Below are 55,168 nucleotides of genomic sequence, written 5' to 3'. Positions count from 1 at the left end.
TTCGGCGCGGATGGCGCGCCGATCGTGCTTGCGGATTCGGAAGAAGGCTGCATCGGCAACGCCCGTGAAAATCATCTCCAGATGGTGAGCCTGCACTAACCCTCCCACGACAGAGGCGCGCCGCCGGCGCGCCTGCCTCCCGGCCCAGATTAAGCGCAACTCATCCGTTAGCTTCTCTGCTGTGCGCCGTTGTGGCTCTCGGCGGTGAGCTTCGACGCGAGCACCTTGTCGAGTCGGCGTCCGTCGAGGTCGATGACCTCGAAGCGCCATCCGAGCTTCTCCACCGTTTCGCCGAGAGTCGGAAACCGAATGAGCCCGTCGAGGACGAGGCCGGCCACCGTTTCAAAGCTCCTGTTCTCGGGGAGCGCGACGTGCAGGAGTTCGGCCATTTCGTCGACCGGCATCCAGCCGGCGAGCAGCCAGCTGCCGTCTTCGCGCTGAAGCGCCTCGGGCTCTTCATGCCCCTCGTCGGACCTGAACGCGCCGGCGATGGCGTCGAGAATATCGGCCGGCGTCACCACGCCTTCGAAATGGCCATATTCGTCATGCACGAGCGCCATCGGCGTCTCGGCTTCGCGCAAAACATTCAGCGCGTCGAGCGCGTCGATCGAATCGGGCACGACCGGCGCCGACCGAACATGGGCTTCTAGGTCGAGCGGCTCGCCGCGCAGCGCGGGCCCGAGCAGGTCTCGAATCAGCAGGACGCCGATCATGTCGTCCATATCGCCCCGGCTGACGGGCAGGCGCGCATGGGACGTCTCGATGAGCTTCTCGCGCAGAAGGTTCTCGGGCTCGCCGAGATTGAGCCAGTCCACCTCCGTGCGCGGGGTCATCAACGCGCGCGCGGCGCGGTCGCCCAGCCGCAGCACGCCAGCGATCATCTGCTGTTCGTCGGCCTCGATGGCGCCCGCGGAATGCGCCTCGGCGACGAAGGTCTTGATTTCCTCATCGGTGACCGAGGACTGAAGCTCATTCGCCTGGCCGACGAACAGCAAGATGAGCTTCGTCGACTCATCGAGCAGCCAAACCACCGGCGTGCCAAGAGTGGAAAGCAATGTCATTGGCGCCGCCATGCGGCAGGCGATGGCTTCCGCATGGCGCAGCGCGATGTTCTTGGGCAGCAATTCGCCGATCACGACGGAAAGATAGGTGATGAAGCCGATGACGCCGCCATAGCCGATCCAATCCGCCGCAGGCCCAGAGAGACCAAGGGCGCGCAACTCTTGCGAAAGCCGCTGACCAAGCGCGGCGCCGGAAAAGGCGCCCGCGAGGATTCCGACGAGCGTGATCCCGATCTGCACGGTGGAGAGGAAACGTCCCGGATTTTCCGCCAGCGCCAACGCGGCGGCGGCGCCGCGGCGACCTTCGGCGGCCAAAGTCTTCAGCCGCACTTTGCGCGATGAAACGATGGCGAGTTCGGACAACGAGAAAATCCCGTTGATAACTATCAACACAAGCGCGACGGCAAGCTCGAACATGACTCCTGATAGGGCTTTCTGCGAAGGCTCTCAAGCAAATGGCGCCGGCAAGCGTTGACGGCGACGATATTTGTCTCCTGGACGTCGATCTCGCCGAAGAGGACGGCCTCGACCGGTCCGAAAACGACGATTTGCCGCGGATCGGGTTCCGAAAAAGTTGTCAGACTTTTTCGATGAGAACCTGCTCCACCATTGATTTTGAACGATCCCTTATCGATCAGTCGCGGGCCGCGATTTCGATCTTCTTGACGACCCGCGCCGGCTCTGGCCGCGCCAGATCGATGGAGAGCAGACCGTTGACGAGATCGGCGCCGAGCACCTGCATTCCTTCGGCGAGGAGAAAGGCGCGCTGAAACTGCCGCGCGGCGATGCCGCGATGCAGGAAATGGCGCTCTCGCTCTTCGGTTTGGCGCCCGCGAATGACGAGCTGATTTTCTTCGAGCGAGACGTCGAGCTGGTCGCGGGTGAAGCCCGCGACGGCCAGGGTGATCCGAAGCCGCTCCGGCGCGCTCTCGACGCGCGGAATGCGCTCGATATTATAGGGCGGGTAGCCGTCGGAGGCGGTGCGGGCGACGCGGTCGAGCGCCCGTTCGACCTCATCGAAACCGAGCAGAAACGGCGAATTGAGCGGCGGACGCGACATGTCGTTGAAGCCCTGTTGGCGCCTCTTCGGCCAGAGCCCGTAAAGCGCTCCGGCTACAGCTATATGGCCGGGCCGGCCGCGCCATTCAAGCGCGGCCGATGCGCGCGGCCGCCATTGACGCGGGAACGCCAAACGCCCATGTGCGAGCAAGCTTCCCCTTAAGAGCGGCGACCATGGGCCGAGCACAGCATCTCTTCCTCGCGATTGTCCTTGCGATCATCCTTGCCGCGTCATTCGGAGCGCGGGCGGTCGCCGAAACGCCGCCGCCGATCATCGCCCCCGAGAGCGAACGCTTCACGCTGACCCCCGCCGAGGGCGGCTACGTCCGGCTGAATAAAGAGACCGGCGCCCTGTCCTATTGTTCGGTGAAGGACGGCGTCACGGCGTGTCGGCTCGGCGCCGAGGAGCGCGCCGCGTTCGAGGCGGAGATCGAGCGTCTGCGCAAGGAGAACGCCGCGCTCAAAGCGCGCGCCGAGGCCGCGCCCGTCCCGCCCACCGCAAGGCCGAACATGGCTCCGAGCGAGGAGGAATTCGAGCGCGCGCTCTCCTTTACCGAGCGCTTTCTGCGCCGCATAATGCGCCTCTTCCGCGAAGAGACGTCGCCCGGAGGCGCTCTGTGAGGGCCAGAGAGAAGATGCATCCGTAGGAGCGCCCCAATGGCTGATCAGGGACCTTTCGCCAATTGGCCGCATCTCGACAAGCCGCGCCAGCCTGAGCGGCCGGAGGCCCCGCGCGACGTGCTTCTCCTGCCGAGTTCCGATAAAATATCACAGGAAACCAACCAGATGGCGTCGAACAACACGCTTGAAAATTTCCTCGGCGGCTCGCCGCTAAACACTTTCGCGCGATTGCTCGTCATTTCGCTGGTCGTGGGCGCCCTACTGATGTGGCTGGAACTGCGGCCGATCGACATTTTTCGCGGCGTCCAGGCGTTCTTCGACCGCATCTATCAGTTGGGCTTCGGCGCGGTGCGGGAGCTTGTCAGCTATGTGCTCGCCGGCGCCATTTTCGTCGTGCCGGCGTGGCTCGTTCTGCGGCTCATCAATGTGGGCGCGAGCAAGCGATGAAGCTGACTGTGGAGACCGAGCAGGAGGTGGACGGCCGTTGGATCGCCGAAATCCTGGAAATTCCCGGCGCGTTGAAATACGCCACAACCCGGGAGGGGGCCATCGCTCAGGTGGAGGCGCTGGCCCTACGCGTCATCGCAGACCGCATTGAACATGGCGAACGCCCGACTGAGCCGATTCATATCACTTTCGCGGCCGCATGACGCCATGGCCGGGCGTAAAGGCGAAGCGTCTTAGTGCAGCGCTGGAAAGAAAAGGCTGGACGGAAAAGCGATCCGCCGGCTCTCACCGAACGCATGCCAAAAGTGGGTTCCCAGATTTCATATTTGCTTTTCACGATGGCGAGGAGATTCGGCCACGAATGTTGGCGAGGATAGCCAAACGAACAGGACTGGCGCGGGAAGATCTATAGTCTTCGGCGCCGGCCGATGCTCGACGTCCGATCCGGATCTTCGAGGAGCTGGCCGATGCCGTCGCGGCGCGGCGGCAGCGGCGGTGGAGGCGGCGCATAGGCCTCCGGTCCGGCGACGGCTCCAAACCCGTCCCGCGCGCCAACTCCGGGCCCCTCGAAGGCGGCGAGCGGCGGCTGGCCCGTCGTGTCATTGTCGGTCTCGTCATCCGCCGCCGGCGGCGCGCGCCGCCCCTGAGCGATCAGCGGCGACGGGTCGGGCGGCGGCAGCGTCTCTTGCGGCTCGGGCTTGCAGATGCTGCGTCCCGAGCGGCCGTGCAGCGCCAGATCGACGTGAATATGGTTGTAGTGGAAGGCGTTGGAGCCTGGCGACAGCACCGTCGAGAAATGCCCGCATGAGCCGCGATGCACGTCCATCAGGAAGGCGCGCGTCTGTTCGTCGCCGCGGCGCCAGTCGCGCACAAGCGTGATCTCGCGGCCGTCGGCGAGCACGAAGCCGCCGATGTCCAGCGCATTGCCGAAGGAATGTTCAGAAAGCTGCGCGCCGCGCTGATTGTTCATGCCGCGGCAGGCGTAAGAGCCCATCGAATTGATCTGAACCACCTGCTGTCCGAAGCGCGCCTGAGCGGCGGGCTGGACGGTGTCGGCGAGCCAAGCGTCGAGCTCGGCGACCATCGAGCAGTCGAGGGTGGCGGTCGCGTTGAAGGAAACGGCCCCGCCCTGCAGCGCCGTCACCTTGAACGGCCTGGTGAGGCCGCAAATGCCCGGACCGTCGACTTCGGGCGCGAGCGCGATGTAGTCGGAAGGGTTGACGCGTCTTTCGGCGAGACAGGCGTTCTCAGCCTGCGTGCGCCAGGCCGGCCGTTGCGGCTTTTGCCCGATCGAGCAAGCGGAAAGCGTCGCCGCGACGAGCGCCAGCACGAGCAGCGAGTGATGGGCGCGGCGGACCATGCCGCGAGGATGGGCGCCAGGCCGTTAATTCAGGGTCGAGAATTGTGGTTAATGCTCAGATATTTGAGGACTGTGGCGGGCGATCCACACGCCCGCGCAAGCTGCACGGGATGCGCTGCGCATGAGCGCGGTAGCGCGGGAGGCGTGATCAGCGAGCAAATCTGCTCAAGCGCCGCTTCCATGATTCGCCGGCCTTGAGTTCAGTCTTCAACACCCATTTCCTTCGAATCGTCCTGATCGCCCGCGACGATGTCTTGAGAATGACTTCCGGTTCCGGTTCTTTCACGCGCGGCGCCGAGAGAATCGGGGCCGCCACTGCTGGCTGCGGCTTCACCTTTTTGGGTTCCGCAGGAACGGCCTCTGCAACTTTGGCCGGCTGACGCACACGACGCGTCCGCGTTGATGCGCCTCTCGCCGGAGGATCGCTAATGACGTCGTTTTCCAGCAGGTTCGGGAGCACGCGCCCCCGAGGGCCATTCGGCTCCGGCGGAATTTGGGAACGGTCAGCCGCTCTGCCGCCGAAAACCGCGTCCGCCGCGTCTAGAGCCGCCAAATATGTGGCGTCACGTTCGACCTCGACGGCCGCCGCAGCGCCCGGGTCCCTAAGAGATATGCTCCCAGCAGCATTTTCAGCCTCTTCGATCTTCCAGGGATTGGAAATCCGAGATTTGGGAGACCGACCTTTATATGCCGTTATGAACGGACGCGTGGGTTGGCGCATTGAAGCTGAAGATCTTTCTGTTGACGTATATGGCAAGGAAGGTCGTTTGAAAGACCCGCCTCGGCACAAGCGTAATTGAGTATTGAGAAAACGCTCGGGCACGACGCTCAGTCCAAGCGTCTGGGACGAAGGACGTTTGCTACATATAACAGAAAAGGCGCAACACGTCACCGTCAAGGCGCGCTGATGGCGTAAATCGGACATTGCCGATTTGCGCCTTGTTCAGCTCCTTGAACCAATTGCGCGCTCCTTTTGCTTCCCTTTGCTGGCGGCGACCCTAAGTTCGTATCGGACGGCGGCGTGCATGGCGGACAATGTAGAGTCCAAACTTAAATTCGTCTTTCGCCGAGACGTGGCGCGCTCACATCCGTTTTGAGCCGATCAGTCAGGTTGCAGACACACGCTGCGGCTGTGGGCGTGGCTGCGTCCTGCTATCTCGGAAATATTGTGCACCCCCTCTAGAAAAGCTTCAGGTCTATCCCAACTGAAAAACCATCAAGCGCTGCGGTTTGCTTTTTCTTGTCTCTTGAACAACGAATGAGTCGGAGCGTTGCTGAAAGACCCGTTAAACGATCTCAGTAAAACCCTCCATCCGCTCGCCTGATATGTCGGCGCAACGTGAGAAGACAGAAGTCCGTTGTCGTTCATTTGGGAGATTTAGTCATGCGAAACATGCTCGCTGCAGCGACGGTCGGCCTCGTCGCTTTTCTCGTCCAGGACATTGCCCAGGCGGCCACCGCCCAAAGTCCGGCCGTGCTACGCTCCGGACCAGGAACGTCGTGGCGTAAAGTCGGTCAGATCCCGGCCGGAGCCGATGTGCAGGTATTGAGCTGCAACCCGGGCTGGCGTCACAGCTGGTGCCAAGTCCGCTTCGGTTCGAAGACGGGGTGGGTGAACGCGCCTGCGCTCGGGACGTCCGGATCGCAGGTCTTCGTTGCGCCAGTTGTGACGACTGACGCAGCCAGTCTTAAACGGCGCGCCAGCATGTTTTCCTCGGTTATCACGGTGATTCCCGGCGGCAAAAAGGTCGATGTCCTTCGCTGCAGAAGTGGACTCGGCAGGGGCTGGTGCCGCGTCTCTTATCAGGGCAAGACCGGATTCGTCAGAGGGGGTCTTCTGACGCGCCAACGGTCCGTCATTCCCCGTTAAGAAGGCGCGGGCGCGGCGAGAGAAAGCGGCCGCGAAGCCGGCGCAAAAACGTCAAGGCGCAAATCGGACATCGCCGATTTGCGCCTCTTCTGTTCAGGTCAGCGCCTGCGCAGCCTTAACCGGCCTTACGCGCCTTTGCCCTCGCCTTTGCGGCCGCGCATAAAGGATTCGAACTCCTCGCGGTCGCGGGCGCGGCGCAGCTGGTCGATGTGTTCGGCGAAGTCGCGCTCCGCTTCGGCGAGCTTGCGGCGCTCTTCCTCGAGACGCGCGAGTTCGCCTTCGCGCCATTCGTCGAAGGCGACATTGCCGGTCGAGCGCATGAAGGAGGGGCCGCCCCAAGCGGCCGATCCCTCTCGAGCGACGCCGCTCACGGCGTCCTTCACCCGCGCGCCCTGCTCCTGTGCGAAGGCGAAGAAATCGCCCTCAAAGCCCTGGCTGCGCTGCCAAAGCTTCCAGACCAGCATCGCCAGGCCGAGCGGCCAGAAGATCAAAAAGCCAAGGATCACCGCCGCGATCTCGTAGGGCCTCCAGGACATTCGTCCGCAACGCCCCCAGGGCGATCCGCGCTCTCCGGATGACGACATGCGAGAATAACGATGGCAGCTCATGATGGGCTCCAGTTTGTCAACGGCGCGCCCGCCGCCAAAGCGGGGCCGACACCAATGTAATATGCATTAACATTGGCGCAAGGGAAAGCGCCGCGCCAAGAAATCGGCGCGGCGCCGTCAGGCGCTTGCGGTCGACGTGCGGACGCCGCCGTCGAGCGGCGGCGCCGGAGAGGTTCGGAACTGGAAGCGTTTCGCGTCGGGAAATCAGGCCGCCTTGCCGCTCAGATCATCTTCAAGCACGGCGTCATCTGCGAACGGCACGGTCGTTTCGCGCGTCGCCTCCGGCTCGATTTCGATGTCGATTTCGAGCAGCGACATGTCTTGCTTGCGATGCATCTTCACCATGACCTTTTCAGGATCGACGTTGATGTGCTTGGAGATCGCGATGAGGACTTCCTTGTGCAGCACGGCGATGAGATCCGAATCGCGCGCCGATTTGCGTTCATGCGCGAGAAGGATCTGCAGGCGCTCGCGCGCAACCGGCGCGGTGGCGCCGCGTCGCCCGAACAATCCGAAAATATTCATGCCGCCCTCCGACCAAAGAGCCGAACGAAAAGTCCCCTCTTGTCAGCGGGAATGTTCACCGGCAGTTTTTCGCCACACAGCCTCTTCGCCGCTTCCGAATAGGCGCGCGCCGCGGGGCTCATGGCGTTGTGAAGAATGATCGGCGCGCCGACGTTCGACGCGCGCAGAACGTCTTCGCTCTCCGGCACGATTCCAAGCAGCGGTATCGAGAGAATTTCGAGCACGTCGTCGACGCTGAGCATCTCGCCGCGGCCCGCGCGCTGCGCGTCATAGCGCGTCAGCAGCAGATGCTTCTCGACGCGCTCGCCCTTTTCGGCGCGTTCGGTCTTGGCGTCGAGCAATCCGATGATGCGATCGGAATCGCGCACCGAGGAGACTTCCGGATTGGCGACGACCACCGCGACGTCGGCGAAGCGCATCGCGAGCGTCGCGCCGCGTTCGATGCCGGCGGGACTGTCGCAGACGATCCAGTCGAATTTTTCGCGCAATTCGCCGATGACGCGCTGCACGCCCTCTTCGGTCAAGGCGTCCTTGTCGCGCGTCTGCGACGCGGGCAGCAGATAGAGATTGTTCAAGCGCTTGTCGCGGATGAGCGCCTGATGCAGCTTGGCGTCGCCCTGGGCGACGTTGATGAGATCAAAGACGACGCGCCGCTCGGCGCCCATGACGAGATCGAGGTTGCGCAGACCGACGTCGAAGTCGACGACCGCGACCTTGTGACCCTGTTGGGCCAGCGCGGCCCCGAGAGCCGCGGTTGACGTTGTCTTTCCGACGCCCCCTTTGCCGGAGGTCACCACCAAAGTCTTGGCCATTTTTCGTCCTCTCTTAATCGAGCCGCGCGATCTTGACCGTCTCGTTTTCGAGCCAGGCCTGGATGGATTGACTCTGAACATTTGCCGAGATCTCGTCGGCGGTGAGATAAACGCCGCAAACCGAGAGCAGCTCGGCTTCGAGCTTGCGGCAGAAAATTCGCGCGCGCTTTTCGCCATAGGCGCCGGCCATCGCGCGGCCGCGCAGCGTTCCGTAGATATGCACGGAGCCACCCGCCATGATTTCCGCGCCCGACGCGACGGAACCGATCACGGTCACGTCGCCGTCCGGGTGATAAATCGACTGACCGGAGCGCACCGGCTCCAGCAGGATCAGCGGCGTAGCCGATGGAGCCGGCGGCTCGGACGCCTTGACATCGACGGCCTGCGCGCCGCCGGCGCCGAGCGCGTTGGCGATATCCTCGAAGGCTGCTTCTTCGCTTGGGGACAGCGTTCCAGGATTTGCGTCTTTGGCGCGCGTTGCGCCGGCGTCCGGCGGCGGTTGCGGGGTGGCGCGACCGCCGGCCAGAATCGGCGGTAGATCGTCGCCGGCCCATGACGGGTCGACGCCCGACAGTCCCATGACGCGTATGGCGCGCCGGGCGAGATTTTCGAGAAGCTCGGTGAGCTGCGGTCGCTCGAGCGTCAATTTGGCGAGGTCGATGACGATCGATTTCCGGCTGAAGAAGGCGGGCGACTGCTCAAGCAACGCGTCCAGCTGCTCGAACCAGCCTTCGATCGGCTGCTCAGGCTCCAGCGTCAGAACGGGAAAGGACCTGCCTCTGAAGCGGATGTGTCGGGATGACGCTTGCGTCACGGAAGCCCTCACGCAATTAGGATTTGCGTCATTTGAGGGCGTTAACGTTAATGAAGGATTAAAGCGCGCGCGTAATTTGGCGCCCGGTCGCGCTTTATCAAGAGATTATGCCGGCGCGGCTTTGGCGCGCGCCGCAGCGCTCTCCATGACGCCTTGCGCGGCGCTCTCAAGCACCAGCGCCGGATCCGCGCTTTTGACAGGGTCGAAATGACCGGAAATCGTCAGCATCGCGACGCCATGCGCCAGCGACCATATTTGCAGCGCCGCGTAGCGCGCGCCTTGCGCCGGCGCGCCCGCCTGCTGCAGCCAGGCGACCACGGCGCGCCAAAGGATTTCGAGCGCATGGTCGGCGGCGCCGCCCGCTCCCGGATCGGCGAGCGTCTGCGCCTGCCCGAACATGGCTGCGTAAAGCCCCGGTTCGTCCCGCGCGAATTTTAGATAGGCGGCGCACATCGCCCGCATCGCGCTCTTGGCGTCGGGCCGGCCTTCGTCCCACGCCGTTTCAATTCGTGCGCCAAAGGTCTCGAAACCGCGGCGCGCCAGCTCGCTCATCAGCGCGTCGCGTCCACTGAAGTGACGGTAAGGGGCGGCGGGCGAAACGCCGGCGCGGCGCGCCGCCTCGGTGAGCGTCAGCGCCGACGGTCCGCCTTCGGCGAGAATCTCAAGAGCGGCGTCGATCAGCGCCTGTTTGAGCGACCCGTGGTGATAGCCTCGCTTATTGTGCATCTCTCACCCCGGCGCGGATCGGCGTCATCGCCCCGTCGCCGAGTTATCCCGAGAGCTTGGCGACGAGCGCGTCGGAAACCTCGAAATTGGCGTAGACGTTCTGCACGTCGTCATTGTCCTCGAGCAAACCGACGAGCTTGAGGATTTTCTCGCCGGAATCATCGTCGACCTTGATCGTATTCTGCGGGCGCCAGATGAGCGCCGCCTTGCGCGGCTCGCCGAATTTCTCCTCGAGAGCCTTGGCGACGTCGCGCAGCGATTCGACGGACGTGATCACCTCATGCGTCTCGTCGGTTGTCGAGACGTCGTCGGCGCCGGCGTCGATCGCCGCCTCCATCATCGCGTCCTCCGTCGCCGCCTTCTTATCGAATTCGACGAGGCCGACGCGATCGAACATGAAAGAGACGGCGCCGGTCTCGGCGAGCGCGCCGCCGGCCTTGGTGAAATAGGAGCGCACCTCGCCGGCCGTGCGGTTGCGATTGTCGGTCAGGGCCTCGACGATCACCGCGACGCCGCCGGGCGCGTAACCCTCGTAGCGCACCTCATCATAATTTTCGGCGTCGGCGCCGGAGGCCTTCTTGATCGCGCGCTCGATATTGTCCTTCGGCATATTCTCCGCCCGGGCCTCGAGAACGGCGGCCCGCAGCCGCGCGTTCATATTCGGGTCGGGCAAGCCCATCTTGGCGGCGACGGTGATTTCTCGGGCAAGCTTCGAAAATAGCTTGGAGCGGATCGCGTCCTGCTTGCCCTTCTTGTGCATGATATTCTTGAATTGACTATGCCCGGCCATGCGCTCTCGCCCTGCTCCTCGATCAATCTTCGCCTTTCGGCGTCCGGCGGGTCATATACGCCGGACGTATACGGAAATAAAGAAAAGCGCCAAGGAGAGCATGATTGAGCGCGAGCGATGAAGAGCGAAATTCTCGGCCTGAGCCCGATGGGCGGGCTCCTCCCGCACTCCCGGCGCCGCACATCCCTGACCTCGCCGCCGCCAAGCGGCTGCAGGCGATCCTCTCCAGTCCGTCCTATCACAAGGCCGACGAGGACATTCATTTCCTGACCTCGGCCGAAGCCCGCGGCCCCCGACTGGAGCTGGAATATCTCAAGGCTGAACTGCTGCTGCGACGCCATGGCGTGACCGATACGATCGTCGTCTTCGGCTCGACTCGCATCGTCGAACCCGCCTTAGCCGAAAGCCGCCTCGCCGAAGCGCAGGCGCTCGCGACGGCAAATCCCAAGGACGCGACCCTCGCCAGACAGCTCGCGGCGGCGAAACGCGTGTGCGAAAATTCGCGCTATTATCAAATCGCCCGCGAGTTCGGCGCGCTCGTTGGCGCCGCCCGCCAGAGCGGCGACCAGCCGCGCCTCGCGATCGTCACCGGCGGCGGACCGGGCATTATGGAGGCCGCGAACCGCGGCGCCTTCGAAGCGGGGGCCGAGACGGTGGGGCTCAACATCACCCTGCCGCACGAGCAGTTGCCCAACAGCTACGTCACGCCGTCGCTTTGCCTGCGCTTCCGCTATTTTGCGCTGCGCAAGCTGCATTTCATGCTGCGCGCGCGGGCGCTGGTCGCCTTTCCGGGGGGCTATGGCACTTTCGACGAATTGTTCGAGACGCTCACGCTTGTGCAGACCGGTAAGGTCAAGCCGATCCCGATCATTCTCGTGGGGGAAAACTATTGGCGACGCGCCTTCAACGTCGATTTCCTGGTCGACGAGGGCGTGATCGACGCGCAGGACCGCCATATCTTCCGCTACGCCGAAAGCGCTCCGGACATTTGGGCGGAAATCCGGCGCTGGGGCGAACGCAAGGAGGATCTCCTATTCGAATGAAGGCCTAGCCTGTGTCGGCGATCGCCTGCCCGATCGCCTGCCCGATCCCCTGCCCGATCCCCTGCCATTGTAAAGCCTATGCCCTGCCATATCTCAGCTAACGCGGCGCAAGGCGCGCGCTTTTTTAAAAAGGGAGAATGACCATGAGTTGGCTTAAAGCCATCGCGGGCGGCGTGATCGGCGCCGAAGCCCTGAGCCTTATTAAGGATTATGTGGAGAAGCAGGGCGGCCTCGACGGCGTCGTCAAGAATTTCGAGAACTCCGGACTGGGGAAGCAGATCCACTCCTGGGTCGGCCTCGGTCCCAATGAAAAGATCAGCGAGATGGACATCAGCAAGGTGGTCAACGCCGACAAGCTGATGGAAATCGCCAAGAACGCCGGCGTCGACATCGACAAGGCGAAAGCGCTTCTCGCCCAGTATTTGCCCGAGGCCATCGACAAGGCGACGCCGGAAGGCAAACTGCCGCCGCCCGACAAACCGGCGTAAGCGGACCTACGCCGTTCTCGACGCTGCGGACGGCGGCGCCTGCCGCCGTCCGGCCTGTTCCCGCCCACGCTCTTGCTTCAGGCGCCCTGATTCTGTAATTGCGTCGCGCGCGCCCTTTTGCGCCGCGCTAGGGCGAGAAACGCCCTGAGGCCGCGCGGCGGCGGGGGCTTCGCCTTCGCCACGGCCGCCGGCCAATTTGAATAGGACCATTAATGACCAAGCGCGCGTTGGTGACCGGCGTTACAGGACAGGACGGCGCCTATCTCTCCCAGTTTCTACTCGACAAGGGCTATGAGGTGCATGGCGTGGTGCGGCGCTCGTCGCACCGGGGCGTCGAGGACCATCGCCTGCGTTGGCTCGGCATCAGCGGCAAGCTGAATTTGCACGACGCCGATCTCGCCGATCTCTCAAGCCTGCTGCGCACCGTGCAGGCCGTTCAGCCGGACGAAATCTATAATCTCGCGGCGCAATCCTATGTCGCATCGTCCTGGCGCCAGCCCCTCCTCACCGCGAACGTCACCGGCGTCGGCGTGACCAACGTGCTTGAGGCGATGCGGCTCGGCGCGCCCAAAGCGCGCTTCTACCAGGCGTCGTCCTCAGAAATGTACGGGCTCATCCAGGAGCCGATGCAGAGCGAGAAAACGCCCTTCTACCCGCGCAGCCCCTATGCCGTGGCGAAGCTCTACGGCCATTGGATCACGGTGAACTATCGCGAGAGCTTCGGCCTTCACGCCTCCTCGGGCATTCTCTTCAATCATGAAAGCCCGCTGCGCGGCGTCGAATTCGTCACCCGCAAGGTCACGACCGGCGTCGCCGCGATCAAGCTCGGCCTCGCCACCGAGTTGCGGCTCGGCAATATCGACGCCAAGCGCGACTGGGGGCACGCCAAGGATTACGTGCGGGCCATGTGGCTGATGCTGCAGCAGGAGAAGCCGGACGATTACGTCGTCGCAACCGGCGTCACCACCACGGTGCGCGATATGTGCCACATCGCTTTCGAGCACGCCGGCCTGGACATGGAAAAATTCGTCATCATCGACCCGGCGTTCTATCGTCCGGCCGAGGTGGACGTTTTGCTTGGCGATTCCAGCAAGGCGCGGCAGGTTCTTGGCTGGACGCCGGAGATCGATCTTCGCGAAATGATTTGCGAGATGGTGGACGCCGATCTCGCGCGGCTGCGGCGCGAGTCGGCCTAACCTGAAAAGGGCGCCCGCGATGGCCGCCTTCGAGCGCATCTTGGTGACCGGCGGGGCCGGATTTGTCGGCGGGCACCTCTGCGCCACTTTGGCCGAGGCCTATCCGCAGGCGACGCTGTCGCTGCTGCTGCGTCCCGGCGAACACGGCGGCCATGAGGCTTTCACCGCCGCCGTCGCGGATCTTGTCGACGAAGCGGCGATCGACGCGCTGATTGCGCGGGCGCGTCCCGATCTCGTCGTGCATCTCGCGGGTCAGTCGTCGATCGGTCAGGCGCCGCACGCCGCCGAATTGACCTGGCGGGCGAATTTTCACGGCTCCTTCGCGCTCGGCTCGGCGGTCGCCCGTCACTGCCCGACGGCGGCGTTTCTCTTCGCCTCGACGGCGGCCGCCTATGGCGCGAGTTTTCGCGACGGGGTTTTGAACGAGGACGCCCTGTTGCAGCCGATGGACGTCTACAGCCGCTCCAAGGTCGCCGCCGAGAGCGCGCTTTCCGATCTGCTGGCTGCCAAAGGGCGACTCATTGTGGCGCGGCCGGTCAATCATTCAGGACCCGGCCAGCGCAATCGCAACTTCGCTCTCGCCTCCTTCGCCGCGCAGATCGCGGCGATCGAGACCGGCCGCGCCGAGCCGCGACTCCTGGTCGGCGATCTCTCCAAGGCCCGCGATTTCCTCGACGTGCGCGACGTCGTCGACGCCTATATGCGGCTGATCGAAAAAGCGCGGGATCTGCCCGCCTCCGTCTCGATCTTCAACATCGCCTCCGGAACGGCGCATCGCCTGGAAACGCTGCTCGAGCGGTTGCGGGGGCGGGCCAAGGCGCAATTTGCGATCGAGGTCGATCCGACGCTGCTGCGCCCCCAAAGCGACATCGCCAGCGTCGCCTGCGACGCGACGAGACTGACCGAAGCGACCGGCTGGCGTCCCCGCCACGACATCGACGACATGCTGCAGGCGCTCCTCGACGACGCCCGCGCGGCCCAAACGCAGGCCGCAACGGCGACGTCATGAGCGAGCGGCAAAATCGAGAGCCCGAGCAGGCGCGCGAACGCATCCGCCTGCTCGAATTTCAGCTCGATCATTTGCGCGCCGAACTCCTGCATCTGACTCATGAGCGCTATCGGCTGATCTACTCGGTCTCCGGCCACATCTATCGCTTTCTCCGACCGATCGAAGCGTTCTTCGCCGACGCCGCGAACGCGCTCAGAGCGCGCTTTCGCCCGCCGCCACCCGACGCGACGACGCCATCGACGTCTGGTGAGGGCGCGCCGCCCGCTCGCGCGCCGCTGCCGGCGCGAAGGCTGCTGGTCGATGTGACGGGAACGATCAAGCGCGACGCCGGCACCGGCATTCAGCGCGTCGTCAAGGAAGTGACGCGCGGCCTCTATAGCGGCGAAAGCTTCGACCTGCCGGCTCTGGCGGTTCGCTGCGAGGGCGGCCGGCTGCTGACCGCCAACGGCTTCGTCGCGGAGCTTGTCGGCGGCGACATTGCGCCCGACTCCGAGATCGCGATCGCCGGCGGCGACCGCTTTCTAATGCTTTCCGACAGCTGGAACGCCTTCGACGAACTCGCGCCGATTTTCGCGAAGATTCGGGACGAGGGCGGCGAGGTCGTCACCTGCATCTTCGATCTCATTCCGGAGCTTTATCCGCACGCCTGCCACGAAGTGACGGTGCCGCGCTATCGCGCCTGGCTGCGCAAGGCGCTCCTCGAGAGCGACAGTTTCCTGGCGATTTCGCAAACGGTCGCCGACGAACTCGCCGACTATGTCGCTGCGCATGGGCTGCCGCATCGTCCCGGCCTCAAGATCGGCTGGTTTCACTGCGGCTCCGATCTTGCGCTGCGCGCAGACGCCGCGCCGCGCGACAAGGTCAAAGCGGCGGTCGCCGGCGATGCGCCGGTCTTTCTCGCCGTGGGCACGATCGAACCGCGCAAGGGTCAGCGCGTCGCCCTTCGCGCCTTTGAAGAACTCTGGGCGAGGGGGCGCGACGTCCGCATCGTCTTCGTCGGCCGGCGCGGTTGGTTTGAAGAAGCGGTGGCGAGCGAAATTCTCGAACACAAAGAATTCGGTCGTCGGCTGTTCTGGTTCGACGATTCGGACGACGACGAGCTTTCGTTTCTCTACGATCACGCGGCCGCGCTGATCTTCCCGTCCTATGCGGAAGGTTTCGGCCTGCCGATCGTCGAGGCGGCGCGGCGCGGCCGCCCGGTGATCTGCAGCGATATCCCGGTCTTTCGCGAGGTCGGAGGGGCCGGCGCGCTCTATTTTCGCGTCAATGACGCCAGGGCGCTGGCCGAGACGATCGCCGACTTTCTCGACGGCCGCCGCTTCGCCGACCCGGACCAGGTCTTGCGCGACGCCTGGCGCGACTCCGCGCGGCGCATCGTCGAGGTGATCGCGCGCGAGGACTGGAGCCGGCGCCTGCATTAGCCTGCCGGTTTGCGCCGCAGCATGAGAATCGCCGTATTTCCGCGCTCCGTGAAAGCATGGTAGATAGGCGACCAATAGGTCGTGCGGCCCGGCCAGCGCTCTTGCGGCGCGCTGGACCGCACGACTTTTCGCTTCCAATGCGGGTAGGGCTTTCGCCTTCTCCCACGCCAAAAACGGAAACGCTCTCCATGCAGATCAATATTCCGCTTCTCAATCAGCAGACGCCGCAGACCGTGCTCAAGATGATCAATCTCGAAGCGTCGCAGCTCTCGCTGCCGGATTCGCGCGAATTGATGTGGGGCGCTTTCGGCGCCTATGGCGTGCTCCAGGCGATCGCGCAGTCGTTCAACCACTCGCTGCTCGGGAGCCTGATCTACGGCGTGATGAGCGTGGTCCTTCTCTACGGCGGGACGTACGGCCTGCTGCGCGTTCTGAAAGAGGATGCAAAGTTTCAGCGCACAGCCACGGCGCTCGCCATCATGAGCGGGCTTGCGGCGCTCATCTATACTGTCCTGCACCTCCTCTTCGGCATCGCCCTGCCGCCGCCCTTGCCGACCGAAAAGCTGCTGCGCTTTCTGCTCTTTCCGATTCTGATTTGGATGGTGTTCATGTACGCCTTCCTGTTCCGGCACGTGTCGCTGCGCCCGGCGCCGGCCTTCTTCGCAGCGGCGCTGTTCGTCATCGTCATCGAAGTGATCCTGTCGCCGATCAGCAGATAGCGGCAAATCGATACTCGGACGGCGCGGCGCCCGGCCGCCGCGTTTCGCGGATTTCGCGAATGCCTCGCATGTGATCGACGGGACCGCGCCGCAATGCTAAACAACGCGCCCGCGGCGCGCAGACGCCCGATTGCCTTCCCTAAACGGATTAACGACGCTCATGACCTTATCATTTGACGTTCTGGGCATTGGCAACGCTATCGTCGACACGATCGCGCGCGCCGAGGACGACGATTTGCTGCAGGCCGGACTGCGCAAAGGCTCGATGACGCTGGTCGACGAAGCGCGGGCCGCTGAACTTTATACAGCGATGGGTCCCACGACGGTTATTTCCGGCGGCTCGGCGGCCAACACCATGGCCGGCCTTGCGAGCCTGGGTCGCGCCGCGGGATTCGTCGGCAAGGTCAAGGAGGACGACGCGGGACGCGAATTCGCGCATGACATCCGCAAGGCCGGAGTCGCCTTCGACACGCCGGCGGCCGCCGACGGCGCCGCGACCGCGCGCTGCTTGATTTTCGTGACGCCGGACGGCCAGCGCACGATGAACACCTTTCTGGGCGCCTGTCAGGCGCTCGCCCCGACGGACATCGACGAGGCGACGGTCGCGCGCGCGAAGGTCCTCTATATGGAGGGCTACCTCTGGGACCCGCCCGGCGCCAAGGAAGCCTTCCTGAAGGCGGCGAAGATCTCGCGCGCCAACGGACGCAAGGTGGCGATTACCCTTTCCGACAGTTTCTGCGTCGATCGCTATCGCGGCGAATTTCTCTCTCTCATCCGCGATCGGGTGGTCGACATCGTTTTCGCCAATGAAAGCGAATTGCACGCGCTCTATCAAACCGGCGATTTCGAGACGGCCCTCGCGGCGCTGCGCGCCGAAGACGGGCTTCTTGGCGTCGTCACCCGGTCGGAAAAGGGCTGCGTCGTGGCGAATGGCGCGAGCGCCCTCGCCGCGCCGGCCTGTTCTGTCGATGCGGTCGTCGACACGACCGGCGCTGGCGACCTCTTCGCCGCCGGTTTTCTCGCCGGCTACACGCAGGACTTGCCGCATGAACGCAGCGCCACGCTCGGCGCGCTCGCCGCGGCGGAGATCATCTCTCACGTCGGCGCGCGGCCGCAGAAGGATTTGCTGCAACTCGCCCGCGACACTGGCGTGCTGGAATAAGTTCGGGTTTCCTCGACCTGAGGCGCTCGATCGATGATTCAAACAAGCTGGAGGAACGAAAGATGCGCCTTGTCTCCAAAACGGTTCTGGCCGCATTTGCCGCAGTCGCGAGCCTCGCGCTCACCGTTGAAGCGCGCGCTGAGGAGCAGATGACAAAAAGCCTTACCGGCCTTCAGTACAAGGACACGAAGGTCGGGACCGGCGCGACCCCCAAGATCGGCCAGACCGCGGTCGTGCATTACACCGGCTGGCTCTACAACAATGGCGAGAAGGGCAAGAAATTCGACTCTTCCCGTGATCGCGGCCAGCCTTTCGAATTTCCGCTCGGCCAGGGCCAGGTGATCAAGGGCTGGGACGAGGGCGTCGAAACCATGAAGGTCGGCGGCAAGCGCACGCTCGTGATTCCGCCGGAACTCGGCTACGGCGCGCGCGGCGCCGGCGGCGTCATTCCGCCGAACGCCTGGCTGATCTTCGATGTTGATCTGGTCGGGGTGAAATAAACGCCGCGTCGGCTGTTGACCGACCAAAGCGCCGCCCGCCATATTTGATGCGGGCGGCGTTTTTTTTGTTTTTTGAGGCAACCATTATGAGCAGCGATCAATCGCAAGCGGCGTTCGCCGCGCCGCAGGAATATTGTGACATCGTCATGAAGGGCGGCATCACGTCCGGCGTCGTTTATCCGCTGGCGCTGACATCTCTCGCCAAGAAGTATCGTTTCTCGAACATCGGTGGCACGTCCGCAGGCGCCATCGCCGCTGCAGCAGCGGCCGCCGCGGAATATGGGCGCTTGTCCGACAAAGGCGGCTTCCTAAGGCTCGCGACAGTGCCCGACGAAGTCGGGCCACATCTCAAGAGCCTGTTTCAACCAACGCCCGCGCTAAAACCGCTGTTCGCTATTTTCGTCGCGCTGCTCGAATCGAGATCGGCGTTCGGGAAGATTGCCGGCGTGCTGCGCGCAGCCTTGCTTGGCTACCGTAAGGTGGCGATCATCGGGGGAAGCCTTGGGTTCTTCCTTGCGTTGCCGCTCATCGCTCAGGGCGTCGCCTTCTGGCCGAGTCTCGTCCTTTTTATTCTGCCTGTTACGCTTGGAGTCGCCGTCGCGCTCGTCTGGCGTCTGATAGAAGCGTTCAAGCGCGACCTGCCCGACAACGACTACGGCCTCTGCCCCGGCCTCCGACAAGAGGGAGGCGAAGACGAAGGTTTTACGGACTGGCTCGCTCGGCTGATCGACGAAGCGGCAGACCGCGCGCCCGACGCGGCGCCGCTGACATTCGGCGAGCTCAAGAAGCCGCCGCAGGACGGGCGTCCGATCACGCTGCTGATGATGACGACGAGTCTGATGGAAAAGCGTCCCTATACGCTGCCGCTCGATAGCGGACGCGAGGGCGACGCCACCTATGGTTTCGTCTTTGAGATTGGAGAGTGGAAGAGGCTCTTTCCCCAACGGGTCATCGACTACCTCCTCAATGTCTGCGAACGAGATTTTCAGTCGCAGGGGGAGCCCGGCGAATTTTATACGTTTCCCCACCGGGACGATTTGCCTATCGTCGTCGCCGCGCGCATGAGCCTCAGCTTCCCAGGGCTAATTTCCGCTGTTCCGCTCTGGCGACGCGACTACAAATATGCCTCGAAGCCCGATCAGCAGACATTACGACGCTGCCTTTTTAGCGACGGAGGGCTCTCGAGCAACTTCCCAATCCATTTTTTCGACAAGCTGCTGCCGAATACGCCGACCTTCGCCATCTCGCTCGACGTCTTCGATCCGAAGCGGCATGATCCCAAGGAGGGCGACGGGCGCATCTGGATGTTCCGCAATCCGCGCGAAGGGGCAAGCTTGCCCATTCTGCCTTTCTCGGGCTTCGGCGACTTCCTGTTCCGGCTCGTCGACGCAGCGAAGGACTGGCAGGATAATCTGCAGAGCGTTCTGCCGGGCTACCGTGAGCGCATCGTCCATGTCGGACTTTCGGACGACGAGGGCGGCCTCAATATCGCGATGACGGAGGAAACTGTCCGAAAGCTGGTCGCGCTCGGCGAAAGAGCGGGCGAACGGCTGGCGGATTTTGACAGCGACGACATGGACGCGCATCGTTGGCGCCGCTTCCTCGTCGCCATGGCCCGCATGGAGCAGACGCTCGACGATCTCACCCGTTCGTGTGAAGGGGTCGCGCAGACGAGTAGCGGTCCGATCGTCGAGTCCTTCGGTCGTTTTCTGGAGCGCTACCCCGCGCTTGCGCGGGAATACGAGCAGACGCCCGAAGTTCTCAACGCTATGCTGACGCGCGCCGCGGAAATCGCGGAAATAGGCGCACAGTGGCGGGATTTGCCGACCATCCGATCAGGTAGAATTCCTCAACCAGACACCAATCTGCGCATCACGGCGAAGCCCTGAGAGCCGGCGGCAAATTCGTAGGTCTAACCTTTGCCGCCTGCCCGGATCGATTCGCTACTGAGGAAAGGGTTCAACGTGCGTCTCGGCTGTGCGGCCAAAATATACGGCGCGGCGACCGGAGAACGACACAACATATCCCGCGCAACCGCCTGCCATGACCTTCGTACAGAATCCCAAATATGTGTAGCCGGGCGCAGATTGTTGGGCTTCCCTTATGGCGGTCCGCACAATGTTTGTATCGAGCGTCGGAGCGATCGGCGCTTCGAGCCGATGCGTGGAAAAAACCAGCTTTCGCCATCCGTCAAGTAACAAGTCGCCGTTGCGCGGCGGAAATCGATTGCGTAGCTCTCAAACCCTGCCTGCATCAGCTTCCCGACGATTTCAGGAAAGCTCATGCTGTTGCTTTCGGCTCCGCGCAGGTAGCTTTCGGCGATTTCCATCGGTTGAGAGTTCATGGACTCTTCTATGTGTTGAGCTGAGAGTTCTTAGCCGAGCGGCATTCGCGTCAGGCCAAGTCTCGCAACGGTCTCTTTCAGGATTCGTTCCAGCGCGTGTCGATCTTCGGTGGCAAGCTGCGCTGTTTAAGCAACGTTGGCTAAATTCGCCTCTTTAAAGTAGCCAGATCGCTAAAAGCGCCACAGCGATCACGGCCAGCACGAACCAGCGGTCGGACCGGCGTCTCATCCCCTCAAGCGCGCTAAGTGAGCGGTCCGATAGTTCGACGCCTTCGTCCGCCATCTTCGAAAGACGGTGGATGGCGAGTTCCGCCTCCGCCAGTGTTCGTGGCAGATGCGTCGCGAGTTTGGCCAGTTCAGTGACGCTTCTGCTCGCGTCCTCGATCTTCGCCTTGACGCCGAGATTCTCCTCAATCCAGGAGCGCACCACAGGATCGCAGGTCTTCCAGATGTCGAGCTTGGGATCGAAGGCGCGGGCGACGCCTTCGGCGACGACCATGGTTTTTTGCAGCAGCACCAGCTCGGTGCGCGTGCGCATGTCGAACAGCGCCGTCACTTCGAAGAGCAGAGTCAGCAGCCGCGCCATCGAAATATCGGCGGCGTTGATCGTATGCATCGGTTCGCCGATGGCGCGGAGCGCCTGCGCAAACTCTTGAATGGAATGGGCGGCGGGGACATAGCCCGCCTCGAAATGAACCTCGGCGACGCGCTTGTAGTCGCGAATGATGAAGCCGTAGAGAATCTCGGCGAGGAACCGGCGCTCCTTCAATCCCAGCCGGCCCATGATGCCGAAGTCGATGGCGACGAGACGGCCCTTCTTGTCGACGAAGAGATTGCCCTGGTGCATGTCGGCGTGAAAGAAGCCGTCGCGCATGGCGTGGCGCAGGAATGACTGCAGCACATTACGGCCGATCGCCTTGAGGTCATAGCCCTCGGCCGCAACGCGCTCGATATCCGAGAGAGGAACGCCGTCGACCCATTCGAGCGTCAGCACTTCGCGATCCGTGCGGCTCCAATCGACGCTGGGCACGTGAATCTCCGGATCGCCGGCGACATTATCGGCGAATTCGGAGGCGGCCGCCGCCTCGAGACGAAAGTCGGTTTCAAGCCTGACCGTGCGCGCGAGCGTATCGACGACCTCGATCATACGCAGCCGGCGCGCTTCGGAGGAATAGCGCTCAGCGAATCGCGCCACGCGATACATGTCGCGCAGATCGAGCGCGAATCGGCCTTCGATGCCCGGCCGCAGCACTTTCACCGCAACCTTGCGCACGCCCTCCTTGTATTGCGCCTGGGCGACATGCACCTGCGCGACGGACGCGGCGGCGACAGGCTCGCCAAAAGACACAAACAGCTCGTCGATGCTGCGGCCCAGCGCCTTCTCGACGATGGCGACGGCCTTGTCGCGGCCGAAGGGCTCCATCCGGTCCTGCAGCGCGGTCAGCGCATCGGCGATCTCGCCCCCGACGATGTCGGGGCGCGTCGCCAGAAATTGCCCGAGCTTCACATAGGAGGGGCCGATCTGCGCCAGCGCGCGCACCAGCGCCCGCCCGGCGCCGTCGCGCTTGCCGCCCGCGAAGAGATTGGCGAAGCGCACGAGCGGCGCCGCCGCCGGCGGCAGAAGCGCCGGATCAAGAAGCGCAAAGACGCCTTCGCGCGCCATGATGTAGCCGGCGCGCGCCAGACGATAGAAATGACCGACGCCAAGGATCACGTACGCCGCCGCTCTTTAGATCACGCTGCATTCGGGCGAAATCGCCCAAACTCCAGATAAGGTGATCGAATCCAAAGATTAGAGCGCGGCGTCACGCGAAAAACCGGATCCCGCTTTTTCGCAGCGCGCTCGTTAGAGATCAGCTCTTCCAGCCGGAATGGATCGCGACGACGCCGCCCGTCAACCGCTCAAAGCCCGTGCGCCGAAAGCCCGCCCTGCGGATCATCCGCTCGAATTCTTCCGCGCTGGGGAATTTGCGGATCGATTCGACGAGATAGCGGTAGGGCTCCGAATCTCCCGCGACAAGCTTGCCGATCGCCGGAATGACGTTGAACGAATAGGCTTCATAGAGCTTGTCGAGGCCCGGAACGGCGACCTGCGAAAACTCAAGGCACAGGAAACGGCCGCCGGGCTTCAGCACGCGATGGGCTTCGGTGAGCGCGACGTCGATGCGCGGCACGTTGCGAATGCCGAAAGCGACCGTGTAGCTGTCGAAATGCGCTTCGGGAAAAGGCAGCGATTCGGCATTGGCCTGCACGAACTCGACGCCGGAAACGCCGCGCTCGCGCGCGCGATCGCGGCCGACTTCGAGCATGTCGCCATTGATGTCGAGCACGACGATTTCCGCGTCATGCGCCGCGCCGGCGGCGATGCGGAAGGCGACATCGCCCGTGCCGCCGGCGACGTCGAGATGGCGAAAGCCCCTGCGCCCCCGCGCATTGACCTTGGCGGCGAGCGTGTCCTTCCACAGCCGGTGCATACCGCCCGACATGAGGTCGTTCATGATATCGTAGCGCCGCGCCACCTTGTGGAAGACGTCGTCGACGAGGCCCTGTTTCTCGTTCAAGGGAACCTCGGAATAGCCGAAATGGGTCGAGCCCTCTCGCTCGGAAGTTCGATCAATCATCAGGCGCTCGGGTGACGAGGAAGGAAGGGGACGGTATAGCCTGTCGCCGAGCCGGTGGCTACGCCCGCGCCGTCCCAGCCCGCCGGCGCTTTGATGGGGTCAACCCAGTTTATGCCAGAGCTGCCCGAAGTCGAAACCGTGCGACGGGGATTGGCGCCCGCGCTCGTCGGCGCGATCATCGAGGGCGTCGAGCTGAGGCGCCAGGATCTGCGCTTTCCCTTCCCCGAACGCTTCGCCGCGCGTCTTCAGGACCGGCGCATTCTCGACCTTCGCCGGCGCGCGAAATATCTCCTCGCCGATCTCGACGACGGCCATTCGCTGATCATGCATCTTGGCATGAGCGGCTCGTTTCGCATCGACGAAGAAACGCCAAGCGCATTTCACCACAAGCGCGACAAAAACGCCGCGCATGACCATGTCGTCCTGCATCTCGATCATGGGCGGCGCGTCGTCTACAACGACCCGCGCCGTTTCGGCTACATGCTGCTCATCGCCACGCATGCGATCGATGCAGACAAACTCTTTCGCGGCCTCGGCGTCGAGCCTTTGAGCGGCGCGCTCGACGCCGTATTCCTTGCCCGCGTCTTTCGCGGACGCGCGGCGCCGGCGAAAGCGCTGCTGCTCGACCAGCGCCTGATCGCCGGCCTCGGCAATATCTATGTCTCCGAGGCGCTGCATCGCGCGCATATTTCGCCGCTGCGCGCCGCGGGATCGCTTGTTCTCGCCAGCGGCCGGCCGACGGCGGCGCTGGCGCGGCTGCCGCAGTCGATCAAGGATGTCTTGACGGATGCGCTGAAGGCGGGCGGATCGTCCCTACGCGATCATCGCCAGATCGACGGCTCGCTCGGCTATTTCCAGCATAGTTTCCGCGTCTACGACCGCGAAGGCGCGGCCTGCCCGACGCCGGGCTGCAAAGGAACGATCACGCGCGTCGTTCAATCCGGCCGCTCGACGTTTTATTGTCCCGCGTGCCAGAAATAGTGAAGGCTTTTCATTGAAGAATGCGCGTCACTCGGCTAATTGGAGAAGGAAAAACGCGGCTTTTGCCCTTAACCATCGCTGTCGTTGCGCTGCATGTCGGCTTAAATCCCGCCCATGCAAAAAGCCGCGGCTATAGCGCGCCGCCCTGCTGGGCGGGAAAAGCGATATTCCGGCCTGCGCCGCCTATATGGCCTACGTCCACCAAACATTTCTTGAACAGACGCCGCCCGCCACCAGTCTTGGTTATGGCGGCGCTGGCGTTGACTTCAAGGTTTCGCCCTCCAGCCGCGTCACTGTAATGAGATATTACGGCTCGACCTTCGCGCACGTTCAAATGGCGCTTTGGATTCTCAGGTCGTTCCGCTTGCGTCCTCCGCCGGGTCCTTATGCGCTCGCGAGACAGCAGTTCGTCTTTCATTGAGCGGCGCCGCGCCAATGGACTTGCGCCGCCGGCGAGCGACGATAATGTGCGCGCATGTCCGCCTCCCCCGCCGCGCCGACGCTCGTCGTCGCCGGCCTTTCCAAGAGTTACGACCGTCGTAGAGTCGTCGGCCCGCTCGACTTCTCGCTTGAGGCCGGCTCCGTCACCGGGCTGCTCGGCGGCAACGGCGCCGGCAAGACCACGACCATCGGCATGGTGATGGGGCTGATCGAACCGACGCAAGGTTCGGTCCACGCCTTCGGCTGCGATATGTCGCGCGAGCGCTACGGCGCGCTCGGCCGGATGAACTTCGAAAGTCCCTATGTCGACATGCCGCATCGCCTCACCGTGCGGCAAAATTTGCGCGTCTTCGGCATGCTCTACGACGTCGAGGATCTTGACGCGAAGATCGCGCAGCTTGCGAAGGATCTGGCGCTTGGGGATTTTCTCGACCGGCAGACCGGACGCCTGTCCGCAGGCCAGAAAACACGCGTCGCCATCGCCAAATCGCTGATCAACGACCCGCAGCTTCTGCTGCTGGACGAACCGACCGCGTCGCTCGACCCCGACACGGCGGACTGGATGCGCGCGCGGTTAGAGGCGCATCGGCGCACGCATAATTGCGCCATTCTGCTCGCCTCCCACAATATGAGCGAGGTCGAGCGTCTGTGCGACCGCGTGCTGATGTTGAAGGACGGGACGCTCGTCGACGACGATTCGCCCGCAAGCCTCCTGGCGCGCTATGGCCGCGACACGCTCGAAGAAGTGTTTCTCGACGTCGCCCGCGGCCGCGTTGACGGGGCCCCGGCATGAATTTTTCCTTCAAGCGCATCGGCGCGATGGTGCTGCGCTACGCCTATCTCTTACGCGCGTCTTACACGCGCGTGCTCGACATCATCTATTGGCCGACCGTCCAGCTCCTCACCTGGGGATTTCTGCAGACCTATCTCGTGCGCGCCGGCGCTCTCGCGGCGCCGGGCGGGGCGGCGCAGGCCGCAGGCACGCTGATCGGCGCCATTCTTCTGTGGGACATTCTGCTGCGCGGACAACAGGGCTTCTGCTTCTCCTTCATCGAGGAATTGTGGTCACGCAATCTACCGAACATTCTGATGAGCCCGCTGCGGCCGGCGGAGTTCGTCGGCGCGCTTGTGGCTATGAGCCTCATTCGACTCGCCGTCGGCGTGCTTCCCGTCACAATTTTTGCGATCCTGTTCTTCGGCTTCAATCTCTGGGCGCTCGGGATCGCGTTCGCCGCCTTCTTCGTCGTGCTGATGTTGTTCGCCTGGAGCATCGGTCTCTTCGTCTCCGGCATTCTGCTGCGTTATGGACTTGGCGCGGAAAACCTCGTCTGGTCGCTGATGTTCTTCGTGCAGCCGCTGGGCGCCGTCTATTATCCGGTGACCACGCTGCCCAACTGGCTGCAGCCGATCTCCTGGACGCTGCCGCCGACCTATGTGTTCGAAGGGCTGCGCGGCGTGTTGATCGATCACGTCATCCGTTGGGATCTGCTGGCGCAGGGCTTCGCGATCGACGTTTTTCTCTTCGCGGCCGCATCGGCGGCATTCGGCCTGCTGCTGAAAGGCGCGCGGCGCGCCGGCACGCTGCTGCAGACGGGAGAGTGACGATGGCCGCGAGCCGCGCCGACGCCGCGCTCCATGCGCGAGGGCTTTTCGAGAGTCGCGCCAAGGCGCGCGAGGCGATCGAAGCCGGGCTTGTCACCGTTGACGGCCGCATCGTCAAAAAGCCCTCCGAGCCAATCGCCGCCGAGGCACATATTGTCGCGCGGGCGGCTTACCCCTGGGTGTCGCGCGGCGGCGTGAAGCTGGCGCATGCGCTCGACCAGTTTGGCGTCGACCCTGACGGGCGCTTCTGTCTCGACGTCGGCGCCTCGACCGGCGGCTTCACCGACGTTCTACTGACGCGCGGCGCGCGCCATGTCGTCGCGGTCGACGTCGGTCACGGGCAATTACATGCGCGGCTGCGCGCGGATCGGCGCGTGACTTCGCTCGAAGGGCAGGACGCCCGCACGCTGACGGCTGAGCATCTTACCGAGGCGCCGAACCTGATCGTGATCGACGCGAGCTTCATTTCGCTGGCGGCGCTCTTGCCGCATGTCCTTTCGCTCGCCGCGCCGCGCGCCGACCTTGTCGTGCTGATCAAGCCGCAGTTCGAAGCGGGGCGCGCGGCGGTGAAGAAGGGCGTTGTGCGCGACGAGAAGATTCACGCACAGGTTTGCGCGCGCATCGAAGGCGAAATCGAAGCTTTGGACTGGCGTGTAAGCGGCGTCATTCCTTCGCCGATCGAGGGCGGCGACGGCAATCGCGAATTCCTGCTTCATGCGGCGCGATCATGAGCGTTGAGCGTCTTCGCGTCGAACGGCTCGGCAATCGCGGCGAGGGCGTGGCGCTGCTTGGCGGGCGGCGCGTTTTCGTCCCCTATGCTCTCGCAGGCGAGACCGTGACGGCAGAGGTCGACGGCGAGCACGCGCGCCTTGTCGACATCGTCGAAGCGTCGCCGCAGCGCATCGCGCCGATCTGTCCGCACTTTGAGGATTGTGGCGGCTGCGCCGTTCAAACGCTGCGCGCCGACGGCTATGCGGACTGGAAGCGCAGTCTCGTCGAAACGGCGCTCGCAAATGCGGGGCTGATGCTCGACGTGGCGCCGACCATCGACGCGCATGGCGCCGGCCGGCGGCGCGTGACGTTCCACGCGCGATTCGACGCCGGCAAGGCGCGGGTCGGCTATATGGCGGCGCGTTCGCATCGAATCGTCGAGATCGAGGCCTGTCCATTGCTCGCGCCCGAGCTTGCCGGCGCGCTGCCCGCCGCCCGCGCGATCGCGGCGATTCTTGCGCCGCGCGGCAAGCCGCTCGACATCGCCGCCACGGCGACGCTCGGCGGTTTGGACGTCGAGTTGCGCGGCGCCGGGCCTCTTGACGAGGCCGAAACCCGCGCGCTGCTCGCCGCGGCTGACGCGCATGATCTCGCGCGGCTGACGAATCACGGCAAGCTTGTCGCGCGCCGCCGGGCGCCACAGGTCAAAATCGGTGAATCGACGCTCACGCTTCCGCCGGGCGCCTTCCTGCAGGCCACCCAGGCCGGCGAAGAAACGCTCGCGACGCGCGTTTTAGGCGCGACCGCGAAAGCGCAAAACGTCGCCGATCTGTTTTGCGGCGTCGGCGCCTTCGCGCTTCGACTGGCGCGGCGCGCGCAAGTGAAAGCCTATGATACAGACGCCGGCGCACTGGCGGCGATGCGCACCGCGGCGCATGCGACGCCAGGCCTGCGCGCACTCGAAGGCCTCGCGCGCGACCTCTTTACGCGTCCGCTCAGCGCCAGCGAACTCAGCGGGTTCGACGCCGTCGTGTTCGATCCGCCGCGCGCCGGCGCCGCCGCGCAGGCGACTGAAATCGCGCGATCGGAAGCTCCGATCGTCGTCGCCGTCTCCTGCCATGCACAAAGTTTCGCCCGCGACGCCGCAATTTTGCTCAAAGGCGGGTACGTCATCCGGGAGATCACGCCGCTCGACCAGTTCCGCTATGCGGCGCATGTTGAGATCGTGGCCGTTTTCGAGAAGACGAGTGGACGCAAATCCGCAAAACGGCGTCTGCTTGGATGAAATTGTCGGCGCCTGCGTCGCTCTTGCGTGCCAAGAATGTCACAGGATGGTCAAGAAACGCCGAGGCGGGGCGGGGTTCTGGCAAAGCGGAGTTGCCGGCCGCCCAAATCAGGCATAGGATTTGCGAGTCGTCCAGCGTAGCCGGAAATTCAAATGATTTCCGTGGTCTGGAAGGAGAACGTCATGATGAATGCGCTTATCGCCGCGACATTATGCAGTATCGTCCTCGCAAGCGCGCCGGTCGCCATGCGCGCTTATGTCTACGCCCGCCGCAAAGATGATCGCCGCCGTCACTATCGCTAAGGACAGCGCGACAAAAAGGGCGCATCTTACTGACTGTGACAGCCATTCGGTCTGACGCGCCTCTTTTGCTTTCTCGTCTCGCGGCTATTGTCGGCGAGGCGGCCGTCGTAACGGATGCGACGGCGATGTCCCCTTACCTGGCTGAGCCTCGCGACCTCTATCATGGCCGCGCGCTCTGCGTTCTCAAGCCAAGCGCCCCGCAAGAGGTCGCCGGCATCCTGGCGCTGTGCAATGAAACCGGCGCGTCCGTAACGCCTCAAGGCGGCAACACCGGACTTGTCGGCGGACAGACCCCCGACGCGAGCGGCGCATCCATCGTCCTTTCGCTGGAAAAGCTCAATCGGATTCGCGCCGTCGACGCGACGGCCGACGCGATGACGATCGAGGCCGGCGTAACGCTGTCGCAGGCGCAAGACGCCGCGCAGGCCGCCGACCGCTATTTCCCGCTCTCGCTGGCCTCCGAAGGAAGCTGCACCATCGGCGGCAATCTCGCGACCAACGCCGGCGGCGTGCATGTCCTCGCCTATGGCTCGATGCGCGACCTGGTGCTTGGCGTCGAAGTCGCGCTTGCCGACGGACGGCTGCTCTCGACCCTCGGCGCGCTGCGCAAAGACAACACCGGCTACGATTTGACGCGCCTTTTCGTCGGTTCGGAAGGCACGCTCGGCGTCATCACCGCTGCGACGTTAAAGCTTTTCCCGTCTCCGCGCTCCCGCGCCGTCGCCTTTCTCGGTCTTCGCGATCCGGCTCAGGCGCTGCAACTGCTGAACTTCGTCAAAGGCCGCGCGGGTCCGATGCTCCACGCCTTCGAACTCGTGTCGCGATTGGGGCTTGAGCTCGTCCTGCGTCACATTCCCGGGCTGCGCGATCCTCTGGCGCAGCCGCACGACTGGTATGCGCTGATCGAGCTTGCCGCCTTCGCCGATGGCGAAGCCGAGCGCGCCGCCGCCGAAATTCTCGCCGCGGCGATCGACGCGGAATTGGCGCAGGACGCGACCCTGGCGCAATCGCTGAATCAGGCGCGCGCGCTGTGGAAGCTGCGCGAAAGCCTGTCCGAATCGCAAAAGCGTGAAGGCGGCTCGATCAAGCACGACATCGCCGTTCCGGTGAACACGATTCCGCGCTTCATCGAGGAGGCTGGGCGGAGGCTAAGCGCCGCCTTCCCGCAGGCGCGGCCGGTGCCTTTCGGCCACATGGGCGACGGCAACATCCACTATAACGTCTCGCAGCCTGTCGGCGCCGATAAGTCGGAATTCATCGCGCGTTGGGCGGAGGTCAACGCCATCGTCCACGGCGTCGTGCACGAGTTCGGCGGCTCGATTTCCGCCGAACATGGGATCGGAAGGCTGAAGCGCGATCTCTTGCGACAGACGAAAGACCCGGTCGCGCTCGACGCCATGCGCGCCATCAAGGCGGCGCTCGACCCGAACGGCATCCTCAACCCGGGCGTGCTGCTCTAGCTTCGTCCTTGCGGGCAGACGATCTTCACCGTGATCCCGTCCCTATAGATGAAATATTCGACGCAAGACTGACCATTGACGTCGACCGGCCGCTTGCCCACGTCAGCCGCGCGCAGGAAATCCGTCATCGACGTATGGCCCTTGTCGTCCCAATCCATTTCCGCCCAGCCGTAGCCTTGCCTCCAAGCCGTGATGGCGCGCGCGACGAAAAAGAAGGCCGGAATCGCCAGGATCGCGGCGATGGTCGTTACAATGAGGCGTTTGCCGAATGGCGCCGACATGTCATCCTTTCCTGGAGCGCTTCACCTCGGTGAGCGCCCACTCAGCGGTTTTTTCGCGACAGGCCGCGCCCTGAAGGCTTTCCTGAGTGTCGCTGACGACGATGTCGCCATGGAAGGCGCGGCAAATTCTGCCTTCCAGCGGATAGGGTTGGCCCACCGGCGTGAAGGAGCCCTTGGCGCCGCTCTGCGGATTGTCCCAATTGACGCTCGCGCCGCTTCCTTGCGGGTCGAGCGCGGTGCTCAGCGCCGCGATGGCCCGGCGCTGATCTTCCGAATCGAGCGCGCCGGACAGTTTGGGAGGAGATTTTGGAATCGCACTTGTGACGTCCGACGCGACGCGCTCCGAATTCCACATGACGGAAGGGTCCGAGGCCATCGGCACGGCGATCGAACAGGCGCCGAGGCCGCCGGCCGTCGCCGCCAGGACGATGAGCGTTGCGCCACGCGACATTTGAGCAATGACGCAAGCGGCGGTATGTCTGACGCACTGGAAGTGCAAAGCGCCACCTTTGAAGCGCCGATCTTTGAATCGGCTTGAGAAAGGATTCTCGCTTGAACGCGTTAACGCCGGGTGACTTTGTCGAGGCCGCCGAACCTTTCGCATTGTTTGGCCAATGGTTCCAAGAGGCCAAGCTCAAAGAGCCGAACGATCCCGAGGCGATGGTCTTGGCGACGGCCGACGCGCATGGCCTGCCTGACGCGCGCATGGTGCTCCTGAAGGAATGGACGCCAGAGGGCTTCGTCTTCTACACCAACGCCGAGAGCGCCAAGGGGCGCCAGCTCGAGGCCAATATGCAGGCGGCGGGGCTCTTTCACTGGAAGTCGCTTCGCCGGCAGGTGCGGCTGCGCGGACCCGTCAGCCGCGTCAGCGACGCCGAGGCGGACGAATATTTCGCCAGCCGGCCGCGCGACTCCCGCATTGGCGCCTGGGCGAGCCAACAGTCGCGGCCGCTGGAAAGCCGGTTCGCGCTCGAAAAGTCGGTCGCCGTCTTCGCCGCAAAATATGCGGTGGGCGGCATTCCCCGCCCGCCTTATTGGCGCGGCTTTCGAATTGCGCCGGTCGCGATGGAATTCTGGTCCGATCGGCCGTTCCGGCTCCACGACCGCGTCCGCTTTTTTCGGGCGGAGCCAGGCCAAGATTGGCGAAAGGAGCGGCTCTACCCATGACGGCACCCAAGATGGCGCAGAAGACGGCGCGTGCAAAGCGCGCGACGGCGGCGCTCGCGGCGGCGGCGGCCGCTGCGCTTTTTTCGGCCGAGGCCGCCGCCCAGGACCCGTTCGATTTCCTCTTCGGCGGCTTCGACGGCCCCCGCCGTTACCGGCGGGCGCCCGAACCGAGGCGATCCGAGCGCCCGCCCCCGCGCAAGCGAGACGGCGCCGCGCAAACCCAGACGAAACGCCAAAATCAGCAGGCTCCGGGCGCGCCAGGGACGACCGGAGCGCCGGCGGCGCCGAGCGGGCCGGAGGGGCCGCCGCCGCCCTATGATCCCCAGATCACGCGGCTCTCAGAGGTCCTCGGCGCGCTGGCCTTCTTGCGCGACCTCTGCGGGTCGGGCGACGGCGAGGAATGGCGGGGGAAGATGTCGGCGCTGCTCGACGCCGACGCCCCCAGCGGCGCGCGCCGCCAGAGGCTCATGGCGTCGTTCAACCACGGATTTCGAGGCTATGAGCTGACCTATCGCGCCTGCACGCCCAACGCCAAGACGGTGATCTCCCGCTATCTTGCGGAGGCCTCCCGGCTGACTCGCGACATCACCTATCGCTACGGAAACCCTTAGAGCGCTTCCCGATCGCATGGAATCATGTGATCGATAAGGAATCGCTCAAAATCAAAATATTGGAGCAGGTTCCGAAAAAGTCTGTCAACTTTTTCGGAACCTGCTCTAAGCGCCGATGCGCGAAATTAACCTTTCGGCGAGCGTCGCCTCGCGCAGCGCGGGCGGCTTCTCTAGAGTGGCGTCATGAACGAATTGGACGTCGCCTCGCTCTATGACTTGGGCGGGGACCAGCACCGAGCGGCCCTTGCCTATGTCACCGAGGCCTTCGCCGAGGCGATTCTCGCGGGGATCGAAAGCGATTCCTTCGCGCATGCCGCCCTCTGCGCGGCGTTGCGCGAACTGGTGGCGACCTATGGCGAGGATTCGGTGGCGGCCTTCGCCGAAACGCTGCCCGCGAGGCTGCGGGCGGGGGAATTCACCACCGGCCTGAGACATTAGATCACGCGGCATTTGGGCAAAATCGACCGAATAAGCGATCAATCTCAAAAGTTTATGGCGCGCTCTACGCGAAAAAGCGAGGGCCCCATTTGCGCAGCGCGCGCCAAGGCTTGCGGTTATTCGCCGCGACCCTGCGAATGCGGACTGACTTTTGCACTGCAAGGCCCTAGAACGCCGGACGCCGCAGGCGTAGACGCCCGGCGGCTTTGCACAGCGACTCCCGCGCCTTAAATCCGAAACGACATGCCCCGCACGCTTCTGTGTCTCGCACGGCACGGCGAGACCAACTGGAATATCGAAAGGCGCTTTCAGGGCCAGTTCGACATTGCGCTGAACGCGCGCGGACGCGCGCAGGCGGCCGCCTTGGCGAAGGAGCTCGCCGGCGCGCATTTCGACAGAGTCTATTCGAGCGACCTGCGCCGCGCGCTCGCGACAGCGACGCCGATCGCCGGCGCGCGCGGCCTCGACGTCGCCAAAACCCCGGCGCTGCGCGAGAAGGACGACGGCGTTTGGCAGGGCCACACGCATGCGGAAGTGCAGGCGACGCACGCCGACATCTATCCGAACTATCTGACTCGCCGGCCGGATTTCGCCGCGCCGCAAGGCGAAAGCCTGGAACATTTCGCCGCGCGGGTGCGCAAGGCCTTGACCCAGATCGCCAAGGAAAGCGCCGGCGAGACCGTGCTCGTCGTCGCCCATGCCGGCGTGCTCGACATCGCCTGGCGACTCGCCGCCGGCAAGAAGCTCGACGAAAAGCGCGAGCATCCGGTGCTCAACGCCACGCCGAATTGGATCGCCTATGAGGACGGCAAGTGGTCGCTCGTCGACTGGGCGACGCCGCAGGGGCGCGCCGAAATCGCCGCGCCCTGGGACGGCCGCGCGCTGCCGCGCCGCGAAGCCGCGCGCGCGCTGATCGTCGATCAGGATAACGACGTCCTGCTGATGCGCTACGCCGGCGGTTTGACTCCGCATTTTCTGGCGCTCGGACATCATCACTTCTGGGCGACGCCGGGCGGCGCGGTCATGGAGGGCGAGAGCTTCGAGTCGGCGCTGCGTCGGGAGGTCTATGAAGAGACGGGCCTCACCGTTCTTGATCCCGGTCCAGTCGTCGCGACCCGCGAATTTCCGATGGAGATCGGCGACGACTGGCATCAGGCGGTGGAGCGCTATTATCTCATCCGCACCGAACGCTTCGCGGTCGAGCCGCGCGACCTGACCGACGAGGAAAAAATCCATGTGCTCGGCTGGCGCTGGTGGAGCGCGGACGAGATCGCGGTCTCGCACGATCTGATTTTCCCCGAAGGGCTCGAGGCGCTGCTGCGAAAGGTCAGCAAATAACGGGCGCGGTCGAGGCGCGCTCACGCGCGCCTCTTGCGGCTATTTCGTCATGAAGACGTCCCTGCGCGGGAATTTCTCGAAGACCGAGGGGTCCTGCCCGAAATTCGTCGCGAGAATGTCGGTCGGATTGCCGGCGATCCACTGCGACAGATCGATCGTCTGATAATGCGCGTTGTTGAAGACGATGAGCACGCGCACCGTGTCGGTCCCGACATTTTCGAGCGAATGACCCATGCCCTGCGGGATATAGCCGACGTCGCCTTTCGAGAACGTCTCCTGGCGCCAGCGGCCCTTTGACCCAAACAGCGTGACGCAAAGCTGACCGCTCAGCACATATTGCCATTCGGACGCATTGGGGTGCCAATGCAGTTCGCGAAGCGCGCCGGGCTCCATTTCCAGTACGACGCCGGTCATCGTCGTCGAAATCGGGAATTGCGAGCCGTCGACGCGCCACTCGATTCCACCCGGAAACGTCTCATAGGGCTTTTGCGACAGAAGACTGTATTTGTGGGTGAGCGGCGGCGGCTTCCATCCCTGCAACGGCTTCGAGGGGATCTCTGGCGGAATATTCCCCCGCGCGAAATAGACCTCCTGCTTGGGGAAACTGTCGAAGGTCGACGCCGGGACGCCGAAATTCTTCGCCAGCAGCTCCTTGGGCGCGTGGCCGATCCAGTCGCTGATGCTGAAGGTGCCGAACTCCGAGAAATAGCCATTGTCGAAGACAAGGATGAAATGACACAGGTCTTTTCCGAGCGTCTCGATGACATGGCCATGGCCGCGCGGAAAATACCAAAGATCGCCCGCCTCGAAGTCATTGGTCTCCGAGCAGCCGGCCGGGTCGATGACGGTGGTGCGCACCCTACCTTCGGTGACGAACCCCCATTCGGCCGCGGTCGCGTGCCAGTGCAGCTCGCGCATGACGCCCTGCTCCATGCGCATCGAAACGCCGGCGATATCCTTGGAGATCGGCAGCTGCGCGACGGTCGCTTCCTTGCCATAGCTGGCGCCGTCGACGCGTCCTTGAGATTTTTCGAGTTCGAATTTGAACGTCGGCAGCTCGGCGCCCGAGGTCACGGGATCGGGCGCATTATTATGGAAGCTCGTATGGCCGCCTTCCGAGCTGATCGGGATCGTCAATTGGAACATGAGAAGCCCCGCTGGTCTATGTTTGGATCGAAAGGACTCGCTCCGGCGTATGACAAACGCAACTGGCTGATTCTGCGTGGCGACGTCCCAGCTTGGCAGCATGCCTTCGACATGCGCGCTCGACAAGCCGGAGCTGCGGCGATCGGCGTCGCCACGTGAAATTTTGCGCTGACGATTTACATGCGTGACAAAGGAACGCCTTAAGGCGAAATTTCTGACTAGGCATCCCGTGTCCGGCCGTCGCCGACGCCTCGTGGAGACAAATGTGACGCCAGCGACGACCGCCAACGCGCCCGCTCCGCAACGCGGCGATATGCGCCGATCCGTGCATGTGCCCGAAGGCGGCGCATTTTTTCGGCGTCTCTTCGTCTTTCTGGGTCCCGGCTATCTCGTCGCCACCGGCTATATGGACCCCGGCAATTGGGCGACGGCGCTCGCCGGCGGCTCGAAATTCGGCACAGCTCTGCTTTTCGTCGCCGTGCTGTCGAGCCTGATGGCGATCGTCTTGCAGTCCCTTGCGGCGCGGCTCGGCGTCGGCGCGGAGCTGGATCTGGCGCAGGCTTGCCGGCGGCATTATCCCTTCCCGGCCGCGGTGGGGCTCTGGCTCCTGGCGGAAGTCGGCATTTTCGCCACGGATCTCGCGGAAGTGATCGGCACCGCCATCGGCCTGCAATTGCTGTTCGGCCTGCCGCTCGCGGTTGGCATCCTCATCACGGTGCTCGACACCTTTCTGGTCCTTGCTTTGGAGCGCGCCGGCTTTCGCAAGATCGAGCTTTTCGTCGTGGCGATGCTTGCGCTCATCGCCTTTTCCTTCCTCGCGCAACTCATCATGGCGCACCCCGATCTGGCGCAGGTCGCGCAAGGACTCGTGCCGACGCGGCGCTTTTTCACCGATCCCGAGATGCTTTACATCGGTCTGGGCATCCTCGGCGCGACGGTGATGCCGCATAATCTCTTCCTGCACTCTTTCGTCGTGCAAACCCGCGCCGTCGCCGAGCCGCTCGAAAAGAAGCGCGAGGCGATTCGCTTCGCGGTGATCGACAGCACGCTGGCGCTGTTTCTCGCGCTGTTCGTCAACGGCGCCATCCTCGTTCTCGCGGCCGCGGTCTTCCACGCGACCGGGCATACCGAAGTCGCGGAGCTTGGCGAGGCCTATAGGCTGATCGCGCCGCTACTCGGGCAGCCGGTCGCGGCGACGCTCTTCGCCGTCGCGCTGATCGCCTGCGGACTCAATTCGACCGTGACCGCCACCCTCACCGGCCAGATCGTCATGGAAGGGTTCGTGCGGCTGAGGATGAAACCGGCGACGCGCCGGCTCATCACCCGCTGCATCGCGATCGCGCCGGCGATCGGCGTGACGCTCTACGCGGGCGAGTCGGCGACGGCGCAGCTGCTCGTCCTGAGCCAGGTGGCGCTGAGCGTGACGCTGCCCTTCGCCGTCGTGCCGCTCGTCGCCTTCACGGCGCAGCGCAGCGTCATGGGCGACCTCGTCGCGCCCAGACGCACCACCGCGCTTGCGGCGCTCATCGCCGCCGTGATCATCGCGCTGAATGCGAAGCTTCTGTGGGACGCGGTCGCCGGCTGAACGCCTTGCGGGTGTGACAGACCGCGCATTGCCAAGCCGACGCATCTGGCTTAACTCGACGCAGTTTTTTGGAGCTGCGTCGAGATGAAACTTCCCAATCAATTCTATCGTCCGCTCGCCATCGGCGCCCCGGCGCCGCTGCGCGAACCGCCCGTCAAGGTCGAGCGGATGATCCATTTCGTGCCGCCGCATCTTGAAAAATTCCGCGCCAAGGTTCCCGAGCTCGTCAAACAGGTCGACGTCGTGCTCGGCAATCTTGAAGACGCGATTCCCGCCGACGCCAAGGAGGCCGCGCGCGCCGGCTTTATCGAAATGGCCAAAGCGACCGACTTCGGCTCGACCGGCCTGTGGACGCGCATGAATGCGCTCAACAGCCCTTGGGCGCTCGACGACATGATCGAGATCGTCGGCGCGGTCGGGAGCAAGCTCGACGTCGTCATGCTGCCCAAGGTCGAGGGACCCTGGGACATCGCCTATCTCGACCAGCTCCTGGCGCAGCTCGAAGCGCGGCATAGCGTGAAAAAGCCGATCCTCATTCACGCGATTCTGGAAACCGCGGAAGGCGTCAAGAATGTTGACGCCATCGCTTCGGCTTCGCCGCGCATGCATGGCATCTCGCTCGGACCGGCCGATCTCGCCGCTTCCCGGGCAATGAAGACGACCCGCGTCGGCGGCGGCCATCCCGACTATAAGGTGATCGCCGACGCCGAGCCCGGCCAGGGCCTGCGCGCCTCGTTCCAGCAGGACCTTTGGCACTACACCATCGCCAAGATGGTCGACGCTTGCGCTTCCGCCGGCATCAAGGCCTTCTACGGCCCCTTCGGCGATTTCTCCGACGCCCCGGCCTGCGAAGCGCAGTTCCGCAACGCCTTTTTGCTCGGCTGCGCCGGCGCCTGGTCGCTGCATCCGTCGCAAATCGCCATCGCCAAGAAGGTCTTCTCGCCCGATCCGCAGGAAGTCGCCTTCGCCAAGCGGGTGCTCGAAGCGATGCCGGACGGGACCGGCGCGGTGATGATTGACGGCCGAATGCAGGACGACGCCACCTGGAAGCAGTGCAAGGTCGTCGTCGACCTCGCCAAGCAGGTCGCCACGAAAGACGCCGACCTCGCCAGGATCTACGGATTCTGAGAGGATTTGGCTGTGGCGCGACGTCCGATTGACGGCTGCGGCCCTGCTGCGTTACTAAAAGGCAAGTAAACAGCGTGTTAAAGGCGCTTTCGAATGCCGCGAGAGAACGTCGCTAAATTCTCTATTGGCCAAGTGGTCAAGCATCGCCGCTATCCCTTCCGCGGCGTGATCTATGACGTTGATCCGGTGTTCGCCAACACCGAAGAATGGTGGCTTTCGATTCCGGAAGAGCTGCGTCCGAACAAGGATCAGCCTTTCTACCATCTCTTCGCCGAGAACGCCGAAACCGAATATGTCGCCTATGTGTCGGAGCAAAATCTGCTGCCCGACAACACCAACAAGCCGGTGCGCCATCCACAGGTCGACGAGACCTTCGAGCGCGATGGCGATGGCGTTTACCGCATGCGAGCGCCTAAGCGCCACTGAGCGGCAGCGCTTCTCTTCAGTCCGAATGCTGCCGCATTGCGAAAAAAACGCGCAGCCGCTGGGATTGACGATCGCGCGAATCGACCACATTTTGGATGCAGGTCGAACTTCATCGCGGGAGAGACCGGCGCTCGCGCCGGCGCCGAAGGCGAAACCGCCCCGGAAACGCTCAGGCCCAAAGGACCGCGACGAAGTAGAAACTCTGGAAAGCGGCGAAGCGCGTAAGCGTTTCGCCCACCGACGGGCGTAACCTGTCGCTTTTAGCGCAGGGAAATCTCTCAGGTCACCGGACAGAGGGGGCGCGTAGCGAAGTTCGGCTTTGCTGCGCCAACCATGTCTGGCGGAGTTGATGGTGACCGAACCCGACGTCGCGACCGCTGCGCCTCCTGCGCTGTCGAAACTTCCGCTCGATGCGGTGCATCGACGGCTTGGCGCGCGCATGGCGCCTTTCGCCGGCTACGATATGCCGCTGCAATATGAGCAGGGCATCGTCGCCGAAACGCTCCATACGCGTCGTCGCGCAAGTCTGTTCGACGTTTCGCATATGGGTCAGGCGATCCTCGCCGGAGCGCGCGCCGCACGGGCGCTTGAAAGTCTGACGCCGGCGGATTTAGCGTCGCTTTCGTCAGAGCGCACGCGCTACACGCAGCTGCTCAACGAGCGCGGCGGCATTCTCGACGATCTTCTCGTCACCCGTCTGCCAGGCGTCGAGGAGCGGCTGCTGCTTGTCGTCAACGCCTCGCGCAAGCAAGCCGATTTCGCGCTTATCACGGCCGCGTTGCCCCAGTTCGACTTTAATCCTTTGGACCGCGCATTGCTCGCCCTTCAGGGCCCGCGCGCGTCCGCGGTCCTCGGCGCACTCCTCCCCGGCGCCGAGGACCTTCCTTTCATGGGCTGGCGCGCCTTCGACTTCGGCGGCGCGCCGCTTTTCGTGTCGCGCAGCGGCTATACGGGCGAAGACGGATTTGAACTGTCGCTGCGCGCCGAGCATGCCGAAGACCTTGCGCGCCTGTTGCTGTCGTATGAGGACGTTGCGCCGGCGGGCCTCGGCGCGCGCGACGCCTTGCGGCTGGAGGCGGGCCTGCCGCTCTATGGCCACGACCTCGATGAAACCACCGATCCGGTTGAAGCGGGACTCGGCTGGTCGATCGGCAAACGCAGACGCGTCGAAGGCGGATTCCCCGGCTTCGAGCGTATTCGGATCGCGCTTGAAGAGGGTCCTGCCCGCAGGCGGGTCGGGCTCGAGCCGCAATCAAAGGCGCCGCTGCGCGAAGGCGCGGAGCTCTCAGCGGGCGAAGGCGAAGCTGTCGGCCATGTGACCTCTGGCGGCTTTTCTCCGACGCTGCAACGCCCGATTGCGATGGGCTATGTCGCCAGCAGTCACGCAAACCTCGGCGCGACGCTTTCGGCGCCGCTGCGCGACAAACGCGTCGACGTCACAGTGGCGGCTTTGCCCTTCGTCCCACATCGGTACTTCAAAACGCCGGCTGGAAAGGATGCGAGATGACCGATCTTCGCTACTCCAAGGATCATGAATATGTCGCGCTCGATGGCGATCTCGCGACGCTGGGCATATCGGACTATGCGCAGTCGCAGCTCGGCGACATCGTCTTCATCGAACTGCCCGAAGTCGGCAAGAAGGTCGCAAAGGGCAAAGAGATCGCGGTCATCGAGAGCGTGAAAGCCGCGAGCGAAGTCTATTCGCCTGTGAGCGGCGAAGTCGTCGAAGTCAATCCGGAGCTTGGCGAAGCGCCGGCGCTCGTCAACGACGATCCGCTTGGACGCGGGTGGCTCATCAAGGTGAGAGTCAGCGACCCTGGCGAATGCGCATCGCTGATGGACGACGCCGCCTATTCGAGCTTCCTGAAGACGCTCTAGAGCAGGTTCCGAAAAAGTTGACAGACTTTTTCGATCAAAACCTGCTCTAGCATTTTGCTTTTGAGCGATTCCTTATCGATCACATGATTTCATGTGATCGAGAGGCGCTCTTAGCGCGAAGGAAAAGAACGATGCGCTACCATCCGCTGTCAAAAGCCGACAGAAGCGCCATGCTCGCGACGATCGGCGTTCCCTCGATCGAGGCGCTCTACGCCGATGCGCCGCGCGAGACGCTGCTAAAAACGCCGCTCGACTTGCCGAACGGCAAGTCGGAGCTCGACGTCGAGCGCTTTTTCGCGAGGCATGCCGCCCGCAACATGCCTGCGTCGCGCGCCGCTTTCTTCGTCGGCGCCGGCGCCTATAAGCATCACATTCCGGCAAGCGTCGATCATCTCATTCAACGTTCGGAATTCTTGACGAGCTACACGCCCTATCAGCCGGAGATCTCCCAGGGTACGCTGCAATATCTCTTCGAGTTCCAGACCCAGGTCGCTCTGCTGACGGGCATGGAGGTCGCCAACGCGTCGATGTACGACGGCTCGACGGCGACCGCCGAAGCCGTGCTCATGGCGCATCGCGTGACGAAGCGACGCAAGGCGCTGCTGTCCGGCGCCCTGCATCCGCATTACGCCGAAGTCGTGCGCACCATCTCGCGGCTCGCCGAAGATGAAGTCGAGACGATGGCGCCCGACATTCGCGCCGTCGAAGATCTCGTCGCGCGCATCGACGACACGCTTTCCTGCGTCGTCGTGCAGACTCCCGATTTTTTCGGCAATCTGCGCGATCTGACGAAGATCGCGGAGGCTTGCCATCGGAACGGCGCGCTTCTTGTCGCCGTCGTCACCGAAGCAGTCTCGCTCGGTCTGCTTAAATCGCCTGGCGCGATGGGCGCCGACATCGTCGTCGGCGAGGGCCAGTCGATCGGCAATTCGCTGAATTTCGGCGGGCCTTATGTCGGGCTCTTCGCCACGCGGCACGAATTCCTGCGGCAGATGCCCGGCCGCCTCGCCGGCGAAAGCGTCGACGCCGACGGCAGGCGCTCCTATGTGCTGACGCTTTCGACACGTGAGCAGCATATCCGCCGCGACAAGGCGACCTCAAACATCTGCACCAACTCCGGCCTCTGCGCGCTCGCCTTCACCATCCATCTGACCTTGCTTGGCGAAGCCGGACTGACGCGGCTCGCGCGCGTCAATCACGCCAACGCGGTCTTGCTGACGCAGATGCTCGCCGACGTTCCAAACGTCGAGGTGCTCAACGAGACCTTCTTCAACGAGTTTACGCTTCGCGTCGAAGGCGACGCCGCCGCGCTTGTTGAGAGAATGGCGGCGCGCGGCGTTCTTGCCGGCGTTCCCGTCTCGCGGCTCTTGCCGCACGCCGGGCTTGACGATCTCCTCCTCGTCGCCAGCACTGAAACCAACACGAACGAAGATCGCGACGCGTTCGTCGCAGCGCTCAAGGAGTCGCTCTGATGCTCGACAGACCCGCAGTCGTCGAACCGCTCGATGACGACAAAACGCCTGCGACCTTCACCGGCAATCGCGGGCTCGATCAGGAAGAGCCGCCGATCTTCGAGATCGGCCGGCTTGACGCGACCGGCGTCGATGTCGACGATCCTGCGCCCGTCGCGGCGCGGCTCGGCGCGCTGGAGCGCAATGCGCCCATCGGCCTTCCGGGACTCACCGAACCGGAGATGATGCGCCATTACGTGCGGCTGTCGCGCAAAAATTACTCGATCGACGCCGGGCTCTATCCGCTCGGCTCCTGCACGATGAAGCACAATCCGCGCAGCAATGAGAAGATCGCGCGCTATGAAGGCTTCGCCGATTTGCATCCGCTGCAGCCGCAGTCGACCGCGCAGGGCGCGCTGGAATTGATGCAGATTCTCGCTGATTGGCTGATGACGCTCACCAATATGCATGCGGTGGCGATGTCGCCGAAAGCCGGCGCGCATGGCGAACTCTGCGGCATGATGGCGATCAAGTCTGCGATCGCCGCCAGAGGCGAAAGCGCGACGCGCAATGTCGTCCTCATTCCGCAGTCGGCGCATGGCACCAATCCGGCGACGGCGGCGCTGCTCGGCTTTTCGGTTCGCGTCGTTCCGGCGGCAGCGGATGGAACCGTGCGCGCCGAGGCCGTCAAAGAGGCGCTGAGTTCGGACGTCGCCGCGATCATGCTGACCAACCCCAACACATGCGGGCTGTTCGAGCGCGAGATCGTCGACATCGCCGACGCGATGCACGAGGCCGGCGGCTACTTCTATTGCGACGGCGCGAATTTCAACGCCATCGCCGGCGTCGCGCGGCCCGGAGACTTCGGCATCGACGCGATGCACATCAACCTGCACAAGACCTTCTCGACGCCGCATGGCGGCGGTGGACCTGGCGCAGGCCCGGTCGTTCTCTCAGAACGTCTCGCGCCTTTCGCGCCGGTCCCGTTCATCCGCCGCAACGGCGACGCGTTGCAGCTCGTGGAACACGCAGAGGGCACGCAGAGCTTCGGTCGCCTGACCGCCTTTCATGGGCAGATGGGCATGTTCGTGCGGGCGCTCGCCTATATGCTCGCGCATGGCGGCGACGGGCTCGCGCAGGCGTCGAAAGACGCCGTGCTGTCGGCGAACTATGTCCGCGCGTCGCTACGTGACGTGATGACTCAGCCGTTCGGCGATCGCATCTGCATGCATGAAGTTCTGTTCGACGACGCCTGGCTGCGCGGCACCGGCGTGACGACGCTCGATTTCGCCAAGGCGATGATCGACGAAGGCTATCATCCGATGACGATCTATTTCCCGCTGGTCGTCCATGGCGCGATGCTCATCGAGCCGACGGAATCGGAATCGAAAGCCTCGCTCGATCTCTTCATCGCGACGCTGCGCGATCTCGCGCGCAGCGCCAAAGCCGGCGAAGTCGCGCGCTTCGGCCCCGCGCCGCGATTGGCGCCGCGCCGGCGCGTCGATGAAGCGCTCGCGGCGAGGAAGCCGGTGCTGCGCTGGACGCCCAGCGCCGCGGCCTGATCGTCACTGCGCCTGGCTGACCGGCGGCGCTGTGCGCGGCGGTAGAATCGGCAGAACCACTTCTGGCTGGCGCCCGGTTAGCGAATCGAGGAAGGCGACGATCTTATCGGTCTCGTCACCGCTGAGTTCGACGCCGAGCTGGCTTTCGCCCATCACCGCCACGGCCTTCTTCAGATCGAAGGTCGCGCCGGTGTGGAAATAGGGCGCCGTCAGTTCGACATTGCGCAGCGAGGGAACCTTGAAGGCGTATTTGTCGGCGATCGCCTTGGTGACCGCGTAGCGGCCCCAGTCGTCCGGCGGCAGAAATTCCGCCGTCGGCTGTTTGACGACGCCGAAGCGCGCATACATGCCGCCGCCGACGTTGACGCCGTTATGGCAAGTTACGCAGCCCTTCTCGATGAAGAGCTTCAGACCATCCTTCTGCGCGTCGGACAGCGCCTGATCGTCCCCCTTCAGCCAGCGGTCGAACGGCGCGTCGGGCGTGATCAGCGTCGCCTCGAACAGCGCGACGGCGCGGCCGATGTTGGCATAGGCGACGGGATCGCTCTGCTCGGGAAAGGCCAGTTTGAACGCCGCCACATAGCCGGGGATTCCCTTGAACAGCTCGACGGCGCGCTGCTTTGCGGCCGCATGTTCCGTCGGATTGATCGGCATCGGGCCGCCGCGGGTTTTCAGCATCGCCTTGGGATTAGCCATCACCGAATTGACCACCTGGTCGGAAAGATTGGCGGCGCGGCCGTCCCAATATTGCGACTTGTTGAAGATGGCGTTCATCACCGTGAGCACTTCCCGGCCCGCGAGCTGCGCATTGCGCCCGCCCGAGAGCGCGCCGCCGTCGACGCCGCCCATGCTCAGATTGTGACAATCGGCGCAGCTGATGTCGTGGGTTTCGGAAAGTCGCGGCTCGAAATACAGCATCTTGCCGAGCGCGAGTTTTTCCGGCGTCGCCGTCTCTCCAGGAATCGCCGGCGGCGCTGACGGAATGGGCTGGAAAAGCTCCTTCGCCCGGTCCCTCAGGCCTGCGTCGGCAAACGCCGGGCCGCCGACAAGAAGCGCGACAAGACAAACGATCGAAGAAAGACGCATGGCGGATTTCACCCGGATGGAAGCGGCGCAAAAGAGTAGGAGATTATAACACAGCCGCATCGGCGCGAGGCGAGATGCATCGGTCGGCGGCTAAGCGTCACACGTCATTGGCTCGCCCAGAGAATGCGCGCCATCCAGCTGACCTCGTCGCGGGCAATCGTGCGGTCCGGGTAGGCCGGATTGACCGAACGCAATTCGATGGTGCGCGCCGTTTCGCGCTTCAGCTCCTTGGCCATGATCTCGCCCGAGGTGGTCTTCACCACCACCCGGTCGCCGCGCCGCACCGGCGCCGCCGGCGAGACGATCACCACATCGCCGTCGCGATATAGCGGCGCCATGGAGTCGCCCGAGATCTCCAGCGCGTAGGAATGTTCGTCGGCCTCGGCCAAGACGTCGATCTCGTCCCAGCCGGCGCCGGTGGCGAAGCCCGCATCGTCGAAAAAGCCGCCGACCCCCGCCTGCGCCAAGCCGATCAGCGGCCGCGTATGGCGCAGCCGGCCGGCGGCGCTGTTGGCCGTCACCAATGACATGAATTCGTCGAGCCCGGCGCCGGTCGCGGCCAGCACCTTGGCGATCGATTCGGTCGACGGCCAGCGCTGGCGCCCGCTCGCCGTTTCGCGCTTGGAGCGATTGAAGGTCGTGGGATCGAGGCCGGCTTTACGCGCCAGGCCCGACGGCGTCATGCCATATCGCTCGCCGAGCGCGTCGATCGCCGCCCAGATCTGAGCATGGGTGAGAATGTCGGACATGTCTGGCCGCGCTCGGAAGAATTTCCTAGCGAATAGGAATATATCTATTAACCATGCCGCACAATAGGAAATCGGCGCTGCCGGCTTGGCGCGCGCGCGGCCAGGCGCCATAACCCCCCTCCCTGCGTCGTCTTCCTCGCCGCGCGCTCTAATTTGCCGGGTTGCATGCCCTCCTCGCCCGAGCCCGCGCCGAATCGCCCGCGCCACCCGTTCCTCACGCTCTGGCTTGGGATTCTCGTCACCATCATTGTCGCGGGGAGCGCGGCCTTGGCCGCTGTCGCGATCCTCGGGCTCGGCGAATTTCTGTCGCTCGCGAGCCGTCTCCCGGCGCCGTCTCCCGAGACCGCGGCCGTCGGCGCGATCTTCGCGGCGACCTATCTCGTGCTGGCGATCGGCAAGCTGCCCTATTATCGGCTCGACCGCGCCGGCGCCGCGCTGCTCGGCGCGAGCCTGATGATCGGCGTCGGCGCCTTGAGCCTCGACGAGGCCTATCGCGCCATCGATTTCGACGCCATCACTTTGCTGCTCGGCATGATGATCGTCGTCGCCAATCTGCGCCTCTCGGGCTTCTTCCGCCGCGCCGCCGATTGGCTGGCGGATGTCGCGCGCCGCCCGATCTTTCTGCTCGTCGCGGTCGCGGCGGCGACCGGTCTGTTTTCCGCCTTTCTCGTCAATGACGCGATCTGCCTCGTCATGCCGCCGCTGGTCGTGGATCTGGCGCAGCGGCTCAAGCGCGATCCGACGCCCTATGTGCTGGCGATCCCGCTCGCCTCCAATGTCGGCAGCGTCGCGACGATCACCGGCAATCCGCAAAATATGATCATCGCGACCGCCTCGGGCATTTCCTACGGCGACTTCGCTCAAGCGCTCTGGCCCATCGCACTCGTCGGCGTCGCGCTCACGATCCTTTTGGTGGCGCTCGCCTTCCCGCGCGAATTCTTCTCGCGCGAGAGACTGACGCCGATCGTCGCGGCGCCGCGCCCTTTTCATCGCGCGCTCGCCTCTAAAGCGCTGCTGATCACCGCGGCGATGATCGGGTTCTTTTTCGCCGGCGTTCCGCCCGCCAAAGCGGCGATCGTCGCCGGCGGGCTGCTGCTGCTCACGCGGCGCATCGGCTCGAAGAAAATCTACGGCGAAATCGACTGGCCGCTGCTGCTGATGTTCGCCGGGCTCTTCATCGTCGTCGGCGGCTTCGATAAGGTGGTGCTGACGCCAGGAGAGATCGCGGACGTCGGGCGGCTCCGACTCGATGACGCGCCGACGCTCGCGCTCGTCTCCGCCGTGCTGTCCAATATCGTCAGCAATGTGCCGGCCGTTCTCGCACTGAAGCCGTTCATCGTCGGACTGAGCGATCCGAAGCGCGCCTGGCTGATTGTGGCGATGGCCTCGACGCTCGCCGGCAATTTCACACTTGTCGGCTCGATCGCCAATCTCATCGTCGTCGAGCGGGCGCGCGCGCTGGGCGTCACGATCGGCTTCTGGACCTATTTCAAGGTCGGCGCGCCGCTGACGCTGGCGACGATCGCGCTGGGGCTGTGGAAGTTGTGAGGAGGCGCTACGCCTCCTCCCCACTTTCCTCGGCGGCGCGTCCCGAAATGCGCTGGCGCGCATGTTCTCGTCTGATCTTGCGGTTGCGCTCCGCCTGGCGGACGCGCGCCTTCTCATTGGTCGGCTGCAGCAGCTTGCGGAATTCGTCGCGCTTCTCGTGGATCGAGGCAATGACATAGCCCATCGGCACGCCGATATCGACGAGCACGGTTTCGGCGAGCTGCAGGCTGGCTTCGACGGTTTCGGGAATGGCGTCGGTTGCGCCAAACTTATAGAGCTCGGTGGCGTGGCGCGCGTCGCGGGCCCGCGCGACGATGGTGAGATCGCCGCGAATTTCATGCGCCAGACGGACGATCTCTCCCGTCGCGTGGACATTTTCGATCGTCACGACGAGCGCGCGAGCCTGCGCCACGCCGCAACGCATCAGGAACTCGCGCCGCGTGGCGTTGCCCCAATAGATTTCGACGCCGTCCTCGCGGCCCGCGGTCACCAGCGACACGACGTTTTCGATGGCGACGAACGGGATGTCGTGGCGCTTCAGCATTTCGCCGACAAGGCTGCCGATTCTGCCATAGCCGACGATCACGACGCGGTCCTCGGCGATTTCAGCCGCCGGCGCGAGATCCGCATAGAGCAGTTCGTCCTCGGCTTCCGTCGCCGGCGGGACAAGAGCGGCGCCGATCCGGCCCAGCAGGGGAATGGCGAAAATACTGATCGTGACGACGATCATCGCGTCGGCGCCATAATGACCCGGCAGCACGCCGACGGCCATCGCCGAGGTCAGCAGCGCGAAGGCGAATTCGCCGCCCGGCGCCAGCAGCAACGACGCCTCGGCTGAGGGGCGCCATTCGACGCCAAAGAGCCGCGCAAGAATGAAGATGATCGCGCCCTTAACGGCGATCAGCCCGGCGGCGTATAGGAAGATCGGAAAGGGATCCGCGGCGACGGCCCCCATGTCGAGACCGGCGCCGACCGAAACGAAGAAGAGCCCGAGCAACAGGCCCTTGAACGGCTCGATCGTCACCTCGACCTCGCGCCGGAACTCCGTCTCCGCCAGCAGCAGCCCGGCGATGAAGGCGCCAAGGCCCATGGAGAACCCGGCGGCCGCCGAAAGCGCCGCCTCGCCGATGACCACCAGAAGGCAGGCGGCCATGAACAGTTCGGTCAGCTGCACGGCCGCGACCATGCGAAACAGCGGACGCAGCAGCAGCCTGCCGATGAAGATCAGCGCGCCCATGGCGAGGAAGGCGCGCCCAAACGCCCACGCCGCCTGTTCGCCCGTGAAGCCGCCGTTCTTGGCTTCGGCGAGCGCGGAAACCAGGAAAAGCGCCGGCGCAACGGCAAGGTCCTGAAACAACAACACCGAGAACGCGACGCGTCCGGACGTCTTGTTCAGCCGCCGCGCCTCGGCGAGCACCGGCAGCACCACCGCCGTCGACGACATCGCGAGGGCGATGCCCATCAACATCGAGGGACCGAATTCGACGTTAAAATGATAGTAGCCGACAGCCGCGAGCACGCTTGCGCACACCACCACCTGCGCGAGCCCTAGTCCGAAGACAAGCCGCCGCAGGCGGGCAAGACGCTCCCAGGATAGCTCCAGGCCGATCATGAACAGCAGGAAGACCAGCCCGAATTCAGCGAGATTGGAGACGCCCTCGACATTGGTGATGGTGAAATTGCGCGCCCATTCATGATCGCTCGCCAAGCGGCCGAGACCAAACGGCCCGAGCGCAGCGCCGGCGAAGAGAAAGCCCAGCACCGGCGAAATCTTGATGCGATGAAACAGCGGAACGACGACCCCCGCCGTGGCGAGAAAGACCAGCGCCTCGCGATAGGATTCAAGATGGATAGAGCTCGTCATGCCGCCTCGTTGCTCGCGCGCTGGTCCTTAGCGAAGGAATAAATGGGTCACGCGGCGATTGGCGATGAAAACAGCAAGAGTCGCGCCGCCGGGCGAGCTTAGGGGAAGCCCGACTGGCGCGGCCATAGCGCTGCTCGCGAGAACCGTCCGATTGACCGCCGAACTCTATCCGATTCGGCGGCTGTCTCGCGCCCGCAGCGTCGGAACGTTTGTTAATAGTTATTGGTCGGTGACATGTTAACCACAAGGAGGATCGTGTCATGGCCATCAGCGCAGACTTGGGAAGCCAGCTCGAGGCCTTCGTCGCCAAGCTGGTGGCGTCGGGCCGCTACAACTCAAAGAGCGAGGTCTTGCGCGAGGGGGTTCGCCTCATTCAGGAGCGCGAGGCCCGTCTTGCCGCCCTGGACGCCTCGATTGCGAGGGGCATTGCCGACGCTGACGCCGGCCGCGCCAAGCCCGCGAAGGCGGTGTTCGATCGCTTGGAGGCTAAATTCAAGGCCAAGGCGCAAGCCAGGCGCCGATGATTGTCGTCATTACCCAGGAGGCCGAAGCCGATCTTGAATCGATCGGCGATCATATTGCGCAAGAAAGCCCCGAGAGGGCCGTGACGTTTTTGCGCGACCTCCGAGAGGCGTGCGCGGGACTGGGCGCCATGTCGGAACGATTTCCGCTCGTCGCGCACTATGAACACGCCGGGGTTCGCCGGCGCGTCCACGGCAATTATCTCATTTTCTATCGGGTCGGGATTGAAACGGTTGATGTGATCCATGTGCTGCGTGTAGCCATGCACTATGAACCGTTGCTGTTCCCCGAGGGATGATTGGCGGTCGCAACTCGGGGGCCACGATCGAACAGAGGCGGCGACGCATGACCGGCCCCAAGCCGGCGAAACTCGTTCTGTTGGTGGATACATGCGTTTGGCTCGACTTGGCCAAGGATCGCCGCGAACAACCGACCCTTGCGGCTTTGGAGGACTTGGCAAAACGGGGCGACGTGCAGCTCGTGGTTCCGCAGATCGTTATCGACGCGAAGTTTCCGCGGATAATCGGCTTGTCATGCAGCTTGAGTGACTATTCCTCGTCGCCCGAATCCTGCGCCTTGTCCGGCGTTTTGGCTCCCGCCGCGGAGGCCGTCGCCCGCCTCCACGTCTCGCTCTTGCAGAGCACGCCCCAAAGACAGCCCTTCAGAGTCAATACATTGGCGGATTTGAGGGTGATGACGCCGTCATAGGTGTTGCCGTCTTTGGCGTTGTAGAGTTTGCCGCGCCATTGCTTGGCGCCGCTTTTCGTCGCCCCGCGCAGAATGACCGTGCCGACCGCGCCCTGCTCCTCGGCTTTCTGGACTGAAACAAGCTTCGCGCACAGCAGGCCACCGCAGTCGTAAAAGCTGAATTGCTGGCCCGCTTCCGGCCGCGCCCAGGCTCCGTATGGCTCGCTTCCGGCCTGAGCGGTTGGCGCGCCGGCCAGCGCAAGAAGCGCCGCGGCTGCGAAGCCTCGCCGACTTGGAAAGCCTCGCCGACTTGGGAAGCCTCGCCGACTTAGAATGTCGAATACACGGCTGCTCTTCATTCGATCGCTCCATTGTCGAGGCGATGAGATGCAAGGCTGGCGCGGCTTCTGGGCGATTCTTCGGCCACTCGCCGGCGCCAAAACGTCAGCATGAACGGAGCTGATGACCTCGGCTAGAGCCCGAGCAGACGCTCATAGACCTGCAGCGTCGCGCGCTGCATCTCCTCGACGGAGAAGCGCTCCTGCGCGTTTCGGCGCGCCCGCAGCGCCAGGTCGTCATGCGCCGAGGCCTGCAGGCTCAGCGCCTCGGCGATGGCGTCCGCCAACGCCGCCGGATCGCCGGGCGGCGTCCGCCAGCCTGTCGCAAGATGGCGCGGGGTCTGCGGCGGCGCCAGGACGATTTCCGGCGCGGCGCCGATATCGGAGATGATCACCGGCGCGCCCATCGCCTGCGCTTCAACGGCGATCCGCCCGAACGCCTCCGGCTCCGTCGCCGGCGCGACAATGACGGCCGCGGCCATATAGGCGGCGGGCATGTCTTCGCAGTAGCCGGCGTTGCGAACGACGTCCTGCAAGCCGGCGTGCTCTATCTGCGTTTCGAGGGCGCGGCGAGTGGAATCGCTGTGCGGGTCGCCGACGAAAATGACGCGCAGATCGCAGATTCCTTGCTTGATCAGCCGCTTGGTCGCCTCGACCAGAACCGAATGGCCTTTGCGCGCGGAAAGCCGCGACGGCAGCAGCACGACGCGATCATGCGCCGCGACGCCCCACGCCGCGCGCAGGCGCTCGACGCGGCGCCGGTCGACGGCGGCGGGCGAGAAGGCGCGCAGATCCGCGCCGCGCGGAATGACCACAATCCGCTCCGCGCTTTCCGGATGCAATTCTCGAATGCGCTGGGCGGCAAATGCCGAAATGGCGATCACCACGTCGCCCGCCGACATGATGGCGTTGTAGCGCTGCTTGACCGCCGACGCGCCGCTATAGGCGCTGTGATAGGTGGTGACCAGCTTTGCGCCGGTCTGACGCGCCGCGTAATAGGCGACCCAGGCGGGCGCGCGCGAACGCGCATGCACGATGTCGACGCCTTCGTCGCGGATGATTCGCGCCAGCCGCACCGAATTCAGCGCCATCGCGAAGGGATTTTTCGTCGCCGCCGGAAACGGCGCCCAGACGCCGCCTTTCGACTGCAGCTCGCTGACCATGCGGCCGCCGCGCGACGCGACGAGGCAGCGGGCGCCGACCCGGCTTAACGCCTCGGCCACGTCCACCGTCGCGCGCTCCGCCCCGCCCGACTGGAGATCGGGCACGATCTGCAGGATCGTTCGTCCGGCCAGCCGCTGTTCCGGCGCGGCGATCGTGGCGTGCTGTTGCGACATCGCTGGGCTAACGCAAGCCTCGGACAGAATCGTCCGGCCGCAGCATTCTGTTGCGAGATCCTTTACCAACTGTGAGCAGACCGCCTATTTTCAATCGCGTCGCCTCTTCGATCCCAAGTGAACCTGAGTGAACCTTCTTGTCGGACGCGCTCGACTTCCTCGACATTCCCAATCCGGCGGGGGGCGTTTGGCGCCTCGCGCGGCGATGGCGCGCCGCGACGGCCGAGGCCGGCGACGCGCCGGGCCTCGTCTGGCTCGGAGGCTTCGCCTCCGATATGGACGGAACCAAGGCGAGCGCCCTCGACGCATGGGCGCAGGCGAGGGGGCGCGCCTTTCTGCGCTTCGACTATTCGGGCCACGGCCGCTCGTCCGGCAAATTCGAGGAGGGCTGCATCGGCGATTGGCTGGAGCAGAGCCTCGCCGTTTTCGAGCGCTCGACGCAAGGGCCGCAGATCGTCATCGGCAGTTCGATGGGCGGCTGGATCGCGCTGCTTCTGGCGCGGCGGCTGGCGGAAAAAGGCGAGAGCGCAAGGCTCGCCGGACTGATTCTGCTCGCGCCGGCGGTGGACTTCACCGAGGCGCTGATGTGGCAAGGCTTCGACGAAGCGACGCGCCGCGAGATCATGGAGAAAGGCGTCCTGCCCGCCAAGGAGCCGGATCACGGGCCGATTACGCGGCGGTTGATCGAAGAGGGGCGCCATCATCTGCTGCTTGGCGGCCTCATGCGCGCTTATGCGCGCGTGCATATTCTGCAGGGCATGCGCGATGACGCCGTGCCCTGGCGGCATGCGCTGACGATCGTGGAGCATCTGAACGCCGACCCCGTGACGCTGACCTTTATCGCCGACGGCGATCATCGGCTGTCCCGCCCCGAAGACCTCGCGCAGCTCGCCGCCGCCGTCGAGACGATGAGCGCCCCGCCGCCGGGCGAGCCGCAGCCGACGCTTTTCGATTGAGGGGCGCGGCGGGCAATTGATGCGCGTTCGCGCGTCGCCTATCCCCATGCTATGCGGGCTATTGCGCCAAGCATGGGAAAGACGATCACTTCCCGGGCGACGACGCGTCGATAGTGTCCGTCAGAGAGACGAGGCCGATTCCTCTGCCCTTCAGGTGCTCAGCGGTTTCGATAAGCTGCTTGAGCGATCGCATCGGCCTGTCGAGCTATCAGTTGACAAGCGTGTCGCCTCAGCGCTGCATGTCGCGCAGAAGGCTTGTCAGCTCCGGCATATCCGCCCGAACGCCAGAGTTCGCACCCACGTCGCGCAGCTTTTGGAGCTGGAGTTCGGGATTTTTGGTCGAGGTCGATACTCTGGCGGAACCGATGCGCTTGGATTAGCCTCAATTCTCGTCATGAGGCTGGTGGGAATGAGCCGACAGGCTTCAAGACAAAAAGATTTGAGACGCGAAAAAAGTCTACAGCGCTGCCGTTGAGGCATCTGGCAGAGAGTCTCAAAAACGTTGGTTTTCCTGACCAATGGTCAGGAGCTAGTCCGCCATTTTAAGTTCATTGTGAGCCTTACGATGGACAACGTAACCGCTATGGCTGCAATCAATTCAACTGAATTACAGAAGCAAAACTCGGATCACCTTGTGATTCTCATTCATGGATTTAATACCCGGGCCTATTGGATGAATGATGTAAAGCCTGCTCTTGAAGAGCACGGCTTTGCGGTTGGCGCGACGAGCTTTGGCTATTTCGGATTTCTCCGATTTCTCTCGTTCCCGACGTGTCGAGATGCCGCCAAGGAGCGAGTCTTAAAAGGCATCAGGACTGCTGAACGCATTTATCGAGACGATAACAACGGAAATGCTCCGAAAAAAACTTCAGTGATTTCACACAGTTTTGGCTCTTGGCTCTTCATGCGCATTCTTAGCGAGAATCCTGGGCTGAAATTCTATCGCATCATACTTTGTGGCAGCATCCTGCCTGAAGACTATGATTTCGATCCTGTGCTGCACACATTCACTAAACCGCTCGCCAATCATATCGGTACAAGGGATTTCTGGCCAGCAATTGGCGAAAGTGCCGGATGGGGGTATGGCTCCATCGGTTCGTATGGGCTCAATCATCCTGCCGCTGAAAACCGATGGCATAAGGACTTTCACCACAGCGATTTTTTAACTGCGGCGTTTTGTTCGAAGTTTTGGGTGCCGTTTCTGGAGGGGAAAGAGCCTCAACCAGCTGACAAATGGCAAACACTGCCCTTCTGGATTCGGGCGGTTACGTTCCTGCCGCTACGTTGGCTCATTATCAGTCTTGTGATGCTGATCACCGTTTTGCTCGGGCAGTTTTTAAGCCCGATATTTAGAGCCGTTGATGCAGCTAGGTATGTCAACGGGTTCTTCCGATCTGCTCCTCATAAATGCGTTCAAATCAATCCGCAGACTGGATTGCCTGACAACGCTCTGGAAAAGCGACAATGCTCCCCGGGTCGAATTGTTTTCGTAAAGTACCTTGACCCAACAGATTATCGCAGACTAGCGGGCGCTCCCCCTAACCCAGAAGGCGTTTGGCCAATTGATAGAGCAAATCGCGTTTTGCAACTACGCGGTACGTTGCGAGGCCAGCCGCAGTGGAATGAGCGAGATTTAGTAAGAGCTGCTGGAGCAGCCGAAGAGTGGGGCCAGCAAAATCATTACTGGGTCGAGATCGTTCGAGACATAAGAATTGGGGACATGAGTGCGGCTTTTATTCTGAGGCGCGTTGATCTTCAAGCAATCCCTGTCGGAGCAGGTAAATCGCAGTGCGATATTCTGAACGGCAAGCGGGATGTCTTGGAGTTTGCTATACCTGAGGATGCTGAAATCCGACTAAAATCTGGAGCAACTCCAAATATTTGGATGCGCTGGGTGAGGGTTGAATGCGGAAAAGAGATAGGAGCTGATCCGCTTGACGGACCTGAGTTCCAAAGAATGAGCGCCCAGATAGTGAGAGTCGTAGCTGATCCGAGCGATTAGCGATTGTGATCGAGCCGTTGCAAAAGTTCAGCTGTTCCGGCACCCCTCGCCGAATTTGAGCGCGACCTCATCCGTGCGCGAACGAGCGAAGGCTGCGCGCGCGCCAAGGCGCGAGGCGTTAACATGGGCCGTTCCCTTGCACTCACACCGCACCAGCGCGAGGACGCCTTTCGCGGCCTCGCCAAAGGCAAGGCGATGCAGGTCGACACTGCGCGGCGTTCAATGTTTCACGGAGCAGGATTCGAGGCTTGCTATATGACCAACCATATTCAACCATCAGATTCAAAACGTATTCGAGCGTTTCGCCTAGGCTTGGCCAAAACTATTCCGAAATTTCCAAACGATAAGGCATCCCTGCAATCACTTGAAAGAAAGTCTCTCGGTTCGCTACTCGTAGATTACGCTAATTGGGCCATCCGTTTTGTGGCACCGAGACCGCGCAAAGTGATTGTTGAAGCCGCTGCATCGTCAGACTGCCGTTGGGATTCCCTGCAGACCGACATCACGAACTTTCTTGATAAAGTGGAGCGCGGCGACGACCTCACACCGCATTTGTCCCTTGAACCGCACACGCGTGGCTATACGCCCGCCGCAGCGGGCGCAGGACCGAGCGTCGCCCGCTGGGCCGATAAGGACATGGTGCTGAACATCATGGGTTACCATCACTTCCACTTAAGCAGCTCAATCGAGCCCCAAGGCTTTGTGAGGCGCGGGAAGGAGCTTCTGTTCGCCTACGTGACACGTGATACCTTTACCGTTGTTGCTCTCTTCGATCATTCAGTCTTTGAGGAAACCGAAGCTGGCGAGCCACTAACAGCCGAGCGCGAGCGCCTTTGGAAAATCTTTGAAGAGCGAGCGACTAGGCATACGCCGCCGAATGCGGTCGTCGTTTCTTCTCCTATCGCGACATCAGGACATTCAATGCATTTCACGCTAATGGCGATGGATTGTAAGCGCTTAGCTGATCCCCTTCTGCCGAAAATTTTCTGATCATGCGAAGAAGCCCCTGCTTTTTAGGGTGGCTGTATGACCAGAGACGTCAAAATGGACGCCCAAATGGGCGTTTCGAAGGAAGGCTACGCGGGACGG

Annotated in this window: 57 protein-coding genes, 1 pseudogene and 1 riboswitch (1 of these 59 cut by a window edge); of the genes and pseudogenes, 38 read left to right on the top strand and 20 right to left on the bottom strand. The window is 63.6% G+C overall.

Annotation, left to right across the window (positions count from 1 at the left end; all coding sequences use genetic code 11):
- A protein-coding gene (locus ACR65T_RS16805) for a DUF1150 family protein (RefSeq protein WP_175093935.1) crosses the window boundary here: on the top strand, positions 1–99 show its 3' portion. Its footprint begins 171 nt before the window's first position; only the last 99 of its 270 coding nucleotides appear in the window; the start codon falls outside the window, past its left edge; the stop codon is at positions 97–99.
- A 68-nt stretch (positions 100–167) separates the two neighbouring features.
- Here ACR65T_RS16805 and ACR65T_RS16800 read toward each other — a convergent pair whose 3' ends face one another.
- Positions 168–1,478, bottom strand: a complete 1,311-nt coding sequence (locus ACR65T_RS16800) for a hemolysin family protein (protein ID WP_434497563.1) — start codon at positions 1,476–1,478, stop codon at positions 168–170.
- Between the two features lie 217 nt (positions 1,479–1,695).
- Positions 1,696–2,121 (bottom strand): Hsp20 family protein, encoded by a 426-nt coding sequence (locus tag ACR65T_RS16795; protein ID WP_434497562.1) that lies wholly within the window; start codon positions 2,119–2,121, stop codon positions 1,696–1,698.
- 173 nt (positions 2,122–2,294) lie between these two features.
- Between ACR65T_RS16795 and ACR65T_RS16790 the strand changes: the two genes are divergently transcribed.
- Genes ACR65T_RS16790 through ACR65T_RS16775 form a run of 4 tightly spaced genes read left to right on the top strand, consistent with a single transcriptional unit; the run spans position 2,295 to position 3,600 of the window.
- Positions 2,295–2,741 (top strand): hypothetical protein, encoded by a 447-nt coding sequence (locus ACR65T_RS16790; RefSeq protein WP_434497561.1) that lies wholly within the window; start codon positions 2,295–2,297, stop codon positions 2,739–2,741.
- A gap of 36 nt (positions 2,742–2,777) precedes the next feature.
- Positions 2,778–3,188, top strand: a complete 411-nt coding sequence (locus ACR65T_RS16785; protein WP_434497560.1) for a DUF6460 domain-containing protein — start codon at positions 2,778–2,780, stop codon at positions 3,186–3,188.
- Positions 3,185–3,391 (top strand): type II toxin-antitoxin system HicB family antitoxin, encoded by a 207-nt coding sequence (locus ACR65T_RS16780; RefSeq protein WP_305649495.1) that lies wholly within the window; start codon positions 3,185–3,187, stop codon positions 3,389–3,391. The genes ACR65T_RS16785 and ACR65T_RS16780 overlap by 4 nt, the downstream gene beginning before the upstream one ends.
- Entirely contained in the window at positions 3,388–3,600 is a 213-nt protein-coding gene (locus ACR65T_RS16775; RefSeq protein WP_434497559.1) for a type II toxin-antitoxin system HicA family toxin, read from the top strand. The genes ACR65T_RS16780 and ACR65T_RS16775 overlap by 4 nt, the downstream gene beginning before the upstream one ends.
- On the opposite strand, the gene ACR65T_RS16770 is transcribed toward ACR65T_RS16775, so the two are convergent.
- Positions 3,595–4,548, bottom strand: a complete 954-nt coding sequence (locus ACR65T_RS16770) for an extensin-like domain-containing protein (RefSeq protein WP_434497558.1) — start codon at positions 4,546–4,548, stop codon at positions 3,595–3,597. The genes ACR65T_RS16775 and ACR65T_RS16770 overlap by 6 nt on opposite strands.
- Positions 4,549–5,932: 1,384 nt before the next feature.
- On the opposite strand from ACR65T_RS16770, the gene ACR65T_RS16765 reads away from it, so the two are divergent.
- Entirely contained in the window at positions 5,933–6,418 is a 486-nt protein-coding gene (locus ACR65T_RS16765) for an SH3 domain-containing protein (protein WP_434497557.1), read from the top strand.
- A gap of 125 nt (positions 6,419–6,543) precedes the next feature.
- Here ACR65T_RS16765 and ACR65T_RS16760 read toward each other — a convergent pair whose 3' ends face one another.
- The 6 genes from ACR65T_RS16760 to ACR65T_RS16735 form a co-directional block, all read right to left on the bottom strand.
- A complete protein-coding gene (locus ACR65T_RS16760; protein ID WP_434497556.1) occupies positions 6,544–6,954 on the bottom strand; it encodes a DUF2852 domain-containing protein in 411 nt (136 codons plus the stop codon).
- A gap of 276 nt (positions 6,955–7,230) precedes the next feature.
- The gene (minE, locus tag ACR65T_RS16755; protein ID WP_434497555.1) at positions 7,231–7,551 is read right to left on the bottom strand and encodes a cell division topological specificity factor MinE; all 321 of its coding nucleotides are present in this window, start codon (positions 7,549–7,551) and stop codon (positions 7,231–7,233) included.
- Positions 7,548–8,363, bottom strand: coding sequence for a septum site-determining protein MinD (gene minD, locus ACR65T_RS16750; RefSeq protein WP_014891484.1), 816 nt, complete (start codon positions 8,361–8,363; stop codon positions 7,548–7,550). Before minD ends, minE begins: the two co-directional genes overlap by 4 nt.
- Positions 8,364–8,376: 13 nt before the next feature.
- On the bottom strand, positions 8,377–9,177 hold the full coding sequence (gene minC, locus ACR65T_RS16745) for a septum site-determining protein MinC (RefSeq protein ID WP_434497554.1): 801 nt from the start codon (positions 9,175–9,177) through the stop codon (positions 8,377–8,379).
- A gap of 105 nt (positions 9,178–9,282) precedes the next feature.
- Positions 9,283–9,903, bottom strand: coding sequence for a TetR/AcrR family transcriptional regulator (locus tag ACR65T_RS16740; RefSeq protein ID WP_123174345.1), 621 nt, complete (start codon positions 9,901–9,903; stop codon positions 9,283–9,285).
- 43 nt (positions 9,904–9,946) lie between these two features.
- Positions 9,947–10,693: a YebC/PmpR family DNA-binding transcriptional regulator gene (locus tag ACR65T_RS16735; RefSeq protein ID WP_434497553.1), complete on the bottom strand. Its 747-nt coding sequence runs from the start codon at positions 10,691–10,693 to the stop codon at positions 9,947–9,949.
- A 104-nt stretch (positions 10,694–10,797) separates the two neighbouring features.
- On the opposite strand from ACR65T_RS16735, the gene ACR65T_RS16730 reads away from it, so the two are divergent.
- The 9 genes from ACR65T_RS16730 to ACR65T_RS16690 all read left to right on the top strand — a co-directional run bounded on the left by ACR65T_RS16730 (position 10,798) and on the right by ACR65T_RS16690 (position 20,120).
- Positions 10,798–11,736 carry a TIGR00730 family Rossman fold protein gene (locus tag ACR65T_RS16730; RefSeq protein ID WP_434497552.1) on the top strand — a complete coding sequence of 313 codons (939 nt, stop codon included), beginning with the start codon at positions 10,798–10,800 and terminating at the stop codon, positions 11,734–11,736.
- 143 nt (positions 11,737–11,879) lie between these two features.
- Positions 11,880–12,224, top strand: a complete 345-nt coding sequence (locus ACR65T_RS16725; protein WP_196401077.1) for a YidB family protein — start codon at positions 11,880–11,882, stop codon at positions 12,222–12,224.
- Between the two features lie 212 nt (positions 12,225–12,436).
- Complete coding sequence (gene gmd / locus ACR65T_RS16720) at positions 12,437–13,420, top strand: GDP-mannose 4,6-dehydratase (protein WP_434497551.1); 984 nt, start codon at positions 12,437–12,439, stop codon at positions 13,418–13,420.
- Between the two features lie 19 nt (positions 13,421–13,439).
- Positions 13,440–14,429: an NAD-dependent epimerase/dehydratase family protein gene (locus ACR65T_RS16715; RefSeq protein ID WP_434497550.1), complete on the top strand. Its 990-nt coding sequence runs from the start codon at positions 13,440–13,442 to the stop codon at positions 14,427–14,429.
- Complete coding sequence (locus tag ACR65T_RS16710; RefSeq protein ID WP_434497549.1) at positions 14,426–15,850, top strand: glycosyltransferase family 4 protein; 1,425 nt, start codon at positions 14,426–14,428, stop codon at positions 15,848–15,850. Before ACR65T_RS16715 ends, ACR65T_RS16710 begins: the two co-directional genes overlap by 4 nt.
- Before the next feature lie 188 nt (positions 15,851–16,038).
- Entirely contained in the window at positions 16,039–16,569 is a 531-nt protein-coding gene (locus ACR65T_RS16705) for a hypothetical protein (RefSeq protein ID WP_434497548.1), read from the top strand.
- Positions 16,570–16,729: 160 nt separating this feature from the next.
- Positions 16,730–17,731, top strand: coding sequence for an adenosine kinase (locus ACR65T_RS16700; protein WP_434497547.1), 1,002 nt, complete (start codon positions 16,730–16,732; stop codon positions 17,729–17,731).
- 62 nt (positions 17,732–17,793) lie between these two features.
- Positions 17,794–18,231, top strand: a complete 438-nt coding sequence (locus ACR65T_RS16695) for an FKBP-type peptidyl-prolyl cis-trans isomerase (protein ID WP_424374866.1) — start codon at positions 17,794–17,796, stop codon at positions 18,229–18,231.
- A gap of 86 nt (positions 18,232–18,317) precedes the next feature.
- Positions 18,318–20,120, top strand: coding sequence for a patatin-like phospholipase family protein (locus tag ACR65T_RS16690; protein ID WP_434497545.1), 1,803 nt, complete (start codon positions 18,318–18,320; stop codon positions 20,118–20,120).
- 54 nt (positions 20,121–20,174) lie between these two features.
- Here the strand turns inward: ACR65T_RS16690 and ACR65T_RS16685 are convergent.
- From ACR65T_RS16685 to ubiE, 3 genes and pseudogenes are all read right to left on the bottom strand, one after another.
- Positions 20,175–20,575: pseudogene (locus tag ACR65T_RS16685) on the bottom strand (DUF1398 domain-containing protein).
- A 154-nt stretch (positions 20,576–20,729) separates the two neighbouring features.
- Positions 20,730–22,289, bottom strand: a complete 1,560-nt coding sequence (ubiB, locus tag ACR65T_RS16680) for a 2-polyprenylphenol 6-hydroxylase (RefSeq protein WP_434497544.1) — start codon at positions 22,287–22,289, stop codon at positions 20,730–20,732.
- A gap of 139 nt (positions 22,290–22,428) precedes the next feature.
- Positions 22,429–23,199: a bifunctional demethylmenaquinone methyltransferase/2-methoxy-6-polyprenyl-1,4-benzoquinol methylase UbiE gene (ubiE, locus tag ACR65T_RS16675; protein ID WP_434497714.1), complete on the bottom strand. Its 771-nt coding sequence runs from the start codon at positions 23,197–23,199 to the stop codon at positions 22,429–22,431.
- Positions 23,200–23,307: 108 nt separating this feature from the next.
- Here ubiE and mutM point away from each other — a divergent pair, with 108 nt between their 5' ends.
- The 6 genes from mutM (at position 23,308) to ACR65T_RS16645 (ending at position 29,979) form a co-directional block, all read left to right on the top strand.
- Entirely contained in the window at positions 23,308–24,177 is an 870-nt protein-coding gene (gene mutM / locus ACR65T_RS16670; protein WP_434497543.1) for a bifunctional DNA-formamidopyrimidine glycosylase/DNA-(apurinic or apyrimidinic site) lyase, read from the top strand.
- Positions 24,178–24,652: 475 nt separating this feature from the next.
- The gene (locus tag ACR65T_RS16665) at positions 24,653–25,411 is read left to right on the top strand and encodes an ABC transporter ATP-binding protein (protein WP_434497542.1); all 759 of its coding nucleotides are present in this window, start codon (positions 24,653–24,655) and stop codon (positions 25,409–25,411) included.
- Complete coding sequence (locus ACR65T_RS16660) at positions 25,408–26,220, top strand: ABC transporter permease (RefSeq protein WP_434497541.1); 813 nt, start codon at positions 25,408–25,410, stop codon at positions 26,218–26,220. Before ACR65T_RS16665 ends, ACR65T_RS16660 begins: the two co-directional genes overlap by 4 nt.
- Positions 26,221–26,222: 2 nt before the next feature.
- Entirely contained in the window at positions 26,223–26,951 is a 729-nt protein-coding gene (locus ACR65T_RS16655) for a TlyA family RNA methyltransferase (protein ID WP_434497540.1), read from the top strand.
- A complete protein-coding gene (locus ACR65T_RS16650) occupies positions 26,948–28,216 on the top strand; it encodes a class I SAM-dependent RNA methyltransferase (RefSeq protein ID WP_434497539.1) in 1,269 nt (422 codons plus the stop codon). The genes ACR65T_RS16655 and ACR65T_RS16650 overlap by 4 nt, the downstream gene beginning before the upstream one ends.
- A gap of 428 nt (positions 28,217–28,644) precedes the next feature.
- On the top strand, positions 28,645–29,979 hold the full coding sequence (locus ACR65T_RS16645) for an FAD-binding oxidoreductase (protein ID WP_434497538.1): 1,335 nt from the start codon (positions 28,645–28,647) through the stop codon (positions 29,977–29,979).
- Here ACR65T_RS16645 and ACR65T_RS16640 read toward each other — a convergent pair.
- Both ACR65T_RS16640 and ACR65T_RS16635 read right to left on the bottom strand, forming a co-directional pair.
- A complete protein-coding gene (locus ACR65T_RS16640; protein ID WP_434497537.1) occupies positions 29,976–30,260 on the bottom strand; it encodes a hypothetical protein in 285 nt (94 codons plus the stop codon). The two genes, ACR65T_RS16645 and ACR65T_RS16640, sit on opposite strands and share 4 nt — an antisense overlap.
- A 1-nt stretch (position 30,261) precedes the next feature.
- Positions 30,262–30,711, bottom strand: a complete 450-nt coding sequence (locus ACR65T_RS16635) for an RT0821/Lpp0805 family surface protein (RefSeq protein WP_434497536.1) — start codon at positions 30,709–30,711, stop codon at positions 30,262–30,264.
- A 101-nt stretch (positions 30,712–30,812) separates the two neighbouring features.
- Here ACR65T_RS16635 and pdxH point away from each other — a divergent pair, with 101 nt between their 5' ends.
- The 4 genes from pdxH (at position 30,813) to ACR65T_RS16615 (ending at position 33,814) form a co-directional block, all read left to right on the top strand.
- A complete protein-coding gene (pdxH, locus tag ACR65T_RS16630) occupies positions 30,813–31,427 on the top strand; it encodes a pyridoxamine 5'-phosphate oxidase (protein ID WP_434497535.1) in 615 nt (204 codons plus the stop codon).
- The gene (locus ACR65T_RS16625; RefSeq protein ID WP_434497534.1) at positions 31,424–32,038 is read left to right on the top strand and encodes a TIGR02301 family protein; all 615 of its coding nucleotides are present in this window, start codon (positions 31,424–31,426) and stop codon (positions 32,036–32,038) included. Before pdxH ends, ACR65T_RS16625 begins: the two co-directional genes overlap by 4 nt.
- Before the next feature lie 183 nt (positions 32,039–32,221).
- Complete coding sequence (locus ACR65T_RS16620; RefSeq protein ID WP_434497533.1) at positions 32,222–32,476, top strand: hypothetical protein; 255 nt, start codon at positions 32,222–32,224, stop codon at positions 32,474–32,476.
- A 243-nt stretch (positions 32,477–32,719) separates the two neighbouring features.
- Positions 32,720–33,814, top strand: a complete 1,095-nt coding sequence (locus tag ACR65T_RS16615) for a histidine phosphatase family protein (protein ID WP_434497532.1) — start codon at positions 32,720–32,722, stop codon at positions 33,812–33,814.
- Between the two features lie 39 nt (positions 33,815–33,853).
- Here the strand turns inward: ACR65T_RS16615 and ACR65T_RS16610 are convergent, their stop codons facing one another.
- A complete protein-coding gene (locus ACR65T_RS16610) occupies positions 33,854–34,960 on the bottom strand; it encodes a cupin domain-containing protein (RefSeq protein ID WP_434497531.1) in 1,107 nt (368 codons plus the stop codon).
- A gap of 253 nt (positions 34,961–35,213) precedes the next feature.
- Here ACR65T_RS16610 and ACR65T_RS16605 point away from each other — a divergent pair, with 253 nt between their 5' ends.
- From ACR65T_RS16605 to gcvPB, 7 genes are all read left to right on the top strand, one after another.
- Positions 35,214–36,545 carry an Nramp family divalent metal transporter gene (locus ACR65T_RS16605; protein ID WP_434497713.1) on the top strand — a complete coding sequence of 444 codons (1,332 nt, stop codon included), beginning with the start codon at positions 35,214–35,216 and terminating at the stop codon, positions 36,543–36,545.
- An 84-nt stretch (positions 36,546–36,629) separates the two neighbouring features.
- Complete coding sequence (locus ACR65T_RS16600; RefSeq protein ID WP_434497530.1) at positions 36,630–37,673, top strand: HpcH/HpaI aldolase/citrate lyase family protein; 1,044 nt, start codon at positions 36,630–36,632, stop codon at positions 37,671–37,673.
- 93 nt (positions 37,674–37,766) lie between these two features.
- A complete protein-coding gene (hspQ, locus tag ACR65T_RS16595) occupies positions 37,767–38,099 on the top strand; it encodes a heat shock protein HspQ (RefSeq protein WP_434497529.1) in 333 nt (110 codons plus the stop codon).
- A 105-nt stretch (positions 38,100–38,204) separates the two neighbouring features.
- Positions 38,205–38,295, top strand: a riboswitch (glycine riboswitch).
- 153 nt (positions 38,296–38,448) lie between these two features.
- Positions 38,449–39,606 (top strand): glycine cleavage system aminomethyltransferase GcvT, encoded by a 1,158-nt coding sequence (gene gcvT / locus ACR65T_RS16590; protein ID WP_434497528.1) that lies wholly within the window; start codon positions 38,449–38,451, stop codon positions 39,604–39,606.
- Positions 39,603–39,977, top strand: a complete 375-nt coding sequence (gene gcvH, locus ACR65T_RS16585; RefSeq protein ID WP_196399232.1) for a glycine cleavage system protein GcvH — start codon at positions 39,603–39,605, stop codon at positions 39,975–39,977. Before gcvT ends, gcvH begins: the two co-directional genes overlap by 4 nt.
- Before the next feature lie 131 nt (positions 39,978–40,108).
- Positions 40,109–41,449: an aminomethyl-transferring glycine dehydrogenase subunit GcvPA gene (gene gcvPA / locus ACR65T_RS16580; protein WP_434497527.1), complete on the top strand. Its 1,341-nt coding sequence runs from the start codon at positions 40,109–40,111 to the stop codon at positions 41,447–41,449.
- On the top strand, positions 41,449–42,990 hold the full coding sequence (gene gcvPB, locus ACR65T_RS16575) for an aminomethyl-transferring glycine dehydrogenase subunit GcvPB (protein ID WP_434497526.1): 1,542 nt from the start codon (positions 41,449–41,451) through the stop codon (positions 42,988–42,990). Before gcvPA ends, gcvPB begins: the two co-directional genes overlap by 1 nt.
- 3 nt (positions 42,991–42,993) lie before the next feature.
- Here the strand turns inward: gcvPB and ACR65T_RS16570 are convergent, their stop codons facing one another.
- Positions 42,994–44,076 (bottom strand): cytochrome-c peroxidase, encoded by a 1,083-nt coding sequence (locus tag ACR65T_RS16570; RefSeq protein WP_434497525.1) that lies wholly within the window; start codon positions 44,074–44,076, stop codon positions 42,994–42,996.
- A 104-nt stretch (positions 44,077–44,180) separates the two neighbouring features.
- A complete protein-coding gene (locus tag ACR65T_RS16565; RefSeq protein WP_434497524.1) occupies positions 44,181–44,825 on the bottom strand; it encodes a S24 family peptidase in 645 nt (214 codons plus the stop codon).
- A gap of 165 nt (positions 44,826–44,990) precedes the next feature.
- Here ACR65T_RS16565 and ACR65T_RS16560 point away from each other — a divergent pair, with 165 nt between their 5' ends.
- Positions 44,991–46,373, top strand: a complete 1,383-nt coding sequence (locus tag ACR65T_RS16560; protein ID WP_434497523.1) for an anion transporter — start codon at positions 44,991–44,993, stop codon at positions 46,371–46,373.
- A gap of 7 nt (positions 46,374–46,380) precedes the next feature.
- Here ACR65T_RS16560 and ACR65T_RS16555 read toward each other — a convergent pair whose 3' ends face one another.
- Complete coding sequence (locus tag ACR65T_RS16555; RefSeq protein WP_434497522.1) at positions 46,381–48,237, bottom strand: cation:proton antiporter domain-containing protein; 1,857 nt, start codon at positions 48,235–48,237, stop codon at positions 46,381–46,383.
- A gap of 260 nt (positions 48,238–48,497) precedes the next feature.
- Between ACR65T_RS16555 and ACR65T_RS16550 the strand changes: the two genes are divergently transcribed.
- Together ACR65T_RS16550 and ACR65T_RS16545 are read left to right on the top strand one after the other, a co-directional pair.
- Positions 48,498–48,761 carry a type II toxin-antitoxin system ParD family antitoxin gene (locus ACR65T_RS16550; RefSeq protein WP_123174377.1) on the top strand — a complete coding sequence of 88 codons (264 nt, stop codon included), beginning with the start codon at positions 48,498–48,500 and terminating at the stop codon, positions 48,759–48,761.
- The gene (locus ACR65T_RS16545) at positions 48,758–49,057 is read left to right on the top strand and encodes a type II toxin-antitoxin system RelE/ParE family toxin (RefSeq protein ID WP_434497521.1); all 300 of its coding nucleotides are present in this window, start codon (positions 48,758–48,760) and stop codon (positions 49,055–49,057) included. The genes ACR65T_RS16550 and ACR65T_RS16545 overlap by 4 nt, the downstream gene beginning before the upstream one ends.
- 250 nt (positions 49,058–49,307) lie before the next feature.
- On the opposite strand, the gene ACR65T_RS16540 is transcribed toward ACR65T_RS16545, so the two are convergent.
- Both ACR65T_RS16540 and ACR65T_RS16535 read right to left on the bottom strand, forming a co-directional pair.
- Entirely contained in the window at positions 49,308–49,805 is a 498-nt protein-coding gene (locus tag ACR65T_RS16540; RefSeq protein WP_434497520.1) for a DUF2147 domain-containing protein, read from the bottom strand.
- Between the two features lie 113 nt (positions 49,806–49,918).
- Positions 49,919–51,121 carry a glycosyltransferase family 4 protein gene (locus ACR65T_RS16535; protein WP_434497519.1) on the bottom strand — a complete coding sequence of 401 codons (1,203 nt, stop codon included), beginning with the start codon at positions 51,119–51,121 and terminating at the stop codon, positions 49,919–49,921.
- Positions 51,122–51,258: 137 nt separating this feature from the next.
- Between ACR65T_RS16535 and ACR65T_RS16530 the strand changes: the two genes are divergently transcribed.
- The 3 genes from ACR65T_RS16530 to ACR65T_RS16520 all read left to right on the top strand — a co-directional run bounded on the left by ACR65T_RS16530 (position 51,259) and on the right by ACR65T_RS16520 (position 55,069).
- Complete coding sequence (locus tag ACR65T_RS16530; protein WP_434497518.1) at positions 51,259–52,077, top strand: alpha/beta hydrolase; 819 nt, start codon at positions 51,259–51,261, stop codon at positions 52,075–52,077.
- Between the two features lie 502 nt (positions 52,078–52,579).
- On the top strand, positions 52,580–54,079 hold the full coding sequence (locus tag ACR65T_RS16525; RefSeq protein WP_434497517.1) for a hypothetical protein: 1,500 nt from the start codon (positions 52,580–52,582) through the stop codon (positions 54,077–54,079).
- Between the two features lie 123 nt (positions 54,080–54,202).
- On the top strand, positions 54,203–55,069 hold the full coding sequence (locus ACR65T_RS16520; RefSeq protein WP_434497516.1) for a hypothetical protein: 867 nt from the start codon (positions 54,203–54,205) through the stop codon (positions 55,067–55,069).
- Positions 55,070–55,168 lie beyond the last annotated feature (99 nt).

The sequence above is a fragment of the Methylocystis sp. genome (assembly GCF_051061285.1).
Taxonomy (GTDB): Bacteria; Pseudomonadota; Alphaproteobacteria; order Rhizobiales; family Beijerinckiaceae; genus Methylocystis.
Note: the sequence above shows the minus strand (reverse complement) of the source record. Positions and strands in the feature narration are given on the sequence as shown.

Bases quoted from the DNA above. Each gene is read 5' to 3' on its own strand.
- ACR65T_RS16800 (WP_434497563.1), bottom strand. From the start codon at position 1,478: ATGTTCGAGCTTGCCGTCGCGCTTGTGTTGATAGTTATCAACGGGATT.
- ACR65T_RS16795 (WP_434497562.1), bottom strand. From the start codon at position 2,121: ATGTCGCGTCCGCCGCTCAATTCGCCGTTTCTGCTCGGTTTCGATGAG.
- ACR65T_RS16790 (WP_434497561.1), top strand. From the start codon at position 2,295: ATGGGCCGAGCACAGCATCTCTTCCTCGCGATTGTCCTTGCGATCATC.
- ACR65T_RS16785 (WP_434497560.1), top strand. From the start codon at position 2,778: ATGGCTGATCAGGGACCTTTCGCCAATTGGCCGCATCTCGACAAGCCG.
- ACR65T_RS16780 (WP_305649495.1), top strand. From the start codon at position 3,185: ATGAAGCTGACTGTGGAGACCGAGCAGGAGGTGGACGGCCGTTGGATC.
- ACR65T_RS16775 (WP_434497559.1), top strand. From the start codon at position 3,388: ATGACGCCATGGCCGGGCGTAAAGGCGAAGCGTCTTAGTGCAGCGCTG.
- ACR65T_RS16770 (WP_434497558.1), bottom strand. From the start codon at position 4,548: ATGGTCCGCCGCGCCCATCACTCGCTGCTCGTGCTGGCGCTCGTCGCG.
- ACR65T_RS16765 (WP_434497557.1), top strand. From the start codon at position 5,933: ATGCGAAACATGCTCGCTGCAGCGACGGTCGGCCTCGTCGCTTTTCTC.
- ACR65T_RS16760 (WP_434497556.1), bottom strand. From the start codon at position 6,954: ATGTCCTGGAGGCCCTACGAGATCGCGGCGGTGATCCTTGGCTTTTTG.
- minE (WP_434497555.1), bottom strand. From the start codon at position 7,551: ATGAATATTTTCGGATTGTTCGGGCGACGCGGCGCCACCGCGCCGGTT.
- minD (WP_014891484.1), bottom strand. From the start codon at position 8,363: ATGGCCAAGACTTTGGTGGTGACCTCCGGCAAAGGGGGCGTCGGAAAG.
- ACR65T_RS16740 (WP_123174345.1), bottom strand. From the start codon at position 9,903: ATGCACAATAAGCGAGGCTATCACCACGGGTCGCTCAAACAGGCGCTG.
- ACR65T_RS16735 (WP_434497553.1), bottom strand. From the start codon at position 10,693: ATGGCCGGGCATAGTCAATTCAAGAATATCATGCACAAGAAGGGCAAG.
- ACR65T_RS16725 (WP_196401077.1), top strand. From the start codon at position 11,880: ATGAGTTGGCTTAAAGCCATCGCGGGCGGCGTGATCGGCGCCGAAGCC.
- gmd (WP_434497551.1), top strand. From the start codon at position 12,437: ATGACCAAGCGCGCGTTGGTGACCGGCGTTACAGGACAGGACGGCGCC.
- ACR65T_RS16715 (WP_434497550.1), top strand. From the start codon at position 13,440: ATGGCCGCCTTCGAGCGCATCTTGGTGACCGGCGGGGCCGGATTTGTC.
- ACR65T_RS16710 (WP_434497549.1), top strand. From the start codon at position 14,426: ATGAGCGAGCGGCAAAATCGAGAGCCCGAGCAGGCGCGCGAACGCATC.
- ACR65T_RS16705 (WP_434497548.1), top strand. From the start codon at position 16,039: ATGCAGATCAATATTCCGCTTCTCAATCAGCAGACGCCGCAGACCGTG.
- ACR65T_RS16700 (WP_434497547.1), top strand. From the start codon at position 16,730: ATGACCTTATCATTTGACGTTCTGGGCATTGGCAACGCTATCGTCGAC.
- ACR65T_RS16695 (WP_424374866.1), top strand. From the start codon at position 17,794: ATGCGCCTTGTCTCCAAAACGGTTCTGGCCGCATTTGCCGCAGTCGCG.
- ACR65T_RS16690 (WP_434497545.1), top strand. From the start codon at position 18,318: ATGAGCAGCGATCAATCGCAAGCGGCGTTCGCCGCGCCGCAGGAATAT.
- mutM (WP_434497543.1), top strand. From the start codon at position 23,308: ATGCCAGAGCTGCCCGAAGTCGAAACCGTGCGACGGGGATTGGCGCCC.
- ACR65T_RS16665 (WP_434497542.1), top strand. From the start codon at position 24,653: ATGTCCGCCTCCCCCGCCGCGCCGACGCTCGTCGTCGCCGGCCTTTCC.
- ACR65T_RS16660 (WP_434497541.1), top strand. From the start codon at position 25,408: ATGAATTTTTCCTTCAAGCGCATCGGCGCGATGGTGCTGCGCTACGCC.
- ACR65T_RS16655 (WP_434497540.1), top strand. From the start codon at position 26,223: ATGGCCGCGAGCCGCGCCGACGCCGCGCTCCATGCGCGAGGGCTTTTC.
- ACR65T_RS16650 (WP_434497539.1), top strand. From the start codon at position 26,948: ATGAGCGTTGAGCGTCTTCGCGTCGAACGGCTCGGCAATCGCGGCGAG.
- ACR65T_RS16645 (WP_434497538.1), top strand. From the start codon at position 28,645: ATGTCCCCTTACCTGGCTGAGCCTCGCGACCTCTATCATGGCCGCGCG.
- ACR65T_RS16640 (WP_434497537.1), bottom strand. From the start codon at position 30,260: ATGTCGGCGCCATTCGGCAAACGCCTCATTGTAACGACCATCGCCGCG.
- ACR65T_RS16635 (WP_434497536.1), bottom strand. From the start codon at position 30,711: ATGTCGCGTGGCGCAACGCTCATCGTCCTGGCGGCGACGGCCGGCGGC.
- ACR65T_RS16625 (WP_434497534.1), top strand. From the start codon at position 31,424: ATGACGGCACCCAAGATGGCGCAGAAGACGGCGCGTGCAAAGCGCGCG.
- ACR65T_RS16620 (WP_434497533.1), top strand. From the start codon at position 32,222: ATGAACGAATTGGACGTCGCCTCGCTCTATGACTTGGGCGGGGACCAG.
- ACR65T_RS16615 (WP_434497532.1), top strand. From the start codon at position 32,720: ATGCCCCGCACGCTTCTGTGTCTCGCACGGCACGGCGAGACCAACTGG.
- ACR65T_RS16610 (WP_434497531.1), bottom strand. From the start codon at position 34,960: ATGTTCCAATTGACGATCCCGATCAGCTCGGAAGGCGGCCATACGAGC.
- ACR65T_RS16600 (WP_434497530.1), top strand. From the start codon at position 36,630: ATGAAACTTCCCAATCAATTCTATCGTCCGCTCGCCATCGGCGCCCCG.
- hspQ (WP_434497529.1), top strand. From the start codon at position 37,767: ATGCCGCGAGAGAACGTCGCTAAATTCTCTATTGGCCAAGTGGTCAAG.
- gcvT (WP_434497528.1), top strand. From the start codon at position 38,449: ATGGTGACCGAACCCGACGTCGCGACCGCTGCGCCTCCTGCGCTGTCG.
- gcvH (WP_196399232.1), top strand. From the start codon at position 39,603: ATGACCGATCTTCGCTACTCCAAGGATCATGAATATGTCGCGCTCGAT.
- gcvPA (WP_434497527.1), top strand. From the start codon at position 40,109: ATGCGCTACCATCCGCTGTCAAAAGCCGACAGAAGCGCCATGCTCGCG.
- gcvPB (WP_434497526.1), top strand. From the start codon at position 41,449: ATGCTCGACAGACCCGCAGTCGTCGAACCGCTCGATGACGACAAAACG.
- ACR65T_RS16570 (WP_434497525.1), bottom strand. From the start codon at position 44,076: ATGCGTCTTTCTTCGATCGTTTGTCTTGTCGCGCTTCTTGTCGGCGGC.
- ACR65T_RS16565 (WP_434497524.1), bottom strand. From the start codon at position 44,825: ATGTCCGACATTCTCACCCATGCTCAGATCTGGGCGGCGATCGACGCG.
- ACR65T_RS16560 (WP_434497523.1), top strand. From the start codon at position 44,991: ATGCCCTCCTCGCCCGAGCCCGCGCCGAATCGCCCGCGCCACCCGTTC.
- ACR65T_RS16555 (WP_434497522.1), bottom strand. From the start codon at position 48,237: ATGACGAGCTCTATCCATCTTGAATCCTATCGCGAGGCGCTGGTCTTT.
- ACR65T_RS16550 (WP_123174377.1), top strand. From the start codon at position 48,498: ATGGCCATCAGCGCAGACTTGGGAAGCCAGCTCGAGGCCTTCGTCGCC.
- ACR65T_RS16545 (WP_434497521.1), top strand. From the start codon at position 48,758: ATGATTGTCGTCATTACCCAGGAGGCCGAAGCCGATCTTGAATCGATC.
- ACR65T_RS16540 (WP_434497520.1), bottom strand. From the start codon at position 49,805: ATGAAGAGCAGCCGTGTATTCGACATTCTAAGTCGGCGAGGCTTCCCA.
- ACR65T_RS16535 (WP_434497519.1), bottom strand. From the start codon at position 51,121: ATGTCGCAACAGCACGCCACGATCGCCGCGCCGGAACAGCGGCTGGCC.
- ACR65T_RS16520 (WP_434497516.1), top strand. From the start codon at position 54,203: ATGGGCCGTTCCCTTGCACTCACACCGCACCAGCGCGAGGACGCCTTT.